The organism is Roseovarius sp. 10 (assembly GCF_033100315.1).
GTDB lineage: Bacteria > Pseudomonadota > Alphaproteobacteria > Rhodobacterales > Rhodobacteraceae > M30B80.
Map to the genome: position 1 here is coordinate 571,475 of NZ_JAWLVH010000002.1, position 57,671 is coordinate 629,145.

The window sequence follows — 57,671 nt, forward strand, 5'->3', positions numbered from 1 at the left end:
TGGCCCCAACGGCATGCGCGCCTTGGATATGCGAGTTGTCATAAACCTCTATGCGCGCAGGCGCGCCATCTAGGCCAAACGCATCGGCCAAACCGCGCAACAATTTTGCTTGGGTGGCGCTTTCGGCCATACGCCGTGCAAGGCTTTCGCGGGCATTGCGCAATGCCCCCTCAACCAATTCAGCCTTTTCGCCGCGCTGTGGCACGAGGATCTCAACCTTGCCACCGCGCTTTTGGCCCAGGGCGGCCTCCATCAGCTCGGCCTCCTCCAGCCCATGCGACAGGATCACTTGGCGTGGGGGTTCCTTGTTATCATAGAACTGGCCCAAAAAGGCTTCCATCACCTCATCGGGGGATTCAGAACCACCCAAGCGCGGGTAGTAGTCATGGTTGCCCCAGTTTTGGTTGGCGCGGATAAAAAAGACCTGAACACAGGCCTGACCGCCCTCCATATGTAAGGCGATGATATCGGCCTCACGCACAGTTTGCGGGTTGATCCCTTGGGTACCTTGCACTTGCGTCAGCGCGCGAATGCGGTCGCGCAGGGCTGCAGCGCGCTCATATTCCATCGCTTCAGCCGCCTCGGCCATTTGCGCGCCAAGCTGCTCTTGAATTTCGGTGGAATTCCCACGCAAAAACCGCGCGGCATCAGCCACGCTCGCGGCGTAATCTGATGCGCTAATATAGCCAACACATGGCGCAGAACACCGCTTAATCTGATAAAGCAAACAGGGCCGCGTGCGGCTGTCAAAAGTCGTGTCGCTGCAATTGCGCAGCAAGAACACTTTTTGCAATTGGTTCAACGTGCGATTAACCGCACCCGCCGATGCAAACGGGCCAAAATACTGCCCTTTCTCCGCCTTCGCCCCTCGATGTTTGCGGATTTGCGGAAAATCATGCGCAGCCCCAATTACGATATTCGGGAAGCTTTTATCGTCACGAAGCAAAACATTGTATCGCGGCTTGAGCTGCTTGATGAGATTTTGCTCTAACAGCAGCGCCTCGGTTTCGGTGCGCGTGGTCAGAAACATCATCGAAGCAGTTTCCGAAATCATCCGCGCGATACGCGGACTATGCCCCGAGGGTTTCGCATAATTCGACACCCGCCGCTTAAGGGCACGCGCCTTGCCAACATATAAAACGCGGCTCTGCGCATCGAGCATGCGATAAACACCAGGGCTTTGATCTAGCGTCTTAAGATAGTCGCGGATGACCTCATGCCCCTGCCGCGGCGCATCTGCTGAGGGGCTAATTTCCACGCTGTTTTCTAACATGTCATCCATGATGCAAAGCTTGCCCTGATTCCAATTCGCGCTGCAACGAAGAGCAGCCAAGTTCAAGGGAAAATATGTCCACTAAACCTGTGGATAAACCTGCGGAAAACCCTTGAAGCATCGAAATTTTTCTTTGTTTTTCGGAGGGTTCTGTGAATTGCACAATTTTTAGGCGTCTTTTTAACTATTTGAATTTGTTAATTATTTTCTTTTCCAGCGGGGCTTTGTGATCAAAGCGTTACTTAAACTTTACCTAAACGTTACCTAAGGAGCCGCGGTGGAAAACTCCAATCATGATCAAAAATTAGACCTATTCCGTCCCCACAACATCAGGGGTCGCCCAAGCCAGATGCTGCCCCCCATCCACGGCGATCATTTGGCCTGTCACAGCCTTAGCTTTCACCAAATAGATGAGCGCATCGGTGATATCGTCCAAATCGGCGCCACGGTGCAAAATTGTAGATTGTCTCTGGCGGGCAAAGGCCGCTGCATCCTGCCGTCCCCCACGCAATGTTGGGCCGGGCCCAATGGCATTTACGCGAATATCGGGCGCTAAATTCTGCGCGGCGGTTTTGGTAAATGTCCACAATGCGGATTTTGCCAATGTGTAACTGACAAAATCGGGGGTCAACTTATGCACCCTTTGGTCGATCATGTTGATGATGACTGAGGTTGCGCGCGGCTCACCGCCGCTATCTTGAACGGCTTTGGGGGCCTGCGCGGCAAAAGCCTCGGACAAGACCACGCTCGCGCGCAAGTTGGAATTCATGTGCCGATCCCAACTCTCGCGGGTGAGGCCCCCGAATGTATCATGCTCGAATATGGAGGCGTTGTTGACCAGAACCGAAAAAGGCGCCCCGATTGACGCACGGGCCTCAGGCAAAAGGGCCTGTGTCGCCGCCTCGTCCAAAAGATCGGCCTGCACCAGAACCGCCTGACGCCCTGCGGCCCGAACGGCTGCCGCGGTCGTCTCAGCCCCTTCGCGGGATGAGGCATAATGGATCGCCACATCGTAACCCGCCTGTGCCAATGCAATCGCCATTGCCTGACCCAAGCGCTGACCTGCGCCTGTCACCAAAGCTGCGGGCATCTGTGAACCTCCGACTAGTGCAACAAGAAACTTACATAGCCGATATAGAGCGCCACAAAGAGAAGTCCCACCGCGCGCCCCATGCGCCACCGGAAAAACACGAAAGGCAGCAAGATCAGCGAAGTGCCCAACATCACCCAAAGATCAAAGCGCAGGAATTCACTATCCACGGGAATGGCGCCAAACCATGGCGCGACCCCAAAAATGAACACCAAATTAAAGATGTTCGAGCCAATTACATTGCCCAAGGCCACATCTGCATGTTTGCGCAATGCGGCCATCACAGATGTCGCCAATTCGGGCAAACTGGTGCCAAGGGCCACCAGGGTCAAACCAATGACCACCTCCGACACGCCAAAGGCGCGCGCGATTTCTGTGGCGCTGTCAATCAAGAGATCCGCCCCCAAAGGCAGACCAATCAAGCCAAGCCCAAGATACATGCCAATCTTCCAATAGGGCATGGACGGATCAGCTTCTTCCAATTCTTCGGGTAACTCTTCGGGCGCATCACCTGCAAAGGCATGACGAATTTGATCGCCCAATATCAGCGCAAAAACCGCCAGAAGGATCAGACCGTGCCACCAGACAAAGGGCCCCAGAAACGCAAGCACGACAAAGACCAAACTGGCGCAGAGCATGAAAATGTAATTCTTGCGCGTGTCCGAGACACTGGGATCAAGGCAGGAAATAATTGCGGGCAACCCCAAGACCAAAAGAACATTGGCGATGTTCGACCCCACGACATTGCCCAGTGCCAAGCCTGGTGCATCGCCAAGCACCGCTTGGATCGACACCAATAATTCTGGCGCAGATGTCCCAAAGGCCACCACGGTCAGGCTGACGACCAAGGCCGAAATGCCCAACCGCAACGCAAGGTTGACAGCCCCCCGCACCAACGCATCCCCCGCAAGAACGAGGATCACCAAGCCCAAAACAGCCAAGGCAATATGCGCGGTCATTCAGGTTTGTCCTCGTCTCTCGGATCTCGTTTTAGCGGATCACGCTTTAGGGGGTCTGAAGGAAAGCGCGGCTTGCGCGATTTGAACTTGGGCAGGCGCAGCTTTCCAAACATGGCAAGCACGGCCATAAAAATTAGAAAAAGACTGATGATCTTAAGCATCACAAATCAATCCGCCCCAAAACAAAGGACCAAGGGACTTGTGCAAGATGAGGGCGGAGTGGTCTTTTCATCATAGCCCCTCATGTAACGATGCCCCCCCCTTCAAACAAGGGGCGTCATCTGCGAAATCTTACGGGCTTGAGGCGAAGGATCGTCACTGGGATTATCCGCCTTTGCCCGCTATGATGCCCGCACAAACCCGCAAGGCAGACCCAGATGCTGACCATCACCGACCAGATCACCATTGCCGATTGGGAATTGACCGAAAGCTTCACCCGCGCCCAAGGGCCAGGCGGTCAGAATGTGAACAAGGTTTCAACGGCAGTGGAATTGCGGTTCGAGGCCGCCCGTTCCCCCCATCTGCCCGCGCACGTCAAACGCCGCTTGCAACGCATCGCGGGCCAGAAATGGACGAAAGACGGCGCGGTGGTGATCTTTGTGCAAGACACCAGAAGCCAAGCCCGCAACCGCGAGATCGCCCGTGAAAGACTAGCCGAGATGATCCGCGCCGCCCTAGTGGTGCCAAAACCCCGCCGCCCGACCCGCCCCACGAAGGGATCGGTGGAACGGCGGATCAAGGCGAAGAAGGTGCGCGCCGAGGTGAAGGCAGGACGGGGGAAGGTGGAGGGGTGAGGGGTGGATGAAACCCATCATGCACGCGGGTGGTGGGCGGGGATGGTGGGTTTCACCTGGCCAACATAGCGTGATGCAGGTTACACATTTCCTTTACCGACGCAGGGTGGGAGCCTACGCTTGCGGTGACAAGCTGTGGTGATGACGCGGCGACCTTGTGGTGTGTTTCAAAAAACGGCTTCCTTCGACATAGCGACTCTCATATGTTAAGAAAATATCGTTTTCTTAACATATATGCAGTATCGAGGTAAGCACATGGACAGAACGACAACAGTATCGGGTCCCCGCTTAGTCGAGACCTACAAGATACCTGCACTTCCACCACCGGTAGACTTTGAAACGCTGCCTATCCTCAAGGCACTTAAGGAAGCGCACAAGAATGTTGCCGAACTGAAAGGGCGCGCCGGGTCATTGCCAAACCAAGGCATTCTAATCGATACTCTCACCCTACAAGAAGCAGCAGCAAGTTCTGAGATCGAGAACATCGTGACCACGCAGGATGAACTCTATCAAATGAATACCCGACTGGGATTATACCCGTCGCCCGAAGCAAAAGAGGTCGCACTCTATGGCTCCGCTCTACGCTTAGGGTTTGAACAATTACATGAAAAGAAGGGCAACATCAGCAATAGCACAATAATCGCGCTTTTTCAGACACTGAAGCGGAGCACGGGTGACTTCAGAAGAACGCCGGGAACAGCCCTAAAGAACGATAGGACTGGCGAGATCGTTTACGTGCCCCCACAATCCTTCAATGACATTTCACGACAAATGGGTGAGCTTGAGTCTTTCATTAATGAACCACTTCCTGAGAATATTGATCCGCTAGTGGCTATGGCAATTGTCCACCATCAGTTTGAAAGTATCCACCCATTTCCAGACGGCAACGGCCGTATCGGGCGAATTCTGAACGTTCTTTTTTTGTGTAAACTTGGGCTACTTGAGATCCCAATTCTATACCTGAGTCGATACATTACTCGAAATAAGGGGGACTACTATCGGCTTCTTCAAGCTACACGCGATACTGGCGATTGGGAGCCATGGACTCTCTATATGCTAGCTGCCGTTTCAGAAACTGCTGCGGAAACTACGCGGCTAGTTCAGGGGATACGCATACTAATGGCAGAGACCAAAAAGAGGCTTCGTGATCAGCACTCAAAGATCTATTCTCAAGAATTGATCAATAATCTCTTTCGACACCCATACACTAGAATTGAATATGTTGTTGATGAGGTTGGAGTCAGTCGTCAAACTGCGGGAAAATACCTGAACGAGCTGGCAGACTCCGGTCTACTAAAGAAAATGAAGATCGGGCTAAACAACTATTACATTAATGGGCCGTTGGTTGACTTGCTAGCAAAGCCCTAAACCACCACCTCAACCCGCTCCTGTTCCCCCACCCCGAACACGCGCTTATAGCGCGCGATCTCGTCCTGTGGCCCCATCGCTTTCTCGGGGTTGTCGGACAGTTTGACCGTGGGGCGGCCGTCGGCGCGGATGGCTTTGCAGACCAGCGAGAAGGGGGCGAGTGCATCGCCCTCGACCAGCCCGCGGAAATCATTGGTCAGAAGCGTGCCCCAGCCAAAGGACACGCGCACGCGGCCTGAAAATTTTGCGTGCAGCTCGGCGATGCGGTCGACATCCAACCCGTCCGAGAAGATCACCAATTTCTGCGTAGGGTCTTCGCCGCGCGATTTCCACCAGTCAATCGCGGCCTCGGCCCCTGCCTCGGGCGTGCCTGAATCGATACGAATACCCGTCCAACCCGCCAACCAATCGGGCGCGTTCCTGAGGAACCCCGCCGTGCCATAGGTGTCAGGCAGGATGATGCGCAGATTGCCATCATGTTCCTCATGCCAATCCGCAAGCACATCGTAGGGCGCCCGGGCCAGTTCCGTATCATCGCGGGCCAAGGCGGCATAGACCATCGGCAATTCATGCGCGTTCGTCCCGATGGCCTCAATGTCGCGCTTCATCGCGATATGGCAATTCGAGGTGCCCGCGAATTTACCCCCCAAACCTTCGATCATCGCCTGCACACACCAATCCTGCCACAGATAGGAATGGCGGCGGCGGGTGCCGAAATCGGCAATGCGCAGCCCCTCAATCGCGCGCATTCTTTCGATTTTTTCCCAAAGCTTTGTCATCGCGCGGGCATAGAGCACCTGCAACTCGAACTTACCCATGTCTTTCAAGACAGCGCGCCCGCGCAATTCCATCAAAACTGCAAGCGCGGGGATTTCCCAAAGCATCACCTCGGGCCATGCGCCTTCAAAGGTCAGCTCATATTGATCTCCCACCCGTTCCAGATGGTAGGGGGGCAGTTGCAGCGCCTCGAACCATTCCATGAAATCGGGGCGGAACATCTGGCGCTTGCCGTAAAACGTATTCCCGCGCAGCCACGTGCTTTCGCCCCGCGTCAGGCGCAGTGTGCGGATATGATCCAATTGTTCACGCAATTCACCCTCATCAATCAGATGCGCAAGCGGGATGCGCGTTGTGCGATTGATCAGTGAAAATGCGACTTGGGTTTTGGGCCGATTGCGAAAGACCGACTGACACATCAGCAATTTATAGAAATCCGTGTCGATCAGCGAGCGCACGATCGGGTCAATCCTCCAGCGATGGTTATGGACACGGGTGGCGATATCGACCATGGCTAGGCTCCAAGCAGGCGTGTTTCGCGCCGTTTAGAGCAAATCATAGGCCATAAAGGCAAGAGCGATGGAAATTTTCCTGCAAGGCACCCCAGGATTGGAGGATATCCTCGCCGAGGAGGCCCGCAGCTTATCCTTCTCGGGCGTGCAATCTGTGGCAGGGGGTGTAATCTGTCAGGGTGATCTCGCTGAAGCAATGCGTGCCAATCTCTGGCTGCGCTGCGCGGGACGCGTATTGATCCGTATCGCGGAATTCCGCGCGATGCATCTGGCACAATTGGACAAGCGCGCGCGCAAATTGGATTGGGCCAGCATTTTGCGTCCTGATCGAGCTTGGCGCGTTGAGGCCACCTGCCGCAAATCAAAGATTTACCACCAACGCGCGGCTGCGGAACGAATTGAGGGGGCAATCAGCGCGGCGCTTGGCATCACGCCAAACCCTGAGGCGCTGATTGTTGTCAAACTGCGCATCGAAGATGATCTTTGCACACTCAGCCTCGATACATCTGGCGAGAGCTTACACAAACGGGGCGCCAAGGAATTCATCGGCAAAGCGCCGATGAAAGAAACCCTTGCAGCCGCGTTTTTGCGGGCCTGCGGCTATCATGGCGGGATGCCTGTAGTTGATCCGATGTGTGGCTCGGGCACGTTTTTGCTTGAGGCCGCCGAGATTGCCGCGCGGTTGCCCGCAGGGCGTGCGCGCCGTTTTGCGTTTGAAGATCTTGCCGGATTTGAGAGTGCTGATTGGTCTGCAATGCGCCGCAATTTTTCCTCACGCGAGGCTGAGGCCGTGCAATTTTACGGGTTCGACCGCGACCAAGGGGCGATTACAGGCGCGCGCGCCAATGCCGAGCGGGCGGGTGTTGCGGAATGGACCAGCTTTGCCTGTCAGCCCCTCAGCGCGCTTGAACCACCGACAAAGCAAAAAGGGTTGGTCATTCTGAACCCGCCCTATGGCGCGCGGATTGGCAATCGCAAATTGTTGTTTGGGCTTTACGGCGCCATTGGCGCGGTCATGCGCGAACGGTTCACGGGATGGCAATTTGGCATGGTCACATCGGACGAAGGGTTAGCCAAGGCCACAGGTTTGACATGGTCAGAGGTGAGCCGCCCCGTGGCCTTCGGTGGGTTAACTGTCAAACTCTATCAATCAGCCCTTTGACATCATCACGCCCAAAGCGGCCATGTCATCCAAAGCTGTCGCCAATGATCCGCCCAGATCAATCGCGCGACACAAATCGCGGCGCAGCTCGACTGCAAACCCTAGTTTTGCGGCATCTTGCGCGGAATAATTGACACAGAAATCTGTCGCCAATCCGACCATGGTCAGATGCGTGATCCCACGATTGCGCAAATATCCCTCAAGCCCCGTGGGGGTCTGGTGATCATTTTCGAAAAACGCAGAATAGCTGTCGATGGCAGGGCGAAACCCTTTGCGAATAATCAGATCCGCACGGTTTGTGCGAAGTTCTGGATGGAATTCCGCCCCCGCGCTGCCTTGCACGCAATGATCAGGCCATAAAACCTGTGGGCCATAGGGCATCTCAATCATCTCTAGGGGCGCGCGCCCCTCATGCTGGCTTGCAAAACTGGAATGATCCGCGGGATGCCAATCTTGGGTCAGGATCACGGCGGCATAGTCATCCATCAAGGCGTTGATCCCCGCTACAATCGCGCTGCCCTCAGGCACAGCCAAGGCGCCGCCTTCACAAAAGTCATTTTGCACATCAATCACCAAAAGCGCGTGAGTATCGGGTTTCATACCATGGTCTCCGTATAGGGCAGCGTGCCGCATCACCTAAGGGTTGAGTTGCACAATGCAAGGGCGTAAATGCGCAGCTATGTATATTGTCGCCGCTCTCTATCACTTTACCCGATTTGACGCGCCCGAAGAGTTGCGCGCGCCCCTGCTTGAGCTTTGCGAGACGCAGGGGATCAAGGGATCGCTTCTTTTGGCGCGCGAAGGGATCAACGGCACCATCGCAGGCAGCCGCACGGGGATTGACGCGGTGCTATCCCATATCCGCAACCTGCTTGGTTGTGCGGCGTTTGAATGGAAAGAAAGCACAGCCACCGAAATGCCCTTTGGCCGCCTCAAGGTGCGCCTGAAGCGCGAGATCGTCACGATGGGTGTGCCAGAAACTGATCCGCTCAAAATCGTGGGCACTTATGTTGCGCCTGAAGAATGGAACGAATTGATCTCGGCCCCTGATGTCGCCGTGATCGACACGCGCAATGATTACGAAGTGGCCATTGGCACTTTCAAAGGCGCGGTTGATCCACAGACCGAAAGTTTCCGCCAATTCCCACAATGGTGGGAGGAAAATAAACATCGCTTTCACAACAAGCGGATCGCAATGTTCTGCACCGGTGGCATCCGTTGCGAGAAATCCACCGCGTTCCTCAAGGATCAAGGCGTGGAGGAGGTGTATCACCTCAAAGGCGGCATCCTAAAATATCTTGAGGAAATGCCACAAGAAAGCAGCCTTTGGGAGGGCGAATGTTTCGTCTTTGACGAACGCGTCTCTGTCGGTCACGGCCTTAAACAGGGGCCTTATGGTCTGTGCCGCGCCTGTCGCCGCCCGATTTCTGTCGAAGATCGCAGACATCCCCATTTCGAAGAAGGCGTCTCCTGCCATCAATGTATGGGCGAGCACAGCGATGAAGATCGCGCGCGTTTCCGCGAACGTCAGCACCAGATTGCCTTGGCCAAAGCCCGCGGTGAAAGCCATTTGGCAGGCTAGTTTACGCTCTCCGTGAATTTTTCATGACAGCGCCATTTGAGACTTTGCTTGATTCATTATTTCGATTATTCACGAAATATGGAAAATATACTCGTCACACAGCTGTCAACTTTGGGCCATGGCCCACGCCTTGATATTTTTCGTCTGCTGATGCGCCGGTATCCTGATGCGGTCGCGGCGGGGGAAATTGGTGCTGCTTTGGGGGTTAAACCCTCAACCTTGTCGGCCTATCTTGGCGCGCTTCATCAGGCGGGGTTGATCGCGCAAGAACGCGAAGGCACTTCGCTGCGCTATCGCGTAGCGATGGACACCACCCATGATATGATGGCTGCTCTATTTTCAGAGTGCTGCCGTGGACGGGTAAACCTTCAGTTTGACTGTGCGCCTGACCCGCAGAATGACGGCAGGCCATTTAATGTGCTGTTCCTCTGTGTTGGAAACTCGGCACGCTCCATCATGGCTGAAACTTTGCTACGCGATATGGGCGGGGATCGGTTTCGCGTATACTCCGCCGGTGTCCAACCGCAAAGCACACTCAACCCGCTCGCGCTCGAGGTGCTGCGCCAGAAAGGTCACGATACCTCTGCTCTCAGTTCTAAGCATCTTAGCGTTTTCCAAGCGCCCGAAGCGCCGCAGATGGATTTTGTTTTTACAGTCTGTGATGTGGCCGCCAATGAGGATTGCCCCGCTTGGGCGGGACAGCCTGTCAGCGGGCACTGGGGCCTGCCTGACCCTGTAAAGGCCCAAGGCAGCGTTGCTGAGCGGGGGCTGGCTTTTCAGGCAACCTATGGCGCGTTGCGCAATCGTATTGCCGCCTTCACCGCCCTGCCCCTTGAAAGCCTAGAACGCGCGGCGCTGCAAAAGGCGGTGGATCACATCGCAGAGATTTCTAAAGAGGATTGAAATATGACTGTCTACGCGCTGAACGGATTGGGCCGCATCGGCAAGCTTGCGCTGCGACCCTTGCTTGAGGCGGACGCAGAGATTGCATGGATCAATGATGCGGTCGGTGATGCCGCCATGCACGCCCATCTGTTGGAGTTTGACACAGTGCATGGCCGCTGGCCCGCGTCTTTCTCAGCAACTGAGGATGCTGTCATCATAAATGACCAACGCATTCCTTTTATTGGCACCAAAGACATCCATGACCTGCCCCTTAAGGGGGTGGATGTGGTCATTGACTGCACGGGGAAATTTAAAACAGCTGCGGCCCTTGCGCCCTATTTCGCCGCAGGCGTGAAAAAGGTCATTGTCTCCGCCCCCGTCAAAGATGGCCCCACCGCGAATATCGTCTATGGCGTGAACCATGAGATTTATGACCCTTCCGCGCATCACATCGTGACAGCGGCAAGCTGCACCACAAATTGCCTTGCCCCTGTCGTCAAAGTGATGATGGAAGAATTTGGCATCAAGCACGGCTCAATCACCACAATCCATGATGTCACAAACACCCAAACCATCGTGGATCGGCCAGCTAAAGATTTACGCCGCGCGCGGTCTGCGCTGAACTCGCTGATCCCGACCACAACGGGCAGTGCCACGGCGATCACGCTGATCTATCCTGAATTGAAGGGCAAGCTTAATGGGCACGCTGTGCGCGTGCCTTTGTTGAACGCGTCCCTGACCGATTGTGTCTTTGAGCTAGACCGCGAGGCCACAGCGGCGGAAATCAACGCAGCCTTTGCACGTGCGGCAGAAGGGGCGCTGAACGGCATCCTCGGCTTTGAAGCGCGCCCTTTGGTGAGTGCGGATTACACCAATGACACGCGATCCTCGATTGTGGATGGGCCATCCACGATGGTCATTAATGGCACGCAGGCCAAGATTTATGCGTGGTATGACAATGAAATGGGCTATGCCCATCGCCTGATTGATGTCGCGCGCATGGTTGGCGCAAGCCTATGACCGCGCCAAAGCCATCCGCCCTGCCCGCCTATATCGCCGTAACAGCGGCTTATTGGGCGTTTATGCTGTCGGATGGCGCGCTTCGGATGTTGGTTCTCTTGGCCTTCCACGAGCGCGGCTTTAGTCCCGTTCAACTGGCCTATCTGTTTTTGCTCTATGAGCTTGCAGGCGTCATAACCAATCTTTCTGCGGGCTGGCTGGCCGCGCGTTTTGGCCTGACCCGCACCTTATATGCGGGGCTGATCCTACAGGTTGGTGCGCTTTTGGCCCTCACCGCGCTGGATCCTGCGTGGTCGATCGGCGCATCTGTGGCCTATGTGATGGCCGTGCAAGGGGCCTCAGGCGTGGCTAAGGATCTGGCGAAAATGTCCTCAAAATCGGCTGTCAAACTTTTGGCACCCGAAGGGGCTGGATTGCTGAAATGGGTATCTTGGCTGACAGGATCAAAAAACGCGGTAAAGGGATTGGGGTTCCTTTTGGGCGCAGGCCTTTTGGCACTTTATGGCTACAACACCGCCTTGTTGGGCATGGCAGCTATTTTGGCACTGATCCTTGTGGCGCTGCTTTTCTTCATGCCGGACGGCCTGCCCAAAGGGAACAAAGCGACCAAGTTTTCCACCGTCATCTCGCGAGACAAAAATATCAATCGTCTGTCTGCGGCCCGCGTCTTTTTATTCGGCGCGCGGGATGTGTGGTTTGTGGTGGGCATCCCCGTTTATTTCTACGCCGTTCTTTCCGATGGCAGCGATGAAAGCAGGCGCGCGGCCTTTTTCATGATTGGCACCTTCATGGCGGTCTGGATCATCCTTTATGGCGCTGTTCAGGCCATGGCCCCGCGCATCCTGCGCAAAGGGGCTAACAATCTGGCGCTACTGTCTGCAAGTGCGCGCCAATGGGCCTTGGCGCTTGTGCCAATCCCTGCGCTTTTGGCGATTACTGTCTCCACCGCAGGCACGCCCGCCCCTTGGCTGACTGTGACGCTGGTCTTGGGTCTGTTGGTCTTTGGCGCGATATTTGCCGTGAACTCGGCCCTGCACTCTTACCTCATTCTCGCATTTTCAAAATCCGAGCGGGTCAGCCAAGATGTTGGTTTCTACTACATGGCGAATGCGGCAGGCCGATTGTTGGGCACGGGCCTATCGGGCCTTGCCTATCAATGGGGCGGGGTTGAGGCCTGCTTGATGGTAGCAAGCGGACTTTTGGCCTTATCGGCGGTCGCCGCAAATCGCCTAAACCGCAGCACGGCGTGAGCGCGCGGCAAGGCGCTCCCGATGCATCGTGTAAAGACCTGTGGCCACGATCACGGCCGTTCCAATAAGCGTCCACCCATCAGGCAATTGCGCAAAGACGAGATAGCCATACATGACCGACCATAGGATCATCGAATAATGCACAGGGGCCAATACCACCGCCTCCGCAATCTCCAGCGCGCGGATGACCATGAGCTCCGCCACACCTGCAATCGCCGCGATTGCAATCATCAAAACGATTGAGACGGGGTCACTTGGCCAAATCCATACAAAGGGCAGCGGCAGGCTGATCAACGCACTGCCAACAAGCGCGGTATAAGCTACCGTGGTATAGGTGTTGTCATAGGGCGCAATCATACGCGATAAAACCTGACGCAAGGCAAATAAACTGGCGGCAAAAAGCACCAGAAGAACCGCGGGATGCACGATCCCTAGGCCTGGTCGGATCACGATCAACGTGCCAATGAAACCGATGAAAATCGCAGCCCACCGATGCCATCCCACCGTTTCGCGCAAGATGACGGCGCCCAGAACAGTCACGATTAAAGGCGCCACAAATGTCACGGCGACCGCATCGGCCAACGGCACGAAACTGACGCCCAAGATGAAACATGTGGCCGAAATCACCGCAATCGCCCCGCGCAACGCCTGCAATTTCGGTCGCGCCGTGCGCAAAATCACAGGCCCGCGCCACAGCAGCAAAACCAAAACCCCAAACAGCAGCCCCAATTGCCGCGTCCAAACGATCTGCACTGGATGAAACAGATCGGTCAGGAATTTGGCCATTGTGTCTACGGCAGCAAATAAGAAAAAACCCAAGGCCATGAGGGCCAAACCCTTGAGATTGCTCGGGGCTTTGGGGGTTTCACTTGGTGTCGCTGTGTTATGCGGCAGGTCTGGAATGGTCGGCATAATGGGCCCACGGATTTGGTATACCACATCCTTAGGCCGCAAATCAGCTTCTGTCGACTGGGCAAATGGCTGACAAGCCCAATGAACGCACTAATTTGCAAGATCATGGAAAAGCGGCCTGTTCAGCTTGTTTGGTTCAAACGTGATTTGCGCGTTACAGATCATGCCTGCCTCGCCTCTGCGGCAGCGCGCGGGCCTGTTTTGCCCCTCTATATCATTGAGCCTGATTTCTGGGCCGAGCCCGATGCAAGCGCGCGACATTGGACGTTTCTGCGGCAATCCTTGGGAGAGTTGCGGGAGGCATTGGCGCGCTTGGGTCAGCCGCTTGTGATCCTTCGCGGGGATGCCGTTGCGGTGCTCGAAGAAATCGCAACTGCGCACACAATTGCCGCGCTGTGGTCGCATCAAGAAACGGGCAATGATTGGACATATGCGCGTGACAAACGGGTTGCGGCATGGTGCAAATCGAAATCCATCCCATGGCACGAACCGCGCCAATTCGGTGTCATCCGAAACTTACCCTCGCGCAACGGATGGGCGGAGGAATGGGACAAACAGATGTCACATCCCTGCCATGCAACCCCGCATCTTGAACCCATTTGCGAGGCACCCAGTTTCGATTTACCTAAGCCCGCGGATCTCGGCCTTGCGCCCGATGGCGGGGATCACCTGCAGATTGGCGGATCAATGGCAGCACGCGCGCTGCTCCATAGTTTTCTTACTGAACGCGGCGCGCCCTATCGCGCGGCAATGTCTAGCCCGCTTTTGGGTGCTGATGCCTGCTCGCGCCTATCGCCGCATCTGACATTCGGCACAATCTCGCTCCGCGAGGTGGCACAAGCCGCCGCCCGGCGCGCAGGCACCCTACCCAAAGGGCCGAGCCACAAAGACTGGCGCGGATCCCTGCGCGCCTTTCAATCCCGCCTTTATTGGCACTGCCATTTCATCCAAAAACTTGAAGACGAACCACGGATCGAATGGGAGAATATGCACCCCGCCTATGATGGTCTGCGCGATGATCCACAGGGGCATCCATGGTTTGAAGCGTGGAAAGAGGGGCAAACGGGGCTGCCGTTTCTGGACGCCTGTATGCGGTCGCTGCATCACACGGGATGGCTGAATTTTCGCATGCGCGCGATGGTGATGGCCGTTGCCAGTTATCACATGTGGTTCCATTGGCGCGAAACGGGCCTGCATCTGGCGCGGATGTTCACCGATTATGAGCCTGGAATTCATTGGTCACAGGTGCAGATGCAATCTGGCACAACGGGCATCAACACGATCCGCGTCTATAACCCAATCAAGCAAGGGTTGGATCAAGACCCCGATGGGGTGTTCATCCGCCGTTGGGTGCCTGAAATTGCACAGCTCTCAGGGGATGCCCTGCACCGCCCGTGGGTGCATCCTGACGCGCATGGCATTTTGGGACGAACCTACCCCAACCCCATCTTTGATCCGGCGGCGCGCGCCAAATGGGCCAAAGATCAGATTTGGGCCAAGCGCCGTGCGCCCGATCACAAGGCGGGCGCGGTTGCAGTTCTCACCCGCCATGGCAGCCGCAAATCCCCCCGCAAGACAAAACGTGCCGCCAAACACCCAACGGAACAATTGTCCCTGTTTGATTAGCCTATTCTGCGGCCATCTGCGTTGCGGCGCTTTGCATCCATGCATCAAGGGCCGCTATTTGTGATGGGTCTAGCCGCAGCCCCAACTTGCTGCGCCGCCAAACCACATCTTCGGCTGTTTGCGCGAATTCGTGTTTCATAAGCCAACGCACCTCTGCCTCGGTCAAAGTTGCGCCGAAATCGTGACCGAGATCCTCTGATGTTTGAGCCCCCGCCAGTATCGCCCAAGCATCCCGCCCATAGGCGCGAATGAGGCGCGTGGCCCATTTGGGCGTAAGAAACGGATAATCCGCCACAAGGCTTGCAATCAACCGATCCACATCCCCCACCTCGAAATCGCCACCTGGCAAGGCCACCCCCGCCGTCCACGGCCCGCGCGCGGATTTCGTGAACTCTGCGATTTTCTCAAGCGCGGATTCCGCCAAGCGGCGATAGGTGGTGATCTTGCCGCCAAAAATATTCAGCAAGGGCGCATCCCCATCCCCTTCAAGGATCAGCGTATAATCCCGCGTAGCGGCAGATGCCGATTGCGCCCCGTCATCATAGAGCGGCCGCAAACCAGAATAAGACCACACGATATCCTCGGCAGTAACAGCCGTGCTGAAATAGTTATTCACAAAGGACAGCATATAATCCCGCTCCTCGATGCTGCATTCGGGGCGGGTATCGGGGTCGCGGTGATCTTTGTCGGTCGTCCCGATTAAGGTGAAATCCCGCTCATAAGGAATGGCGAAACATATGCGCCCGTCCTCACCCTGAAAGAAGTAGCATTTCTCATGGTCATAAAGACGCTTGGTCACAATATGGCTGCCCCGCACGAGACGCACGCCGCCTTTGCTGTTTTGACCGATCTTCTGGCCGATCACATCGCTGACCCATGGCCCTGCGGCATTGATCAAAATCCGCGCCTGATGGTGATGGGTTTGCCCATCGCGGGTCTGGGTGCTGATCTTCCAAATGCCATTCTCCCGCTTGGCGGTCACCACCTTGTGACGCGGCAAGATCACCGCGCCACGCTCAGCCGCATCGCGGGCATTCAGCGCCACAAGACGGCTGTCTTCCACCCAACAATCTGAATATTCATAGGCCTTGGAAAATTTACGGTGCAGCGCCGCCCCCTCAGGGCCTTTGCGCAAATCCACCACCGAGGTTCCAGGCAATATCTTCCGCCCGCCCAAGTGGTCATAAAGCAACAGTCCCAATCGGATCAACCATTGCGGACGCCGCCCCGCCATCCACGGCATAAGCCGCGCCAAAAGTCGTGATGTGGGGGTTTGGCTCTCAAAGCGCATATCTTTGTGATAGGGCAGCACAAACCGCATCGGCCAAGAAATATGCGGCATGGCTTTGAGCAAAATTTCACGCTCAATCAGCGCCTCGCGCACCAAGCGAAACTCAAAATATTCTAGGTAGCGCAACCCACCATGAAACAGCTTGGTCGATGCCGAAGACGTAGCCGAGGCCAGATCGTTCATTTCCGCCAAACGCACCGTTAAGCCGCGTCCCGCCGCATCGCGGGCAATGCCGCAACCATTGATGCCACCGCCGATGATGAAAAGATCGTCAATCTCGCTCGTCATATCCATTGCGCCTTTCTTGCGGGCCTCATTCCACCGAAACCTAACGCCGCTATGACACAAACGAACACAAACGAAAATAATAATCTTCAAAATTATTCATTTTTGACGTCATTCGAAGAATTGACCCCCGATTTTAAGCCATCTAAGGTCTGTTAACCGCGCAAATGCGCGAAAAGGAAAAGGAACGCGCATGTCGCAAAGCTTTCGCTGGCCAGAGATTCTCGATATCGCGCGGCGCGAGGGGAAAGTGAGTGTCGAAGGACTGGCCGCGCATTTTGGCGTGACCACCCAAACCATCCGCCGCGACCTTAGCGATCTTGCCGATGCGGGAAAATTAGAGCGCGTCCATGGCGGCGCGATCCTGCCATCGAGCGTATCAAATATCGGCTATGAAATGCGGCGCGGGTTATACGCTGAAGAAAAGGCACGCATTGCGGCAGCTTGTGCGGCCCAAATACCCGATGACATTTCGCTCTTCCTCAATATCGGCACCACGACAGAAGCCGTTGCGCAAAATTTGCTGCATCACAAGAATCTCTTGGTGGTCACAAATAACATCAATGTCGCGACTATCCTTGCCGCCAATCCTAATTGCGAGATCATCCTTGCGGGCGGGCAATTGCGCCGCGCCGATGGGGGGCTGATCGGCAAGCTGACCTCGGATGCGGTGGCACAGTTCAAATTTGACCTTGCGGTCATAGGATGCTCAGCCATTGATGCGGAAGGGGATATGTTGGATTTCGACATCCAAGAGGTGGGGGTCAGCCAGACAATCATCTCACAATCGCGGCGCGTGTTTTTGGTGGCCGACCGCTCAAAATTTACGCGCAGCGCGCCTGCAAAAATCGCTGCACTTTCGCAAATTGATGCGCTGTTTACAGATCATCCGCTTGACGCCCCATTGGCCGCACGTTGCCGTGATTGGGGGCTTGCAACACATATAATCCCATACAGTTCGACAGGGGCCTAAACCATGACCCATATTCTTGCAATTGACCAAGGCACCACCTCGACCCGCGCGATTGTTTACGATGCAGGGTTTGATGCCCTTGCACAGGCACAAGAGGAGTTTACCCAACACTACCCGCGCTCGGGCTGGGTCGAGCATGACCCGATGGATTTGTGGCAGACCACGCAAAATTGCATCACATCCGCGTTGCGCGATGCCGCGACACCCGCAACGGCGATTGCGGCCATCGGCATCACCAATCAACGTGAAACCGTGCTTCTGTGGGATCGCAAAACGGGCGCGCCTTTGCACAATGCCATCGTTTGGCAAGACCGCCGCACAGCGGATCGCTGCGCAACTTTGCGTGCCGCAGGGCATGAAGAGATGATCACCGCCAAAACAGGACTTGTGCTTGATCCATATTTCTCAGCCAGCAAATTGGCATGGATGTTAGATGAAATCCCAGATGCCCGCAGACGCGCCGAGGCGGGCGAATTGGCCTTTGGCACAGTGGACACTTGGCTGATTTGGCATCTGACGGGGTGCGCGGCCCATGTGACCGATGTGACCAATGCCGCGCGCACGATGCTGTTCGACATCCACAGCCTTGAGTGGTGCGAAGATATCCTTTCGCTTTTTGACATACCCCGCGCAGTTCTGCCGAATGTTCTCGATTGTGACGCGCATTTCGGGACAACCGCAATGGATGTCATCGGCGCAGAAATTCCGATCCGCGCCGTTGCGGGTGACCAACAGGCTGCAACAATTGGCCAAGCCTGTTTTGACAAAGGCATGGCCAAAGTCACTTATGGCACTGGGTGCTTTGCGCTGATGAACACAGGCACAACTGCTGTCCCTTCGAAGAATAAACTTTTGACCACCATCGCTTATCGCATGGAGGGGCAAACGGCCTATGCGCTAGAGGGCTCCATCTATATTGCGGGCGCGGTGGTGCAGTGGTTGCGCGATGGGTTGGGCATCATCGCCTCGGCGGCAGAGACACAAGACATGGCCAAAGCCGCAGATCAAGGCCAAGCCATCACGCTTGTGCCCGCTTTTACGGGTTTGGCCGCACCCTATTGGAATTCCGAATGCCGTGGGGCCGTTTTCGGTCTATCGCGCAACACAGGGCCGAATGAATTGGCGCGCGCCGCGCTTCAATCTGTGGGCTTACAAACCCGTGATCTGATGGAGGCTATGGCCGCCGATATGGCAGCTTCGCAAACGGGCCAAACGGTGCTGCGGGTGGATGGTGGCATGAGCGCGTCAGATTATACCCTGCAATATGTGGCCGATATCCTGAATGCGCCGGTCGACCGCCCCACGCACCTTGAGACGACTGCCCGCGGCGTTGCGTGGTTGGCAGGCTATAAGGCAGGCCTTTACCCAGACCAAGCAGGCTTCAGAAAAACTTGGGCCATAGATCGTCAATTCGCCCCCAAGATGGATGCAGATACCCGCGCTTCAGATTATGCGCGTTGGCAAAGGGCGGTTGCTGCGACCATCGCGGCAGGGGCTTAACACTAGACTTGCAACAATGATTGCGGAATTCTTTATTTTGCATTTTTTGTTGATTGAGTCCTGAAACTCAGATAGCCCTAACCCGTGTATCGGTGGGAGGGTTTTTGAAGATGTATGCTGATTTCGGTCTTTTTATTGATGGGGCATGGGTCAAGTCTGGCCAACAAAGCGATGTGATCTCGCCCGTCACCGAAACCCCTCTCGGTCGGGTCTACACGGCCGCCGCAACAGATACCGCGCGCGCCATCGATGCGGCGGATAAGGCCCGCGCCGCGCTTTTGGACATGGGGGGATTTGGGCGCGCAGATGCCTTGCACAAAGCAGCCGATGCCATGGCAAACCGCGCCGAAGAGGCTGCGCAAATGATCTCTCGCGAGACAGGCAAACCATTGGCACAATCGCGCCGCGAATGGGTTTTGGCCGTGGATCAATTCCGTTGGTATGCCGAAGAGGCCCGCCGCATTTATGGCAGGATCATCGCCTCACGCGTCCCCAATGGTCGCTTCGAAGTGACCAAAGACCCCGTGGGAATTGCCGCAGCTTTCACTGCATGGAATTTTCCCGCCTCACTCCCTGCGCGCAAACTGGCCCCTGCTTTGGCCGCGGGATGCCCCGTGATCTTGCGCCCCTCCTCCCAAACACCTGGGGTTGCGATGATCATGATTGACTGTTTGCGTGCAGGGGGATGGCCCGATGGCGCAATCAATCTGGTCGTAGGCGCAACGGCCGACACATATGCGCCCATCATGAAAGCCCCGCGTGTGCGCAAAGTCTCTCTCACGGGTTCGACACGCGTGGGCCAAGAGATGCTGCGCGATGCGGCAGAGACGGTGAAAAAAGTTTCGATGGAATTGGGCGGCAATGCCCCGCTTATCATTTATGATGATGCGGATTTGGCAACAGCCCTCGACATGGCCGTCCCCACGAAATTCGCCAATGCGGGACAGGTCTGCGTCACGCCAGATCGCTTTTTCGTACATGAAAGCCTGCATGATGCCTTCATAACTGAATTCACGAAACGGGCTGATGCTTTGACGCTTGGCGATGGCTTGGACGAGAAAAGTGAAATGGGGCCGTTGATCAATGCCCGCCGCCTCGCTGAGATCACCGCGATTGTCGAGGAGGCGGTGCAAGACGGCGCCACCTTGCACTGTGGTGGCGTGCGGGACAGTGGGCATAACTCGGGCTATTTCTATCGCCCAACGGTTCTTAGTAATGTCACCGACCAGATGCGCGTCTTTTCGGAAGAAAACTTTGGCCCAATTGCCGCCATCACCAGCTTCCGTGATGAAGACGAGGTGTTGGCCCGCGCCAATGCCTCATCCATGGGTCTGTCCGCCTATGCGTTCACCCGCGATCCCGCCCGCGCCAAGCGCACAGTTGCAGCCCTGCATGCGGGCATGGTCGGGATCAACAGTTTCGCCCTGGCCGCAAGTGAAGCGCCCTTTGGCGGCACGAATTTCTCTGGCTTGGGTCGTGAAGGCGGCAGCGAAGGAATCGAGGATTACCTCGATACAAAATTGGCGCAGATTGTGTTTTAGGTCGCCCGTGCAACCTTAAGCAACTCGGCCAAATGCGGATTTGGGAAGCGGCGCGCACGGGTCACCGCAAAAAAGCTTTCGGTGATGCCCTCTAGCCGCTTTACCTCAACCAATCGGCCCGAAGCCAATTCATCGCGCGCAACAATGGGCGGGATCACGCCAAGCCCTGCATCTTCGCGCACCAATAGACGCAACATGGCCATATCATCCGCTTCTGCGGCAATAATCGGGGTGACCCCAAGTCGTGCCGCCAAAGCATCAAACCCCGCACGAATTGCGGTTTGCGGGCTTGGCAGGATCAATGGCATGTCCCGCAGCAGCGCGCCCAAATCATCGCCCCGCCCCGTGATACGAGCAGCGATACGTGCAGGCGCTGCGATAAGGCTGACAGGTTGTTCATCTATCGCATGGATCAGCCAAGGCGTCTGCGCATCGCGCGCGGGCGCAAGATTTGTCAGCACCACATCCAAGGACAGATCTTCAAGGCCCCGCAAAAGATCATCTTGAACACCAGATTGCACACTGACCTCTAGATCGGGGGTGTTCAACAGCGGCTTTAGAAACTGCATTTGAAAGTTGCGCGAGAGGGTCGCCAAGGCGCCAACCCGCACTCGACTGCGCGCGCGACCCGCCTCGCCCAATATGGCCGTCAGGTCAGAGGCGGTACGAAAAATCGTATCGGCGTGATCCAACGCGATGCGGCCTGCTTCGGTCAGGATCAAACCGCGCCCGCGCCGCTCGAATAAATCATGTCCAAGTGAGGCTTCAAGCGCACGCAATTGGGTCGAGACAGCAGATTGCGATATGTTCAACCGCGCGGCAGCCCCCGTCAACGTGCCATCTTGGGCGATGGCATGGAACAGATGCAGGTGATGTAGGTTTAATCGCATAATGGCACCCCCCATAATTCTATAAAATAGAACAAAAACAAAGAAAACATATATTTGATATAATTCAGTATTTGCGCGACACCCGCACCACCAAACGAAGGGGTGAGAGCCATGGATATTATCATTAACATCTTGATGACGATGCTTGAGCAGCTACAGAAACCAACGCTTGCCTTTTTGATCGGCGGCATGGTCTTGGCGGCAGCCTCAAGCAAATTTGAAATGCCCGAACCAATCTACAAGCTGATCGTTATGCTTCTCTTGCTCAAGGTCGGCCTCTCAAGCGGCATGGAGATTGCGCAATCCAATCTGATCGAGCTTGCCGTGCCCGCGCTGATGGCAACGGTTGCAGGTATTGCGATTGTGCTGTTGGGGCGGGTGACGCTGCGGAAATTACACGGGGTCACCGACATGGATGCGATGGCGACAGCGGGGCTGTTTGGGGCCGTTTCCGCCTCGACCTTGGCTGCAGGCATGGCCATGCTAGAAGCCGAAGGTGTCACCTATGAGGGCTATATTGGCGCGCTCTATCCGTTCATGGATGTCGCCGCTTTGATCACCGCAATTCTCGTGGCACGGATGGCCGCCGCCCGCAAAGAGGCGGGCATGACCATAAACGGCGGCGCGATGGCCTTAGGGGGCGGGACAAGAAAAGCGGGGCTTCTTAGTGGAGGGGATGGCCCAGAGGCAGGCGCAATCGCCAAGGCAATATTACTGGACACGCTGCGCAGCCCTGCCATCTCTGCCCTTCTTTTGGGGTTGGCCATTGGTCTTTTTGCAAAGCCCGATGCGATCTACCAAGAATTCTACAAACCGCTGTTTCATGGCCTTCTGTCTCTCTTGATGCTTGTGATGGGCATGGAGGCTTGGGCGCGGCTGTCCGAATTGCGCAAGGTGGCTCATGCCTATCTGCTTTATGGTCTGTGCGCGCCCTTTGTGCATGGTGCAATCGGGCTTGGACTTGGGTTGGTGGCGCATAACCTCATGGGCTTTTCTGAGGGCGGAATGGTGCTTCTGGCGGTGATGGCCGCATCGAGTTCCGACATATCTGGCCCGCCCACATTGCGCGGCGCTTTGCCCGAAGCCAATCCTTCGGCCTATATCGGCACATCAACGGGGATCGGGACACCGATTGCGCTTCTTTCCATCCCGCTTTGGATGGCCGCCGCCAATTATCTGGTCGGCTGACGAAAGACAGAAATGATCGGGCGGTGTGGTATCACGCCGCCTGATCTTATGGCTTCATCCGAACAATCAGCAGCGGCACGGCTACGCTTAAAATCAGGAGGCGCGCCACATGATGCGCTGTAACCAATGCAGGCTCAAGGCCTGTGCTGACCGCCAAGGCCGCCATGATCTCCACCCCACCCGGCGCAAAAGCCAAAAGCAGTGCCGCAGGCGGCAAGCCAATCAGTTCAGCCGCAATGATAGCGCCAAGTGCCGCCACCGCACAGGAGACGAGCGTTCCCACCGCCCCCGCCGCCAAGGCCCCAAACAGACCCTTGCGATCCAGCCCCCGAAATCGCGTGCCAATCAAGCAACCCATCACCATAAAGGCCAGTGAGGTCAGCCAGATCGGCAAATTGCCTGGGGTCAGGTTCGCCCCATGGCCAATGGCTGATGCGGCCATCGCGCCCAATAAAAGCGGCGCAGGTATCGAAATCCGTTTAAAGATAAGACCCAGAGCTAAGGCCGCCGCGAAAACAACCGCAGCCGCCAAAAGGCTGATGGCCCCGTGATCCACGACATAGGCCGTGCCTGTCATCCCCCAAAGCGAGATGAGCAAAGGCACACAGAGGGTTAGCAACAAAACCCGCGTGGCCTGCACCAAAGCCACCCGCGCCACATCTACGCCCATTGAGGTCGACAACCCAAGAACATAGCTGAGATGCCCAGGCGTGGCGGCGAGGGTCGCGGTCATCACATCATAGCCAAAACCGCGCATCAAGATGGCCCGCAGCGCAAAAATCAGCACAACCAAAGTGACCGCCAAAATGGCCAAGGATATTGGCCATGTCAGCGCAGTCTCGATCACCTCAGGTGTGACCGTGCTGCCAATCGAGACGCCAATCACCACGAACACCACATCGCGCAGGGGCAACGGGATTAAACTTTTCAACCCCAACATCGTGGCAACCGAAACAGCCGCAGCAGGCCCAGTCAGCATATAGGCAGGAAACCCAATCAGCCAAAAAAGCCCAGCCCCTGCCGCACCAAGCGCAAGCGTGGGCAGAGTTTCTTTGACAATGCGTTGAGCGGTCGGACGCACCCGATGGGCCTTTGCAATTTTTACAAAAGGGGGCGCGGATTATCCCCGCGCCCGATTACTTATGTTTTGCGCTGATCAATCGCCATCTGCAACACCAGCCTGACGCAAGCGCGCGCGGCGGGCGCGATAGGCGGGCACAAAAACCAGACCCACCGCAAGGATCAACAAACCCAAGGTCATTGGACGTTCGAGGATAAATCCAAATCCACGATAAAGCTGCATAGCGCGGGCAAAATTATCCTCCATCATCGTGCCAAGGATGAACCCAATCAGAAGTGGGGCAAGGGGATAATCCGCAAAGCGCAAAATCGTAGCAACCACCCCAAAACCCACCAAGATCAGCAATTCAGTCGCATTGTTTTGGCCGATATAGCTGCCCATCAACGTGAAGAATAAAATGAACGGGATCAGATAGGCCCGCGGGATCGTCAACAGTTTGGCGATATAGGGGATAAGCGGCAGGTTCAGAACCAAAAGAACCAGATTGCCAATATACATCGAGATAATAACCGCCCAGAACACATCAGGCTCATCGGTCATCAATCTTGGGCCAGGGGTGACATTCAGGGCGATCAATGCACCAAGCAAAATCGCAGTTGTCCCAGAGCCAGGAATACCCAAAGTCAGCAGTGGCACGAAAGAGCCCGTGCAAGCCGCATTATTCGCAGTCTCGGGTGCGGCCAAACCTTTGATTGAGCCTTTGCCGAATTCTGCCTGCTCTTCGCCTTTGGCGATGTTGCGCTCAACCGCATATCCCAAGAAGGATGCAATCGTGGCCCCCGCACCTGGCAGGACACCGATGAAGAACCCTTGCACCGATTGCCGCCCGATGACGGGTGCAATTTTGCGGGCCTCATCTTTGGTGATGCGCAGATCTTTGATCTCGCCGCCCGACCCACTTTGCGCACCGCGCGCAGGGTTCAAGACCAAAAATAGCGCCTCAGGCAGGGCGAACATGGCCATCGCGAGGGTGATGAAGGAAAACCCCGATTGCAATTCCATGATCCCAAAGGTGAAGCGCGGCATATTGGACAAGGCCCCTTCACCGACAGTGCCCATGATAAGGCCAAGAATGGTCATCATCAGCGCCTTGGCGACTTGCCCTGTGCCCGCAAAGGCAGCAATGGCCGAAAGCCCAACAACCATAAGCGCGAAATATTCCGCCGAATGGAACAAAAGCGCGACCGAGGACAGCGCAGGTGCAAAGATCATCAACAAGATCGCGCCGATGGTGCCCCCTGCAAAGGACGCAATGGCTGCAATCGTCAGCGCCTTACCCGCTTGACCCTTTTGCGCCATCGGGTATCCATCAAAGGCGGTGGCAACTGTTCCCGCGACCCCCGGCGCATTGAGCAAAATTGACGAGGTCGACCCGCCAAAAATCGCGCCATAATAGACGCCAGACAACAAGATCAAAGCGCCCGTTGGATCGCCCAATCCAATCGCGACAGGGATCATAATCGCAATAATCGACATTGGCCCAAGACCGGGCAACATACCGATAACAGTGCCAATCACGCAGCCAAACACGACCATTGCAAGGTGAAAGGGCGTTATTGCGGCCGCAAGGCCAAGAAGCAAACCTTCAAGCATGATGCGTCCCCCTCACATCAGAAACGCAGGCCAAGGGCGCAGGAAAATACCCAGCACCTCCTGCACAAGATACCAGATCGTGCCTGCGGCAATCGCGGCCACAGGTATAAGAATGTGAAATTTCCGCTCGCCTAAGATGAACCCACCAAGCGCAAGGAAAAGAATGGTCGCCCCCACAAACCCTGCTGGGCGCAGAAAGAGCGCATAAGCCACCATCAGCGCCAAAAGCGACAGGGCTTGGCCGATATTGTAATCCCCAAGACGGCGGTGATCGATATCTTCGGCGCTTTGCTCTTTTGTTGTATCTGCTTCGGCTGTCTTTGCGGACTTGCCAGAAAACAGCACCACCAAACCCACAATCACCCCAAGCACACTCAGGATTTTTGGAAATGTTGATGGCCAAATCGGATTGCGCTGCAAAATTGCAGGCAAGAGATGATCCATCGTGAAAAACGCAGCATAGCCATAGATGCAGCATAGCGCCACAAAGGCCAATGCAATCCAACGTTCCAAGGCCATAAACGCCCCCTTTGTCTCAGCCAAATTCGTGGGTCTGTTGCAAGGATGGGCCACCGCAAAATGAGGCAGCCCACCCAAAGATCAATTGCGCAAAACGCGCTTCCCCTCTTAGAGGAAGCCCAACTCGCGCATCAGATCACCGATCTGCTGCTCTTGTGCTTCAAGGAAGCTTTGGAACTCAGCGCCGGGGCGGTAGATATTCACCAGACCCATACGGCTGCGCACTTCTTCCCACTCAGGGGTTTCCATCATCGCCGCCAACATCGCTTGGTAGGCTTCAACTTTTTCTTGCGCCATGCCAGGTGCGGCGAAGAACCCGCGCCAGTTCACGAATTGCGCATCAATACCCTGCTCAGCGAAGGTTGGCGCGTCTGCATAGGCAGGAACGCGGTCAGGGGCGGTCACGCCCAAGATACGGACTTCGCCCTGCTCGGCCAAAGCAACCGCTTCGGAAAAGCCAGTGGACAGCGCATCAATCTCGCCCGATAGCAAACCCGCCATCGCCTCGCCACCAGCATCATAACCGATATAGTTAAACGCAGTGGGATCTTCGCCCGCAGCCTGCATCACAATCGCGGCGACCAAGTGATCCATCCCACCAGGAACAGAACCGCCACCAATGGCGAAATCCATCGGTGCTTCGCGGTATGAAGCCAATGCGTCTTCCATCGAAGCCAGCGGGCTATCTGCAGTCACAACCAATGCCGCGTAGTCACCCACTGTGCCTGCGATCAAGGTCAGGTCACGGAAGCTTTGAGAAATCTCACCCGTCAAAGCGCGGATCACGATGGGGGTCGAGTTTACCATCAATGTGCCATCGCTTGAGGCTGCATTTTCGATCAAATGCGCAATGGCGACACCGCCACCACCGCCTGACATGTTTTCATATGTGGCATTGCCCACAAGACCAGAATTGACCAACGCCTCGCCCGTGCCGCGCGCTGTGCCATCCCAACCACCGCCAGCACCGCCGGGGATGAGGAAGTGAACCTGATCCATCATTTGATGCCCGCCCGCATTGGACATGCCCGAGAATGCAAGCGTAGCAGTTGCAGCCGCGATCATAGCGCGGCGTGTCCACCCAAAGGTGTTCATAGTGTATTCCTCCCATTTGACAGGCGATCCTCCACCGCCATAGTCTCACCCGACCACAGAAAGCTGACACGAGCCTGACACGCAGGACGAAAACATCAGCCCACCTGTTTGGGGAATAGTCAGGGAAAGGCCACGCGCCCAATGCGCTATCTGCTTGTAGAGGATAACGAGGAATTGGCCGAAGCGGTGGTCAAACGTCTGGTCTTGGACGGTCATGCGGTTGATCACGCCCCCGATTTGGCCCATGCGCGCGCTTGCCTTGCGGATGCCAGCTACGATCTGATCTTGCTTGATGTGATGCTTCCCGATGGCGATGGTCGCGCATTTTTGGCGCAAAGCCGCATCCATATCGAAACGCCCGTGATCATGTTAACCGCCCGCAGCCAAGTGTCGGATCGGGTTGGTGCCCTTGACCAAGGGGCCGATGACTACATCACGAAACCCTTCGATTTTTCCGAATTAGAGGCGCGGTGCCGCGCCGTTTTGCGCCGCCGCGGCGGGGCCGCGCGCAATGATATCGCGCTTGGCCAAACCATCTTTGACCCGCTTGCAGGCACGCTGCGCCATCACGCGCATACCATCGAATTGCGCAGCCGCGAATTGCGTCTTTTGGAAGTGTTCGTGNGCTGCGCCATCACGCGCATACCATCGAATTGCGCAGCCGCGAATTGCGTCTTTTGGAAGTGTTCGTGCGCCATCAAGGACAGATTTTGTCAAAGTCGCAATTGATGGACAGGCTGTTTTCCTATGATGCAGAGATCACAGAAAACGCGATTGAGGTCTATGTGGGCCGCTTGCGCCGCCGTCTTGAGGGAACGGATATTCACATCGAGACTGTGCGCGGCATTGGGTATCGGATGGAGGTGAAAACCCCGTGAGCGAGGCGCAACAGGGCACAGGTTCCATTGGTCGGCGATTAACGCTCTATCTCGCGATTGTGGCGGCACTGTTGTCATTGCTATCTTGGGGGATGGTTGCGGGGTTCGCCCGCCAAGCCGCCGAAGAAACCCAAGATAACGTCTTGGCCGCTGCAGTGACTGCAATCGCCGAAACCCTGCGCAGCGAGCAGGGCGAATTGCGGCTTGAACTGCCCTATTCTGCGTTTTCCATGCTCGGCGCGATTAGCGAGGATCGGGTTTTTTATCGGGTCACCGCGAATGGCGCATTGCTGACAGGCTATGCAGATCTTCCCGTTGCCACTGACCCGAACACCCGCGCAGGCGAGGTCAGTTTTGCAACGCAATCTTATCGCGGCGAAGATTTGCGACTGGCCACGCTCTCGCGCCGCATATTGGCGGGAAATCAACCGACATTGGTGATCGTCACAGTCGGACAAACCCGCGAAGGCATTGCCGCCATCGCACTTGATCTCTCGCGTCAAGCAGGCCTGTTGTCGATTGCCTTTTTCTTGGTCGCGGTGCTGCTGTCCTTTTTTGCCGCCCGCACATCATTGCGGCCGTTGAACGAGATTGCAGGGGCTGTCTCGCGGCGCGGGCCATCCGATTTGCGCCCCTTGCGCCGCCCCGCCCCTGATGAATTGGCGCCGCTCATTGCCGCGCTCAATCGCTTCATGGATCGATTGGGGCAATCCATTCGCCGCTCGGAAGAGTTTATTCTAGAGGCCGCCCATCGCGTCCGCACGCCTTTGGCAACTGTTCGAGTGCAAGCGGATCTTGCCTTGCGCAACGCCTCAGGCGAGGCCGAACGCAACCGTCTGCGCCAGATGATCCGCGCGATTGATGAAAGCTCCCGTTCGGCGGGACAGCTTTTGGATCACGCCACTGTGGCCTTCCGCGCGGATGACCTTCTGCGCGATCATATCTCGCTCAAAAGTTTGGCCGCCCAAACGGCGACCGCAATGACCCCCACGGCAAGCATGAAGGATATCAACATTGACCTGAAAGCCGAGGACATCATCGTTGCAGGTGATGCGGTGCTGCTCGACAGCGCGTTGCGCAATATTCTCGACAACGCCATCAAATATTCGCCTGAAGACACCACCATATCAATTTGCGTGGAGACCAAAGGGGGCTATGGCTACATCACTGTGCGCGATGAGGGCACAGGGCTAGGCGATGACCCTGCCGAGGTTCTCACGCAGCGTTTCAAACGAGGACGCAACACCGAAAACATTGTGGGATCAGGATTGGGCCTTACCATTGCCGCTGATGTTTTGGCCGCCCATGGCGGGCGCTTAGAATTGTCAAATAATAAGGAAGGAAAGGGCACATGCGCCTCGCTTGTCTTACCCTTGCTTTAAGTCTCTGGATCAGCCCTGCAACCGCCTTTGAACCAGAGGATTTCCTACGCATCGAAGGCACGGGCGACAGGGTTTTGCGGATACTCTCCACCGCTGATTTGGACGTCTTCACACCCTATCTCGAAGCGTTTCATCGCGCCAATCCAACCTTAGATTTGGAATATACGGTTGCCTCCTCTGCGGATTTGCATCGTGAGATCAGTTCAGGCGCAGTTTATGATGTGGCCATTTCATCGGCGATGGATTTGCAATTCCAACTGGCCAATGATGGGCTGACACAACGCTATCGCTCGCCGATGACACAAAGCCTGCCAGACTGGGCCACATGGCGTGATGTCATTTTCGCATTCACGACCGAGCCCGCGGTGGTCTTGGTTTCGACTGAATATTTTGAGGGGCTATCCATTCCGCAGTCGCGGCAGGATTTGATCGAAGTTTTACGCGACAACCCTGCACGTTTCGCAGGGTCTATCGGCACCTATGATGTGCGGGACAGTGGGCTTGGCTATCTGTTTGCCACGCAGGAAGCCCGTGCCACAGATGCCTATTGGCGACTCTCCGAAGTGATGGGCCGTCTCAACCCCACGCTCTATTGCTGTTCAAGCCAAATGATTGAGGATGTGATGAGTGGCAAACTGGCCCTCGCCTATAATGTCTTGGGCAGTTACGTGGCCGAACGTTTGGCCGATCAATCCGAAGGTCGTGTCCAAATTCTGCGGATGACCGATTTTTCCAACGTGATTTTGCGCACCGCCTTGATCCCAAGCACGGCGCAGAACCCAAACGATGCAGGGGCGTTTATTGATGCGCTACTCAGTATCGCCTTGCGCGATGGGGCCGATGGTTGGCCCCTGCCACCGCTCAATGACGCATCGCCTGCTGCGTCTAGTGCGGGATTTGGGCCTATTCGGATCGGCCCCGCCCTGATGGTCTATCTTGACCCGCTCAATCGGCGCAATTTCTTGGCCGAATGGGAAAACGCGATTGTCCAACAATAACGCTAGCCTGCAAAACTCCAGCGTTGCAAAACGGAAATCGCATAGGCCTGTGAGAGGCTTGTGAGTGCCGCGCTTGATCCTTCGGCCTCAAGGCCCAAAGCCTCGAAATGACCGCAAGATTGACAGGTGATCTTTGTCGCATCCATCGCGATATCGTTTGCCCCACATTCGGGACAAATGGCGGCAACATCATCATTGAACATGAACTCTCCTCCTTCCCTAGCCTGCGGCCAAAACGGGGGCTTGCGGGCGGCGACTGCGCGTCAAAAGCCACGCGATTATCGCCACATTAAACCCGTTCCACAAAATACCGTTGATGAATGCCATCTGATAGCTGCCTGTTACATCGAAAATCCACCCCGACATCCAACCGCCAAGCGCCATGCCCACAATTGTCATCATGATCACAAATCCAACCCGCTGACCTGCTTCGCGGGCGGGCATATATTCGCGCACAATCAAAGCGTAGGACGGAACAATCCCACCCTGAGCCAAACCAAAAATCAAGCTGACAACATAAAGCGACACAAGCCCATCATAGGGCAGATAAAAAAACAGCGCCGTCATTTGGAGAACCGACCCAATCAATAGGGTGCGCACACCACCCAAACGATCAGCAACTAAGCCTGAAATGATGCGGCTGACCACACCACCCAGAAGCATCAGCGACAGCATCTCGGCCCCCACCGCAGGGCCATATCCAAGGCCCACGCAGTAAGATACGATATGCACCTGCGGCATCGACATGGCCACACAGCAGGCCACGCCTGCAAAGCCCAGCAGATATTGCAACTGGCGCGAGGACAGACCAACCGAATTTGCCTTGGCGCGCGACATTGCCTCGGACTGGGCATGGGCGGTTTCTGGCAGTTTGCGCCGCAACGCAAATGAAAGCGGGATGATCCCCACAAGCGCAATCACTGCAAGGGTGAGGTAGACAGCCCGCCATCCATCCTCAGCTAAAATCCCAGAAAGAACCATCGGCCAAATCGCACCAGAGAGGTAATTGCCGCTGGCCACCAAGGCCACGGCAATCCCGCGGCGGCGCAAGAACCAATGCGATATATCCGCCAATAAAGGGCCAAAGCCCGCGGCCGTTCCAAGGCCCAAAATCAGATGGATCAGGGACAGCGTGTAAATGCTGCTTGCAAGAGTGGAGAGAGCGAACCCTGCCGCGATCATGACAGCTGCCAGAGAGAGGGCAATCGTGACACCAAAACGATCCACCAAGCGCCCTACCAAAAGATTGCCCGCGCCAAACCCCACCATCGTCATCGTGTAGGGCAAGGACGAGGCCGCGCGCAGCGATCCAAATTCCGCCTCAACCGCAGGCATGATCACGATGATGGCCCACATGCCCACATTAGCAATCATCGCAATCGCCAAGGTGATGGCGAGCCTACCCCAAGAATAGGCGCTATCATGAATATTGCTTTGCATGGATCAGACCTGTTCACATCGCGCAAATCTAACGCTATCGCCATTCCAAAAAGAGCGCCAACAAAAGTTGCATCTGCCCGCCATTCGTGGCGAGATGGCCAAATAACGCGCGAAGAGAAAGACCAGGCGATATGTCCTTAAGCCCGACCCAGAACCAAGCCCCGCTCAAATTGGGGCTGATCGGTGACAATATCAAACAATCCAGCACCCCGCGTTTGCACCGAATTGCAGGCCACCTGAACGCCCGCGCGGTCAGCTATGATCTCTTGATCCCCCCTGAACGCGAGGAAACCTTTCTTGAGGTCTTCGAGACCGCGCAAATTGAAGGCTATTCAGGGCTCAACATCACATATCCCTATAAAGAAAAAGTGGTGCCACTTGTGCAACTGGCCGATCCCGTGTTGGACGCGGTTGGGGCCGTGAACACCGTTCTTTTCACGGCCCAAGGGCCTATTGGCTATAACACAGATTACACGGGCTTTAAGGCCGCCTATCAGGCCACACGGGGCGATGACGCACCAAGCGAGGTGCTGATCATCGGGTCAGGTGGGGCGGGACGCGCGATTGCCTTTGGCCTTGCCGATTTGGGGGCAAGCGCGTTGCATCTGGTTGATACAGATTTGCCTAAGGCCGATGGCCTAAAGCGTGATCTGGCGCGTGGCTTTCCGACATTGCAGGTCACAACAATGCGCGAGGTGTCCAATCTGCCACCTGAGATCACGGGCCTTGTGAACGCAACGCCCATTGGCATGGTTGGCTATGGCGGCACCCCGCTGCCGGCTGCGCATATGCGAGAGGCAAAATGGGTGTTTGACGCGGTCTATACCCCACTTGAGACACCGTTCCTCAAAGATGCAGCGTCTCTTGGTCTAGAAATCATTTCTGGGTGGGAATTATTCTTTTATCAAGGCGTGCACGCATGGGCACATTTTTCGGGCGGCAGCGTGGATGAGGCGGCGTTGCGCGCGGCGCTGTTGCAAGCTTAATTCAAGATGGGCTCAAACCCGATCAGGGCGCTAATCGGCGCATAGTCATCTGTCAGAACGCGCGGCTGCTTATCAGCCACAATCTGCGCCACGAAGGCATCATCGAGAGGTTGAAAGATCATTGGATCAGGCGACCCCGCCGTGAGGCGAGAGACAGGACTTGGTGTTTCGCTACAGAGAAGAACAAAAATCCGCCGCTCACCTTGGCTTGGCCCGCGCGCCTCTGTCCAGACTTCGACACTTGGGAAAACCGCCTGCAAAGTCACGATCATCGCCGCCAAGGCATCCATGCGGTCAACATTGTCGATCAGGTTCATCGCAAAAACCCCGCCATCCGTCAGGCGGCTTGCAACCAATTCAAAAAATTCTTGCGTGATCAAATGTTCGGGCACGGCAATATCGGTGAAAGCATCCCCAATGATCACATCATAGCGCGTGGGGGTGTTGCGCAGCGCCATACGCGCGTCTTCATGCAGCACGGTGACCTCATCTGCAGGAAGCCAGAAATAATCAATCGCCACCTGCGTGACGGCGGGGTCTATCTCAGCCACCGTGATTTGCCCTAAACCATGCGCGGCCCATCCCCGCGGGACGGAAAAGGATCCGCCGCCGATATGGAAGGATGAGAAATCCTTCTCTCCCATCCGCATGCGCGGCAGCGCGTCCAACATTGCAGCATGATCGGTTTGCATCTGGCGCGGTTCCGCCTCGCTACTGATGCCATGGGCAAGGTGATCCAAAACCATCAGATGAACGCGCGCGCCCTCGGCATCAGAAAGGGTCACTGTGCGGATACAGAAATATTCGCTTTCCTCGTCACAAATCGCTGGCAGGCTGAGGGTCTGATAGCCGAGCCCCACAAGCGCCAAACATGCCGCGAAGCTAAGACCAAGATCGCGCCCTTTAACCCGCGCCAACGCAAAGCAGACGACCGCCGCAAACGCATAAATCACAGCAATGACCATCAAGGTGGTCATCGAGCCTAAGCGCGGAACAAAGAAAAACCCTGCAAGCAAAGTGCCAAAAATCGCCCCAATCGCCCCAGTTGCAAACATAACCCCCAAGACGCGTTCAGACTGGCTTTGACCGCGCATGGCAACAACCGTCAAAACAGGCGCAGGGATGCCCGCAAATAGCGAAGGCAGGAAAAACGCGACCATGCTTAGGGCGGTGATGGCGGCGAGGGGATGGCTGAAGGCCTCAATTAGCGGAGCTGCAAACCCGCGCAACATCAGACTTGCCGCAGCGGTGGTCAAAGCGGCGGCAACCATCGTCCATGCGGTTTGGCGCAATGCATTTTGACTGTCATGCGCAGCGATGCGACCGCCCCACCAATGACCTACGGAAAAGCCCGCCAGAACAACCGCAATAATGGCTGTCCATGTATAGAGGCTCATCCCGACATAGGGCGCAATCATGCGGCCTGCGACAATTTCCACCACAAGGCTTGATGCAGAAATCGCCGCCTGCAGCAGCACCATGATCCAAAGGTATTTTCCTTTGCCTGCCACCCGATTGCACCTCGCTTGAGACTGACTGTCGCGCCATCGGGGAAAATTTACACCAGCCCCGCAAAGGCACAAGCCAGATAAAGCAAAAGCGGCAAGGTTTCCCCTGCCGCTTCGCGTTCTAGGTCATGCTCACCTGTGAGCTTATTTTGAGCTCTTTCCCGACATGCCGCCAGAAACCTCTTCCGTGGATTCTGCACTGAGTTCTGCGGGCAGCACGAGGTTTAGGATAATCGCGATGAGGGCCGCAGGCAAAATGCCCGAGGTTGCCAAGATTTTCATCGTGCTTGGCAGATATTGCAGTGCGTCAGGTTCAAGCTGCAAACCAAGCCCCAAGGACAAGGCAATCGCAAAAATCACCATGTTGCGGCGGTTCCAATTCACATCCGACAGCATCGAGATGCCTGCAGCGACAACCATGCCGAACATGACGATCACACCGCCGCCCAAAACCTCAATCGGCACAGAGGAAATCACCGCGCCCACCTTTGGCACCAAGCCACAAAGGATAAGGAATATTGCGCCGATCGTGACAACCGCGCGGCTCATCACGCCCGTCATCGCAATCAGGCCCACATTCTGTGAGAAGGATGTGTTCGGCAATGCCCCGAACAAGCCAGACACAGCCGTGCCCAGACCATCGGCAAAAGTCGCGCCTTGGATTTCCTTATCGGTCGCTTCGCGGTTCGCACCCCCTTTGGTGATCCCTGACACATCGCCCACTGTTTCCACGGCGGAAACAAAAGACATGGCACAAAAGCCGATGATTGCGGCGACCGAAAACTCTAACCCAAAGTGAAGCGGGTTTGGCATCGCAAAGCTTGCGGCACGGCCAACATTGCCCAAATTCACTTGCCCCAAGGCAAAGGCCACCGCGTAGCCCGCCAAAAGGCCAACCAAAACGGCCGAGACAGACAGCATCCCACGCGCAAAGAATTTCAGCCCCAAGGTCACAAGGATCACTGTGCCCGCCATGAGCCAGTTCAGACTAGAGCCGTATTCCTCGGTTCCAATTGCAGGCACACCGCCCGCAGCATATTGGATGCCAACCTTAACAAGTGCCAAACCAATCATCGTGACAACAAGGCCCGTCACCAAAGGCGGCAAGGCAAAGCGCAAGCGGCCAATGAACAGGCCTAAGAAGGCATGGAACAAACCGCCGACCAAAATGCCGCCCATCAAAACGGCAATCGCGTCAACGCCCTTACCTGCAACCAAGGGAATCATGATCGGAATAAAGGCAAAGCTCGTTCCTTGGACAATCGGCAGCCGCGCGCCAACAGGGCCAAATCCAATGGTTTGGAACAAAGTGGCGATGCCCGCGAAGAACATCGACATTTGAATCATATAGATCATCTGCGGAAAATCCGGGCTGTTTGAGCCAAAGCCAAACCCAGCCGCACCGCAAATAATGATGGCGGGTGTTACGTTCGAGACAAACATCGCCAAAACGTGTTGAATTCCAAGTGGCACCGCCTGAGTCAAAGGCGGCGTGTAATTCGGATCGCGCAGCTGCTCTGGCGTTCCAATTGATGCGTCTGACATCTTCTAGTCCCTCCCTTTTCGATGCTTTGGCGGCTCCTCCTCCGACAAAGTCTCATCGAATGTTCGCGCTTCGCGCTTAGCGCCGCCCGACCTGTGGACGGAACGACAGACCATGACCCAAAAGTCATGACTCAAATCGCAGGCTAAATCAGAAACTGAAGATTTATTTTCAAAAAAAACAAAAAGCTGTCACAAACAAGGTCTGGCACAGGTTTTTGCGCTGAAATCATTGAGAAAATTGCGCTTTCGGCCTTACTGCCAGCGCAAACCCCTATCCGACAAGCGGCGCTGCACGCGGGCGGGGTAGTCAGAACAGATCGCATCCACCCCAAAATCAATCATGCGATCGATATCTGCGGTTTGATTTACTGTCCAAACAACAACGCCCAAATCTAGGCTTTGCGCATAGGCCACATCTGCTGCTGTGATATCCGCGAAATGCGGGCACCATAGCGCGCCACCTTCCGCCTTGATATGAGCGGGAATATCGGGCGGCAATTGAAACTGGGGCTCGGATGCAATCGACAAATAAGACCGCGGGATTTCTGGCGCTTGTGCCTTACACTCCGCCAAAATGGCCCAATCAAAACTGTGCAAGACGGTCTGCCCAACCACGTGGGCGCTACGGATCACATCCAAAACTGCCGCAACAAAATGCGCCCGCGCGGCGGTATCTTGGGCAAGCACGGGATCAGATTTCATCTCCAGAAGCAGACGCGCCGCGGCGTGTTCAGGCCGCGAAATAAGGGCGCATAGGTCGGCCAATCGTGGCACCTGTAGCCCGTCAACCTGCGCCTGATCGGGAAAGGCCGCGCCATAAGCGCTCTGCCCATCAATCTTACCAACCTCATAGCGACATAGATCAGCATAGCTCAAATCACGGATTGGCATCTCATTTGTGATGAACTGTCCTGTTTCGTCCCGAAAAGTTGCGGCGTGCAGCGTGGGATTATGCGTAATGACGGGGATGTCATCGCCCGTCAGCACCACATCAAACTCAAGCAACGGCACACCTGCGGCCAGCGTATAATCAAAACCAAGCATTGTATTTTCGGGAAACACACCGCGCGCGCCCCGATGGCCAACGATACGGATCAGCCCTGACAATTTGCGAAAATCTGCCGCCGCATTGCCCATCACGCGCCCTGACATTTACTGTAACGTCTACGTCTTGCCTAGCACCCCGCAGCCATTGCTTGCAATCAGCCAAGTGGCGCTTATTGTTTCGTGCAGTAAAACAAGAAAGTAACGATCACATGACCCATTATCGCATTCTGTTGGCCTGTATCATCCTTGCAGGCTGTGGCGTGCCATTTGTGCCCTTGGTCTAGGGGCCAGTCGAAAAAGGGACGAGATGGAACAAGACCCCAAAACCCTTTTGCTTTTTGGCGATTCCAATACCCATGGCACTGTGCCTTTAACTGTGCTTGGGCAGCCAGAGCGCTATCCCCTTGCGCAAAGATGGCCAACCCTTTTGGCCCAAAAACTTGGGGCCACATGGCGCGTGATTGATGAAGGCTTGCCCGGTCGCACGACTTTGCATGATGACCCGGTGGAAGGGCCGCATAAGAATGGCGCGGCGGCATTACTTGGGATTTTAGAAAGCCACAGCCCAATTGATACAGTGGTGGTGAAACTTGGCACCAATGACCTAAAGCCGCGCTTTTCTGTCAATGCTTTCGATATTGCGCAGTCTGTGGGCAAACTCGTGCGTATCATCCGCGCCTCTGGCTGCGGGCCTGCGCGTGGTGTCCCGCGGGTGATTGTGGTCTGCCCTCCACAGATTGAGGAACGGGGGGTTTTGGCGGAAATGTTCCGTGGCGGCGCTGCGAAATCAGTGGGCCTATCGCCCGCCATGGCCGAGATGGCGGCACGCGAGGGCGTGGATTTGGTCGATCTCACAGGCGCGGTGACGGTTTCATCCGTGGATGGCATCCACTATGAGGCCACGCAAATGCCCCGCATTGCCGAGCTGATTTTTGCAGCCATTCAAAACTGAATATCGGATAAGAGAGACGCGATGACATCGAATTGGTTGGCGGTAGATTGGGGCACATCGCATCTGCGCATTTGGTGGATCAACGCCGAAGGGTCGGTCTTGGCGCAACGTCACTCCTCCGATGGTATGGGCAAGCTTCGCCCTGACGGGTTCGAGGCCGCCCTCGTAGAATTAGCGGGCGATCTTTTGCCCGCATCGGAAAAAACTACGGTTTTGATATGCGGCATGGCGGGCGCACGCCAAGGATGGGCAGAAGCGCCCTATGTCGCGACCCCTTGCCCCCCGCCCTCTGTCGCCGCATCCGTCAAAGTGGATACCACAGACCCCCGCTTGGCCGTCCATATTATTCCTGGGATCAAGCAAGAGCGACCCGCAGATGTGATGCGTGGAGAAGAGACGCAAATCGCGGGGTTTTTAGACGAGTATCCAAATTTTGATGGCATCCTTTGCCTGCCTGGCACGCATTGCAAATGGGTGCAGATCAGCGCAGGCGAGATCGTCAGCTTTCGCACCTTCATGACAGGGGAATTGTTCGGCCTGTTGGAGCAGGCCTCGGTTCTACGCCATTTCGTGGACGGCGGGGGCTGGGACAGCGCCACCTTTCTTGCCGCTTTGGATGAGGCAATCGCCCATCCTGCATTGGTGGCGGCCAATCTCTTTTCCATCCGCGCCGAGGGGTTGCTCCATGGGGCTGACACGAATGCGGCCCGCGCGCGCCTATCTGGTCTGTTGATCGGTCAGGAACTGGCAGGCGCCAAACCCTACTGGCTTGGCCAAGATATCCGTGTGATTGGGACAGGCGGCATTGCGGATGCCTATCACGAGGCCCTCACTGCCCAAGGGGCAAGTGTCATCAAGATTTCTGGCGAGGGCATGGCCCTGAGCGGGTTAAAAGCCGCGTATAGATCCTTTTTAGAGGCCGCAGAATGAGCCGCAACATTATTGCTATTTTGCGGGGCCTTCGGCCTGAGACTGCGCTCTCCATAACGGATGCACTGATTGCGGCAGGGATCACTCGGATCGAAGTGCCATTAAACTCGCCAGACCCGTTTGACAGTATCGCGGCCATGGTTGCCCATGCACAAGGGCGCGCCCTTATTGGCGCGGGCACCGTCCTAGACGTGGCAGCCGTTGATCGCTTGGCGCAGATCGGGGCGAAAATGGTGGTATCACCTGATACAAACCCCGCGGTGATTGCAGCCACAAAGGCACAGGGGATGCTGTCTTATCCGGGTGTATTTACTGCGACCGAATGCTTGACCGCAGTGCGGCACGGCGCAGACGGATTAAAACTCTTTCCTGCCTTCAAGCTTGGGGTGGATGGCTATAAGGCCCTCGCCGCCGTTCTGCCGAAATCGGTTGAAACCTATGCTGTGGGTGGCGTTGGCCCCGCAGATTTTGCCGCGTGGCAGGCCGCAGGGATCACTGGTTTTGGCCTTGGTTCACACCTGTTCAAACCTGATTATGACGCAACCAAAGTTGGCCATCTGGCGAAGGATTGCGTGACGGCCTATGATGCGGCCTTCGGGTGAAAATATTTGAGGGGACAGGGCGGGGACATACCCCCGCCCCTTTTGCCAAACATCAGGCGGCGTTTTTATCCAAGGCATAAGCGCCAGCGCCATGCGCGAAGAACATCAAGAATGCACCTGCGATAGAGAAGTTCTTGAGGAACATGATCATCTGTATCTGATCGGCAAAATTGCTGTGATATAGCACTGCTGTCACCACACAGAAGGCCGCGCCTGCCAATGCGACAAGACGCAATTTGAACCCCACCAATAGCGAAGCACCCACCAAAATCTCGAAGATAATCGCAGGCCATGCCAAGAAGGCAGGCAAACCACCCATCGTGACATAGCCGGCAAAGCCTTGCACATCGGCAAGCTTGCCCAGACCTGCCATCAGGAAAAATCCACCAATGAACACGCGCGCAATCAGCGGCGCAAATTTTTCAAGCTGCTGCATAAGATATCCATCCTTTTCCAAAAGCCATTCTCGGCTTGGCGCGGACATAAACACAGCGTTCAGCGGTCGGATATTCCAAAAGAATTGACGCGCTTTGTGCAAATACGCACAGAGAGAGGGCTTTACAGATTTAAAAATTATATCTGACCTTTTGCATTCACCGAGTGACGGGCCCGTCATTTCTGCATCCAAGAGATACGGTTTCTATGGGATTGCCTTTGTGACTGAATGATTGGCCATCAGGCTGGCAAATTACGAGCGGATGCAGATGATTTACTCTTGCCTCTTGCGCTGCAATACCGACAAAACTTTACACGAGTTAAATTTCAAAAATGCCCCTTTTACGCTCAAATCCACAGACGTGGGCATTCAGCCGGGGGGAAAGGATGTCGAAGATGTATCTTGGGATCGATTTGGGAACTTCGGCTGTTAAGCTTTGTGTCATTGATGCTGAGGGAAATCTGATCGCGCAAGGCAGCAAAGATTTGCCCATTTCGCATCCGTTTGATGGGGCAAGCGAGCAAAATTGTGAGGATTGGTGGGAGGCAACACGCGCCTACATCAAGGCATTAGATCCCGCGCTTCGCGCCGCCATCAAGGCGATTGGCCTATCTGGCCAGATGCATGGTGCCGTTGTGCTGGACGCGCAACGCAAACCTGTGCGGCCCGTGATTTTATGGAATGACGCCCGTGCGGATGTTGAATGTTCCGATATCATCGCGGCCGATCCGTCAGCCGCGCAACGCGCAGGCGTTTTGCCAATGCCGGGTTTTACGGCACCAAAAATCTTGTGGTTGTCACGTCATGAGCCCGAGGCCCACGCCAAGATCCGCCATGTGATGTTGCCCAAGGATTATATCGGGCTCTGCCTGCATGGCAAATGTGTGACCGACCCATCAGACGCCGCAGGCACATCATGGTTTGACGAGGCCGCGCGGTGTTGGTCTGCGCGGCTTTGTGAGCTGACCGCAACCGAACCTGCTTGGCTGCCCCGCGTCCTGCATGGCACCGATGTGGCTGGCACGCTTTTGCCCGATATCGCCATCGATCTGGGTCTGACGCCTGATATTCCTGTGGCGGCAGGGGCAGGCGATGGTGCGGCGGGGGCAGTCGGTCTTGGTGCCGTGCAAGCAGGTGATGGGTTTATCTCGCTTGGCACCTCGGGGCAGCTTTTTGTGACCACGGATGCCTATCGCCCAAATATCGAAAATCGCATTCACGCCTATGCCCATACCGTGCCTGATCACTGGTTTCAGATGGCCGCAATGTTGAATGGCGCACGCCCGATGGCGTGGCTGGCCGATTTGTTAAACCGCCCCATTGATCTTCTCTTGGCCGAAGCGGCCGAGGCACGTCCAGGCCCGCTCTTCCTGCCCTATCTGACGGGGGAGCGCACACCGCATGGAGACACTACAATACGCGGGGGATTTGCCAATCTGGGAGAGGGCATGAGCCAAGGCAGCTTGATGCGCGCTGTTCTTGAGGCGATCGCCTTTTCTTTTGCAGATGCGGCCGAGGCCTTTGCAAGAGCAGGCACGGCCCCAACCTCACTCTTGGCCATTGGCGGGGGCACCCGCAGTGATTTGTTGATGCAAATGATCGCAGATGTGACAGGAATTACACTAGGTCGCAGCGATGAGGCCGTTGTGGGCCCTGCCCTTGGAGCCGCACGGCTTGCGCTTGTGGCCTGCGGCGACAAACCTATGGAGGCAGTGATGCAGCGCCCCACTGTCCGTCATTGGTTCAAGCCGAAGGGGGCAATCGATCAGGGCACGCAGATACGCCTTGAGGCATATCGCGCTTTATATCCCGCATTGCGAACAGTTCAGCAAAAACTGAGGTGAGGAAGGTGCAATTCTACCAACCGCGAGCGGATCGCACAGGGCAAGAAACCCACCAAGCCTATCACATCCGCCAAAGTGACAAAATCATACAGCGCGATACGAGCAGACTAGTTGATTTTATTGGTTGCGGGGGCGGGATTAAGCCTATGCCGAACCACCATCACGCAAAAACAACATCGGTATACAATCAGTCGTCGCCTGCATTGAAATGGACCACTTGTAGCTGGCACTAATCATCAAAAATTACGGGGCAGCTCAAGATGACAAAAGTATTTTACAATACACAGGCAGACAATATAGAAACGCATTTTGTCACTAAAAATTTCCTATCAGATAAAATCATTAATTGAAGCTTCCGCATACTTAGCCGAGACAACTTTTAAGCGCGGGATAAAGTGACTTATATCGAGCATACACCTCTTCATACTGCGCCACATTGACCGCAATGGGATCAATGGTCCGGCCTGCGTGGACCATCTGAGATATTCCCTCATCAATGGACGCATAATGCCCGGCTCCATACGCAGCAAGAACAGCCGAACCAGTAGATGGCGCGTCTGGAGAGGCTGGCACACGCACAGGAATACCGGACGTGTCAGCATGAATTTGCAGCCACAGGTCTGAGCCGGAGGCTCCACCACCCAGTGTCATCTCATCTGCCGAATAACCTGCATCCTTGAACGCATCCAAAATCGCTCGCGTGCCAAAGCCAACACCCTCCATCATGGCTCGGAAAATATGGTGCTTCTCATGCGCAAGCGTCAGCCCAACCAAGGCACCGCGGGACAGAGGATCTGTGTACGGCGTTCGATTGCCCTGGAAATGGTCTTGCACAATGAGACCATCACACCCCGGAGAGAGTTGGGCCGCCTTCCCATTTAGTTCGTCAAAGTCGAGCCCACCAGTCAACCGACCCAGCCAATTGATAATGGATCCCGTCGATGTCTGTCCGCCCTCAACAATATACCGATCAGGATAAACGATGTCAGCATACGACCCCCAGACACCGGGTGCATTAAGTGGTGCCTCAGTCACACCAAATTGCAAATGCGAGGAGCCTGTAATCAGCGCTAGCTGTCCGGGTTGCGCCACTCCCAAGCCAATCATGCCAATTAGTGCGTCCGCGCCTCCCTGTATCACCTTGACTGATTGTGGAAGGCCCAGCTCTTCAGCAGCTGTTTTCGTTAATGTTCCGATTAACGAACCGGGCGCCACAATGCGAGGAGGCCACTTCTCTAAGAGATCTCCAATCCCGAGAGCCTCGACCATGTTTGTGGCCCATCCACCATCGCGACTGCGGTAGTGCCATCGCAATCCGACATTATCCAGACTTGCGGCCCATTCACCGGTAAAGCGATACGTCAAATAATCTTGATATTCACAAATCCTAAAGGCGCGATCATACGTGGCTGGCTCGTTACGTTTTAGCCATAGAGCCTTCGGAATCATCCACTCGGCCGAGACAGGCCCCTTCCCGCCCCCATTCAACATTAAAGCGGGATCATTGGTATCTAGAACGGCGTCTGCTTCTTCATTGGCCCGCACGTCCATCCAGATCAGGGCTGGCCGCAAGGCATCGCCGTTTGCATCAAGTGCAACTACCGAGCAGCAAGTTGTGGCGTAGGAAATGGCTTCAATTTTTTCTGGCGCGACATTCGCTTGTGCCAGCGCCCCACGCGTCGATTTAACGACGGCATCCCACCAATCAGCCGGGTCTTGCTCAGCCTGGGCCCCCGCAGAAAACTTAGTCTGATACGGAACTGCCTGGCTGCCCAAGCATGCCCCTGATAAGTCATATATGCGGGCGCGAAGACTTTCGGTTCCACCGTCAAAGGTGAGAAAATAGGCCATGATACCTCCCCTTATTGCATTAGCCCACGCTAGAATGAATACTGGCAGAGCAGTTTTGCTTTGAGCGTGTGGCAATAATATTCAATATTTCAACGTTCTTTCTATGATCGTCCGCACGTCTCCAAGAGCCTCCCAATGCGGCATGTGACCAACATTCAAAAACTGATGGATCGAAATTAGTGGGGAGATGGAAGGTATATCTGAATGATCAACAATCTGATCACCCGTGCCTGTAATGATTGTTACGGGATGTTTGTGCGACAACCCAGCCAAGTCATCGCATAAGTCTCGCACTTTACCACAGCGTCCACTCAATTCCTCGGCCAATGCAATGAGGCGGCCTTTTGAGAGCGTCTTGTAAATATCCATAATCGCCCCATTGGATAAACCATTCGATCCAACGGTTAACATTTTGAGCGCACTTTTGATATCCTCAACACCATGCGGTTGGCTTAGTTTAGCAAGGAATTCGGTATCGACACGCTGTCCAAGGCCAGCTGGCGCTATCAAGGTCAACGATGCCAAACGAAGCGACTGTCCCAAAGATATTGCTGGAATAGCACCCATCGAATGGGCAACCACGTGCACGGGAGCGCTTCCAAAACACTGCTTAATAACATCTGTTAACGCATGATGAAGTGCATCAAGATTTGCCGCCTCGTGCGTAGCCACTCCATGTCCTGGCAGATCAACTGCAACTGCATGGCAGCCAGAACGCGCTAGCTCTGTTTGGAGGCCAATCCAAGCTGTGCGATCAGCAGCGAAACCATGAACAAAAAACACAGCTTCTCCACCTCGCTTACCCATCTCAGACCATGCAAGACCGTATCCTGTTTTACATTCTTCAGATATATCTTTTGAACAAGCAGATACTGCGGCCTCTACATCCAGGCGCTCAACGCGTCCTCGTCGCCCACTGCCAGCCAGATCAGTCAGTTCGATCCCATGTTTTTGCGCCAATCGGCGTGCGACTGGTGTAGCGCGGGGCCTGTTAGAAGGTTCATCGAGTGATAGCGTGTTACTATTTTGATTTGACTGCTCCAGTGTGCCAGTTGAGCTAGCGGGCTTTTCACCATCTGGACCATTGTCATCTTGCATCCAATCAGGCCCAGATCCAAAATCGATTTCTGCGATCGGAATGCCTACCTCAACCACTTCACCAGCCGCAACCAACTGGGCGATTAAAGTACCGGTGCCCAAGGCAGGGAGTTCAACCACAGTTTTATCAGTTTCAACCTCAAGCAATACATCTCCTCGCTCGAAGGAATTACCTGGTTCAACCAACCAAGCCACCACCCTGCCCTCTTCCATAGTCTCTCCGACACGAGGCATTTTGAGCAATCCACTCATGAAAAAACCCTTTGGGCTGTCTCAAAAATGAGATCTACCGTGGGAACCGAGTTTCTTTCCAACTCAACCGATACCGAGATAGGGATGTCCTCGCCAGCGACACGTATGACAGGTTCTTCGAGGAAATCGAAACATTCCTCTGAAATTCGTGCAGCCAATTCGGCTGAAACGCCACAAGTGATAGCTCCCTCAGAAACAACCAAGACTTTTCCAACTTTTTCTACAGCCTCTCGGATAGTATCAAAATCGAGGGGATTTAGAGTGCGCAAATCAATAACCATTGCTTCGCGACCATGCGCGGCTAATTTATCGGCAGCTTGCAACGCGTAATGTACTTGGCGTGAATAGCTAATAATTACCACATCATCGCCATCTCTCCTAATGACGGCCTTACCCCACTCAGGTGGTTCAACGCTTAGATCCACCTCATCCGTCATTGCGTAGAGGCTTTTATGTTCGATGAATACTACCGGATCAGGCTGTTTAAGCGACTGTCGCAGCAAATGATATGCATCATACACAGTCGCGGGCATCGCCAATCGCAGACCGGGTGTGTGCATAATATACGCCTCTAGCGATTGGCTATGCTGCGCACCTGCAGATCGGCCAGTACCGCCCTGCGTCCTCAACACCATCGGAACACCAATCTGTCCCCCAAACATGTACCGAATTTTAGCCGCCTGGTTACACAATTGATCCATAGTCATGCCGATAAAATCTACATACATCAATTCGGCGACTGGACGCATTCCAGCCATAGCTGCGCCAACGGCAGTCCCCACAATGGCTGGCTCCGAAATAGGCGTATCAAGCAAACGCTCAGGCCCAAACTCCTCTATCAAGCCTTTGGTAACTCCATAGGCTCCTCCATAGCGCCCCACTTCCTCACCAATCACAAAGACATCTGGATCTTCGCGCATTGCATCAATCAGTGCGTGCCTTAGCGCATCACGGTAAGCTAGTTTTGGCACCACTCACCCCCTTGCTAAAATGCGTTGAATACGATGTCGCACGGGCTCAGGTTCGGGTTGGCCTGATGCAAAAACATCCCGAAACATCATATCAAGAGTTGGTTCTTGAGAATTGATTGCAAAATCAATAGTGGCATCCATTTCATCAGATACAGCTTTGTCCAAGTCGTCCAACTCTTTTTCTAATTTACCATTTAATATCAGGGAATTACGAGCGAACAAGACAGGATCTTTCGCACGGCCTGCCGCCTCCTCATCTTCTGAGCGATAGGGGCTCTTGTCCTTGCGGCCATGACCAAAAAACCGAAAACACTCGACCGCCAAAAAGCCTGGTTTTCCCGCTCGCGCTTGATCAACGATACGCGTGGCAGCGTCTACAACATCTAGAACATCTAGACCGTCAACGGTCTCCGCATTCAATCCAAAGGCTAGGGCTCGTTCATGCAATGCTGTGGTTTTTGTCGCTTGGTCAATGCGAGTACCCATGCCCCATTGGTTATTAATGCACACAAACACCGCCGGGAGGTCCCAAAGGGCAGCCATGTTCATAGACTCATAGAGAATACCCTGCTGCATCGCACCATCACCGAAGAATGCAATCGATACGTTGGAAGCACCGCGGCGCTTTTCAGCTAACGCTGCGCCAACCACTGCTGGGATCCCACCCCCAACAATGGCATTAGCTCCAAGATGTCCAAGTGCCATGTCAGCAATATGCATGGATCCGCCTTTTCCTTGGCAGTAGCCACTCTCTTTACCAGCGATTTCCGACATCATGCGGTTTGGGTCAGCTCCACGAGCCAAAAATACCCCGTGGCCGCGATGGTGGGTGGTAAAAGTATCGCCGGCTCGCATGGCCGAGCAGACACCGACAGCCGCACTCTCTTCTCCTATGGACAGGTGTAGCATTGAGCCTGCACTCTCACCCCGGAGGTAAAGTTCACCAACCCGATCCTCGAAAGTTCGGATCCGACGCATGGCGTGATAATACTTGAACAAGTTAGAGTTTGTACCGTCTACCTGCACTTATACCCCCTTTTATCTTCTCGTTATGGCACCAATACCAACTGCCTTAATTTGCAGGTGTGTGCAGTGAGTAGAGAAACCCATTTTTATGTGCGCAGTTCAATTTTTGACTCCACCTATTTGATCTCCAGGAGTTTAATCGCTAACTCCTCATCAACGAAAAGACGCTTCACAAATTTGGCCCGAAGAACAGCCAGCGTTGCGACCGCCTTTCCGACGCCACCAGCTAACAAAACAGTGTCAGCATTTTTCATGGTGCTTGGCTTCAAGCACGGCGCGCACTCGTTAACCTCAACATCTGCTATGCTTCCGTCAGCGCGATAAAATACGCCGCAGCAGTCGCCAACCACATCTCCACACCGTAGTTGCGCCTTTTGCTGGTCAGTAAAAATGCCACTCTCGTATAAAATTGATCCGGGTTTACACTCACCCACACTCATAAACGCGTGATCGGCTTTGTGTGCAATATTAGCCGCCTCTCGCACGAGCCTCTGGCTCATAATACTCTGACAATCTTCTGGCGTATCCGCAATAAAGGGCGCAGGCATTAAAACTGCGCGCCCACCAGTTTGGGAAGCAAGCCTGACACAGACATCACCAGGTGCAGTTTCGGACGCATATGTTATTGATCCCATCAACGATACAAATGTTAGGTTGGGGTTGTGAATGCCATTAACATTGTGCGCAGCGAAAGAGAGAGTACGTCCCCAACCCACTCCGATAGTCTTCTCTTTATTGTTCCCTGCAATTCGAGAAATGTAGCGAGCAGCTAGTACTCCGACCGAGTCACGAGCGTTCTTTTCATCACTCGCGCCTCCTCTACTGGGTGCTACTTGCGCCTCCGTCAAACCAAATGCGTCCTGAAGGCTTTCTGACAACTCGAGTGTGCGACTTGTGCGGTGCTCTACGCTAACCTTCACAAACCCCCGCTCCCGCGCGTCTGCAAGCATTCGCAGCACCTTGAAACGAGAAATCCCTAGTCGGTCACTGACCTCTTGCTGGCTTAGATTGCCAACATAATACAGCCATGCCGCCTGTGCTGCGTCATGATCAAAACTATGATCTCCCGGATGCATCAAAGAACCCCGATTCTCCCTTTCATGTGCAATGAAACTTCTTGACCGATGCATGTTGGCATATATAGTCACATTTGTGCAGTCAATGCACATGTGTTGCAAACCGCAGATTGGAATCTGATAAGAAAAGCTAAAAGGGCGTCAACCAATCGATAACCGATAAAAACATTACGCTTCGCGATGGACGTCTTAGCTTAGTTTTTTGGGAGGACTAAATGACAACTAAAATGAAACTACTCATGACCGCGGCAGTGGCGGGGGCGGCCCTTTCTGGGACGCAACTCATTGCTGACGCCCACTCAACTAGCATCGCAACCGTCGTAAAGATCGCTGGCATTCAGTGGTTCAATCGAATGGAAGAAGGCGTCAATAAATTTGCGGAAGATAATGGGGTGAATGCCTTCCAAGTCGGGCCAGCTCAGGCCGATCCGCAGCAGCAAGTAGCACTCATTGAAGATATGATTGCTCAAGGTGTGGACGCGCTTGCGGTTGTTCCAATGTCACCTGAGGCGCTTGAGCCAGTTCTGGGTCGCGCAATGGCCGCAGGTATTGCAGTCATTACACATGAAGCCGCGTCACAGCAAAACACCGCTTATGACCTCGAGGCTTTCGTAAACGAAGACTTTGGCGCCAACCTAATGGAGCAAATGGCTACTTGCATGGGTGGCGAAGGAGAATATGCAGTTTTCGTTGGCTCGCTCACCTCACAAACACATAACCAGTGGGTTGATGGGGCTATTGCATATCAGGAAGCCAACTATCCTAACATGACATTGGTTGGCGATAAGAACGAAACGTTTGACGATGCGGAGCAGGCATACACGGCAGCCCAAGAAGTACTTCGTGCGTATCCGAACATCAAAGGTCTACAAGGTTCGGCTTCTACTGATGTTGCCGGTATCGGGCGCGCTGTGGAAGAGCGGGGGATGGAAGATGGCACCTGCGTATTTGGTACATCTCTACCATCAATCGCAGGACAGTACCTAGAAACTGGCGCTGTTGATGGAATTGGGTTCTGGGATCCCGCTGTTGCTGGGGAGGCTATGAACGCCCTAGCAGTCATGGTCATTAATGGCGAAGAAGTCACCGATGGCATGGACCTAGGACTCCCTGGATATGAAAACATTAGCTTGGATGGTAAAGTTATTTATGGCCAGGCTTGGGTTAATGTGAACGCTGCAAATATGGCAGACTATCCTTTCTGATGAAACGGACCAGCACGGAACGAGAATTAACTCGTTCCGTGCAACATCATCTACGTTAAAATGTGATTGTGAAATGCATGAAAACAGTCCTGCACCGCTGGTCGAACTTCGTTCTGTCACCAAGAAATACTCTGGTGTAACAGCGCTAGAGGCAGTTGATTTCAGCGTCAGGCCGGGCGAGGCGGTTTGTCTTGCGGGTGAGAACGGGTCAGGCAAATCTACACTCATCAAAATTATTTCTGGCGTTGAGCCCGCATCCGGCGGCTCAATTTTCTTTAATGGAAACGAGTACCCGAAGATTACGCCACGCCTTGCCGCTAGCATGGGCGTTATGGTTATATTTCAGGATTTTTCTCTGTTTCCTAACCTGAGCGTCGCCGAAAATATAGCCTTCGGCAGTCTTCTTTCGTCAGAGCTCAAGGTTTTTGATCGTAGTAAGACAGTCTTAATCGCTCAAAAAGCTTTAGACCAAATTGGCGTAGATATAGACCTTGAAACGCGAGTAGAAAATTTATCAGTAGCCCAGAAACAACTTGTCGCTGTCTGCAGAGCGTTAGCATCAAAAGCGCGCCTTATAATAATGGATGAACCGACAACCGCGCTCACTCAAAAAGAAGTGCGCCGACTGCAAGATATCATACAGATGTTAAAGCTGAATGGTGTTGCAGTAATTTTTGTCAGCCACAAACTCTCCGAAGTGTTGGAAGTCTCAGAAAAAGTTTTTGTTTTAAGGAATGGTAAGAAAGTAGCAGAAGGTCCGGCATCTGACTTCGACACGACAAAACTCACCTATCACATGACTGGAAAAGATGTTTCTCTCTCTGACCCCGGCAGCTTGTCAAAAGACGCAGCAACCCTAATGGAGGTGAGTTCGCTGACAAAGCACGGGGCATTTACGGATATCAATTTTAATTTACGCGCAGGAGAAGTACTCGGGATCACCGGCTTGCTTGGTTCGGGGCGCACATCTGTTGCTAAGGCCATATTCGGATTGGTGGAACCTGACAGTGGCTCGATAAGAGTGGATGGCGAAAAACTCGAGCTTGGAGATCCCCAAAAGTCTGCGGCTGCAGGTATTGGTTACGTACCAGAAGATCGCCTAACAGAGGGACTGTTCCTCACGCAGTCAATAATGCGAAATGTAGCGATTGGCAGATTAGACAGTCACACTTCTGGCTACATTCTCAACATCGTCAGCCTCTTAGACGAGGCACAGTCTTGGCTGAAAAAGCTGAGTGTAAAAGCTCCAAATGTTGACGCACCGGTCCAATCACTTTCTGGAGGTAATCAACAACGTGTAGCTCTTGCGCGATGGCTCGCACGCTCTCCAAGAATATTAATTCTTAATGGTCCAAGCGTAGGCGTTGATGTCGGATCGAAAGCGGAAATTCACGAAATTATCCGAACCTTGTCCGCAAGCGGAATAGGCATCCTAGTGATTTCGGACGACTTACCTGAGCTCCTCTCAACCTGTCATCGCATACTAGTCATGCGTGACGGGTCAATAATTGATAGTTTTGACAGAAATAACGTGAATGAAGGGGATCTTGCCCAGAGGCTCGCATCATAATGAATTTCATCTCTAAAGATCTGCTAAAACGCAATGAAACGCTGGTTGCTGTGGTAATAGCCCTGTTTTGCATCATCGCCACAATCGCAGACCCGCGCTTCTTCTCCATTACAACAGTTTCAGACCTACTGAGAGCTTCTATCGTCATCGGTATTTTGGCGGTTGGAGCAATGGTTGTACTCGTTTCAGGCGGAATTGACGTTAGTTTTACGGCAATTGCGGTATTCGCAATGTACTCGTCCTCAGTACTCTTCTTGTCCATTAATCCCGATGCATCCTGGCCCATGATTTTTTGCGTTTCCATAGCATTTGGCGCTTTTCTAGGAGCAATTAACGGGGTGCTAATCGCCTTAATCGGGCTGCCCACTCTTATCGTTACGCTGGGCACCCTATCAGTATTTCGCGGATTCCTTCTTACGTTCATCGGTTCACAGCGTATTTCTGATCTCCCACCGTCCATGCGAGACTTTTCCCGAGGCGTTATTGCGCGAGGTACCACTGAAGCGGGTAATTTTTACTCTATACCCTGGTCTGTATTGGCACTTTTGTTCGTGATTGTTTTGACTTGGGTCATCCTGCAAAAAACAATGTTAGGTCGTTCAATTTATGCAATTGGAGGATCCGTTGAGAGTGCTCGACGCATCGGCATCAATGTAAAATGGACCCAGTTTTTTGTGTATGTCTACGTGGGGGCGTTGGCTGGCCTAGCGGGCATAATTTACGGCTCTGTTGGAAGAATGGCAGACCCTTTCTCATTGGTTGGCCTCGAGCTGTCAGTAATTGCAGCGGTCGTTTTGGGAGGTGCGCGGTTAATTGGTGGATATGGGACTATAACCGGCACGCTACTCGGCGTTGCTCTAATTGTAATTGTTCAGAACAGCCTAATCGTGATTGGTATTCCAACGACCTGGCAATCTGTGACTATTGGTTTGTTGATACTTATCGGTACAGGACTGCCAGCTTACCGAGCAAAAAAATCAGCTAAAAATGCGGGGTAAATAGAGATATGCTTCGATATATGTTCAAAAACCCCCAATTAAGCTCACCAGAATTTAGGCTGCTTCTCATAACGATATTAGTGTTCTTATCCATGGCTGCGCTGTCACCTGACAGGTTTCTTTCCAGTCAGAACTTAACATCGATGGCATTTCAATTCCCTGAGTTTGCGATACTTGCGTTAGCAATGACGATCACAATGATGACCGGAGGTATAGACCTGTCTGTGGTTGGCGTTGCAAACTTTTCAGCCGTAACTGCTGCCTTAATTCTGACACATTTTGCAGACCCCTCAATGTCGGGGTCCCAATCGCTTACTTGGTTAGCCCTCGCTATTTTCGCTGCCGTACTAGTCGGCTGTATTTCCGGTTTTATAAACGGAATTCTGGTTTCATTTTTTGGCCTACCCGCAATTCTGGCCACGCTTGGATCTGGCCTTGTTTTTACAGGCTTCGCAATTGCCATGACAGGCGGCAGCGCTGTGATGGGATTTCCTGATACAGTTGCATTGATAGGTAATTCTCAAATTATTGGGATACCAGTCCCCCTTATTATCTTCGGCGTGCTTGCCACGCTACTGGGTCTCATTCTGACACGGACGGCATTTGGGCTTCGGGTCACCATGTACGGAGCCAACCCCCTTGCAGCACTCTATGCGGCAGTAAATATCGATAAAATGTTAGTAAAAGTTTACATGCTTGCTGGAGTATTCTCATCTGTCTCTGGCTTGATAGTTATGAGCCGCGCCAACTCTGCGAAAGCTGACTACGGATCTTCGTATCTATTGCTTGCTGTGTTGATAGCCGTGCTAGGTGGGATCAACCCATATGGCGGCTACGGACGAGTAATCGGCGTCGTCCTTGCCGTACTCTCAATGCAATTTCTATCCAGTGGCCTCAATATGCTGCAAGTCTCGAACTTTGCTCGTGAGTTTATATGGGGGGCGCTATTAATATTGGTCATGGTTATCAATACCTATTCAAGCCGTTTATCAGCAAACCGAGGTAGGTAACCATCCAACTAAAATTTACTAAGGAGAGCAAAATGAAAAAAATTCTTAACGACCCTAAAGACTACGTCGATCAAATGCTAGCTGGGCTCGTTGCCGCTCACCCTGAATATTACAGTTTGCACGGAGATTCCGGTAAGGTTGTGGCGCGGGCTAATAAAGCTGGAAATGGAAAAGTTGGCATAGTCACGGGCGGCGGTTCGGGTCACTTACCAGTGTTTACCGGTTACGTGGGAACTGGCTTATTGGACGCTTGCGCGATCGGTGATGTTTTTTCGTCGCCGTCAGCAGAGCAAATGGCCGACGCAATTCGAGTGGCAGACAGTGGTTCTGGGGTCCTTAGGCTTTACGGAAACTACGGCGGCGATGTAATGAATTTTGATATGGCCGGCGAGCTAGTTGAGTTTGATGATATTAAATGCACAACCGTCCTGCTTGCCGACGATGTTGCCTCTGCGCCGCCCAGCGAAGCTGAAAAACGACGCGGCGTTGCGGGCATGGTGTATGCATTCAAAATTGCAGGCGCTGCCGCGGAAGCCGGCCACGACCTTGAGGCCGTAACCGCGGTAGCCCAAAAGGCAGCTGACGCATGTCGTTCTATCGGCGCTGCACTCTCATCTTGTACAGTTCCGCAAGCGGGAAAGCCTACTTTTGAAATTGGCGAAACCGAAATGGAAATGGGCATGGGCATACATGGCGAACCCGGCGTATGGAGGGGTGAGCTGAGATCTGCAGACGACATTGCAAATGAAATGATCGACAGGCTCCTAGAAGATATGCCGCTGAAGAAGGGAGACCGAGTATCTGTTCTAGTGAATTCGCTCGGGGCCACCCCGCCAGAGGAACTATACATTCTCTACCGCACTGTGAAAGCACGATTAGAATCCTGTGGGGCAACGATCGTTATGCCTTTAGTGGGCCGCTACGCAACATCAATGGAGATGGCAGGCGTTTCGTTCACGCTATTGAAATTAGATCGCGAGCTTGAAGAACTGTTAACAGCGCCATGTGATTGTGCTTTCTGGAGTGTTAAATGAGTTTAGATCGTGAAGATTTAATTGCTGCGATTGAGCGCCTTAAAGATGAAATGGACAATAATTTCGATCTTTTAAATACAGCAGACGGCGCCCTTGGTGACGGAGACCTTGGCGTAACAATGACACGAGGAATGCATGCGATCTACGAAATGCGGGAAAGCTTACCCGATGATCTTGGAATGCTGCTATTTCAGTGCGCACAGGCATTCACAAAAACATCTGGCTCTTCATACGGAACACTACTGGCTACAGGCCTCATGGCTGCGGCGAAATTATTGAAGGGGCAAACCACTCTCAATCCAAACAATTTGGCAGAATTGATTGCAACATCTCGCGATAAAATGCAGGAGAGAGGCAAGGCGGAGTTGGGCGGGAAAACTGTACTGGATAGCCTAGATTACCTGAGCAAAGCAGTAGCGAATTCGGACGACAAGTCACTCGCGGCATCGCAAGCCGTCGACGCCGCATTAAATGACTTTCGCGACAAACCTGCGACCATAGGCAGGGCTAGGATCTTCGGAGACAAGAGTGTCGGTATGGATGATCCTGGAATGTTGGCAATGAGTTTAATCGTCCACGCTGTAGCGCGTCGTTAATGTACAAAGCCTATATGAGTGGATCCTCTCCCCCATAATGCCGGTCTGGGTAGTCATTATGCAGGGCCTTATCCGCGCGTGAGAACCGAGGCTGAGCAAAGTTATGTTGATGCCAATAGGGATAAATGAGTGGCAAGCGGCTCACATCATTCAAGCGCTTCAGCTCGTCTTCAGAGAGAATAATTTCAAGCGCTCTGAAGTTTTTTGTAAACTGCTCAGAATTACGCCCACCAACAACCAATGAGGCGACCGCCGGTCGGGTTAAGAGCCAAGCCAGTGCAATTTGAGCGGCTTCTACGTTATGGGATTTAGCAATATCATCTAGCACATCGACGATATTCCACAAACGTTCCATATCACGAATAGGCGGCTCACTCCAGCCAGAAGCTTGTCGTGAACCTGGCGCCAATGCGCCTCTCCTATGCTTTCCAGTCAATAGGCCTGCTGCAAGGGGTGACCATATTTGCACACCAAGACCTTGATCCACAGAAAGCGGCAATAACTCATATTCGGCTTCCCGCGCTTCTATCGTATAATGGATCTGTTGTGACACAAAGCGGCTAGCGTAACTTGGTGCGGCGTTTAGCGCCTTCATCACTTGCCAAGCAGAAAAGTTCGAACATCCCACATACCTAACTTTTCCCTGCTGTATTAAATAATCCAGGGCCGATAGAGTTTCTTCAATTGGAGTAGTGCCATCCCACTCATGCATGTAATACAGATCGATATGGTCGGTGCGTAATCGCTTAAGGGATCTCTCGCACTCTCTGATTATATGCCACCTCGATAAGCCTTCATCATTTGGGCCTTCACCAATGGGCATTCTGACCTTCGATGTGACAAGTATATTGTGATAGCGCCCCTCTAAAACTTCTCCCAAAATTTCTTCCGAAAGCCCGGTGGAATACATGTTAGCGGTGTCAAACATGTTAACACCATAGTCGAGACAGGTATCAACTAAGCGCTGAGCATCTTTTGTATTTTGAGTGCCTGCGCGCCCAAAGTCACCTTTGCCACCAAATGTGAAAGTTCCCATAGTTATCGCAGAAATTTTAAGGCCCGTTTTGCCCAAACTACGGTAGATCATGATAGCCTCTAACTTTTTTCAACATTTACCCAACAGTATCAGAAAACTCCGGAAATAGGCTCAACAAGCCAGTTTCTGACGCATCACACAAACCGCGCTCAGTTATGAGACCAGTAACAAGCCTACTAGGCGTCACATCAAAGGCTGGATTTCCAACAGGTGTTCCCTCAGGCGTTACGGCGACAGCACCCAACTTTCCAGCATCTGAAATGCCTTGAATATTAGAAATCTCAGCGTCACTACGCTCTTCTATCGGAATTTCCGACAGACCGTTGCGCACAGTCCAATCAACTGTAGAAGACGGGAGAGCAACGTAGAACGGAATGTCATTATCCTTCGCAGCGAGTGCTTTTAAATAAGTGCCAATTTTGTTGCATACATCACCACACCTAGTGGTTCTGTCGGTACCAGTAATCACCAAATCAACCATACCGTGCTGCATTAGATGCCCACCCGCATTGTCGACAATGTAAGTGTGTGGCACGCCGTGTTTGCCTAACTCCCACGCGGTAATTGCGCCCTGGTTTCGCGGTCTTGTTTCATCAACCCAAACATGCAGGTTAAGTCCCATATCATGCGCCTGATATATCGGACTTGTCGCCGTACCCCAATCGACGGTTGCAAGCCAGCCGGCATTGCAATGAGTTAAGATCCGTACTGGATCACCGTTGTTTTTCCTCTGAGCTATTTTTGAAATTATTTTTAGACCATGTTGCCCGATTTTTTTATTTATCTGGACATCCTCATCAGCAATTAAATGCGCTAGCTCGAGAGCACTGGCAGCCCTGTCGCTTTCAGGCAGCGGCAATAAAGCATCCCTACATCGGTTTAGAGCCCACTTAAGATTTATGGCCGTGGGTCGAGTTGCTTCCAGAAAATTCCAAGTTCTGTCTAGATTGGCATCAGACGGGTCGCTTTCCATTGCGCGCGCCACTCCGTATGCGGCGGTAGCCCCAATTAGCGGCGCCCCTCTGACTTTCATTTCTCTAATTGCGTCAGCAAAATCTTGTAGTGTTACAACTTGGATTGTTCTGAAATCATAAGGCAACCAAGTTTGATCAATTATTTCCAACACACTCCTGGTTTCGTTCCACCACAGCGAGCGGAAATGCTTTCCATCCACTATCATAAAAAATCTCTCCTATTGTGGGCTCGAGCGACCTCACACACTTCAGCAGCATTGTCGAAAGAACATGCTGAACGGATCAGATGAGCTCCCAATTCAATGTTTCTTGCTTCTAGGGATGCTCGCTCGACAGGGTTCGGAATCTCCTCAAAGTCTGCATTATGCGCAAGAGACAAACACCTGCGATGCATCTCAATACCGCAATATGTCCAAGCATCGCTCCAAATATCTTTTAGGACAATTTCACACGCGGCCATGGAGTCGTGACCTTGCTGTTCAAATAGAACCGGTGGATACAAAAGACCGCGCCGCTCATTCGCCCACAACAAACGAAATTCGGCATTAAAGACATTAAATATTTCTAAAATAATATTTAAAATCCACTCTTGGTACTCTTCAAGGCCAGATTGCCTGTGAGCTGGTTGGCTAAAATAAGCCATGAAAAAGTTTGCACATAGCATTCCAACATCAAAGCCCATCGGACCATATTGCACAAATTCTGGATCGATCACACGACTGTTTTGATCGGTGCACATAATTGACCCAGAATGCAAATCACCGTGTATCATCGTCTCAGAATTAGAAACAAAACGCTGCAAAGCTTTTTGGACTTTGATCTTCAACCCGACATCACGCCTCAAGACGCTGATTAACTGGTCGAGTTGCTCCGTGTGATGATTTTGTTCAGCCTCATAATAGGGATCCGTGAAAACCAGCGCTTCTGTGATCGCAGGTATCTCAACATTTCCAGAAAACAGAGCGACGTCTGACTTTTTATTCGCGCTCCGCATAGAGAGTTCCGACCCTCGGAAGGCAGTCCGAGCACAGAACTGCCCTAAAAACTCTGCAAGTCCTTTCACTTTTTCGCCAGCGATTAATTTTTGACGCAGGATAGTGTGCCCTTCGAGATACTCCATCACTATGATGGCTTGAGTGTCATCAAAGTAATAAATTTCAGGGGTTGATCTTGGGTGGCGCTGCGCCATCCGCTCCAGCGCATTATATTCGTAAAAAGCTCTGTAAAGTGGCAAGGGCCAACTCTCCCCAACCAACCTCA

52 protein-coding genes and 1 pseudogene (2 of these 53 running past the window's edge) are annotated in these 57,671 nt (G+C 54.0%); 26 read left to right on the forward strand and 27 right to left on the reverse strand.

The features are described from left to right. The 4 genes from uvrC to RYZ18_RS10025 form a co-directional block, all read right to left on the reverse strand. Positions 1-1,273 carry the 5' portion of an excinuclease ABC subunit UvrC gene (uvrC, locus tag RYZ18_RS10010; protein WP_411567110.1) on the reverse strand. It extends 614 nt beyond the left edge of the window, so 1,273 of the gene's 1,887 nt are visible here — the first part of the coding sequence; it begins with the start codon at positions 1,271-1,273; its stop codon lies beyond the left edge, outside the window. A gap of 310 nt (positions 1,274-1,583) precedes the next feature. Then, positions 1,584-2,363, reverse strand: a complete 780-nt coding sequence (locus RYZ18_RS10015) for an SDR family oxidoreductase (protein ID WP_317656591.1) — start codon at positions 2,361-2,363, stop codon at positions 1,584-1,586. A 14-nt stretch (positions 2,364-2,377) separates the two neighbouring features. Next, positions 2,378-3,322, reverse strand: coding sequence for a calcium/sodium antiporter (locus RYZ18_RS10020; RefSeq protein WP_317656592.1), 945 nt, complete (start codon positions 3,320-3,322; stop codon positions 2,378-2,380). Beyond that, entirely contained in the window at positions 3,319-3,483 is a 165-nt protein-coding gene (locus tag RYZ18_RS10025) for a hypothetical protein (RefSeq protein WP_317656593.1), read from the reverse strand. Before RYZ18_RS10025 ends, RYZ18_RS10020 begins: the two co-directional genes overlap by 4 nt. A gap of 216 nt (positions 3,484-3,699) precedes the next feature. Here RYZ18_RS10025 and arfB point away from each other — a divergent pair, with 216 nt between their 5' ends. Together arfB and RYZ18_RS10035 are read left to right on the forward strand one after the other, a co-directional pair. Further along, entirely contained in the window at positions 3,700-4,116 is a 417-nt protein-coding gene (arfB, locus tag RYZ18_RS10030; RefSeq protein ID WP_317656594.1) for an alternative ribosome rescue aminoacyl-tRNA hydrolase ArfB, read from the forward strand. Positions 4,117-4,371: 255 nt separating this feature from the next. After that, positions 4,372-5,484 (forward strand): Fic family protein, encoded by a 1,113-nt coding sequence (locus RYZ18_RS10035; protein ID WP_317656596.1) that lies wholly within the window; start codon positions 4,372-4,374, stop codon positions 5,482-5,484. Here RYZ18_RS10035 and pncB read toward each other — a convergent pair. Then, complete coding sequence (gene pncB / locus RYZ18_RS10040; protein ID WP_317656598.1) at positions 5,481-6,773, reverse strand: nicotinate phosphoribosyltransferase; 1,293 nt, start codon at positions 6,771-6,773, stop codon at positions 5,481-5,483. The genes RYZ18_RS10035 and pncB overlap by 4 nt on opposite strands. A 67-nt stretch (positions 6,774-6,840) precedes the next feature. Here pncB and RYZ18_RS10045 point away from each other — a divergent pair, with 67 nt between their 5' ends. Then, positions 6,841-7,935, forward strand: coding sequence for a class I SAM-dependent RNA methyltransferase (locus RYZ18_RS10045; RefSeq protein WP_317656600.1), 1,095 nt, complete (start codon positions 6,841-6,843; stop codon positions 7,933-7,935). Here the strand turns inward: RYZ18_RS10045 and pncA are convergent. Then, positions 7,924-8,535: a bifunctional nicotinamidase/pyrazinamidase gene (gene pncA, locus RYZ18_RS10050; RefSeq protein WP_317656601.1), complete on the reverse strand. Its 612-nt coding sequence runs from the start codon at positions 8,533-8,535 to the stop codon at positions 7,924-7,926. The genes RYZ18_RS10045 and pncA overlap by 12 nt on opposite strands. A 79-nt stretch (positions 8,536-8,614) precedes the next feature. Here pncA and RYZ18_RS10055 point away from each other — a divergent pair, with 79 nt between their 5' ends. The 4 genes from RYZ18_RS10055 (at position 8,615) to arsJ (ending at position 12,672) form a co-directional block, all read left to right on the forward strand. After that, positions 8,615-9,517, forward strand: coding sequence for a rhodanese-related sulfurtransferase (locus tag RYZ18_RS10055; protein ID WP_317656602.1), 903 nt, complete (start codon positions 8,615-8,617; stop codon positions 9,515-9,517). Between the two features lie 78 nt (positions 9,518-9,595). Then, positions 9,596-10,420 carry a helix-turn-helix domain-containing protein gene (locus tag RYZ18_RS10060; protein ID WP_317656604.1) on the forward strand — a complete coding sequence of 275 codons (825 nt, stop codon included), beginning with the start codon at positions 9,596-9,598 and terminating at the stop codon, positions 10,418-10,420. A gap of 3 nt (positions 10,421-10,423) precedes the next feature. Continuing rightward, positions 10,424-11,422, forward strand: a complete 999-nt coding sequence (locus tag RYZ18_RS10065; protein WP_317656606.1) for an ArsJ-associated glyceraldehyde-3-phosphate dehydrogenase — start codon at positions 10,424-10,426, stop codon at positions 11,420-11,422. After that, positions 11,419-12,672, forward strand: a complete 1,254-nt coding sequence (arsJ, locus tag RYZ18_RS10070; RefSeq protein ID WP_317656607.1) for an organoarsenical effux MFS transporter ArsJ — start codon at positions 11,419-11,421, stop codon at positions 12,670-12,672. The genes RYZ18_RS10065 and arsJ overlap by 4 nt, the downstream gene beginning before the upstream one ends. On the opposite strand, the gene RYZ18_RS10075 is transcribed toward arsJ, so the two are convergent. Next, positions 12,652-13,584 carry a DMT family transporter gene (locus tag RYZ18_RS10075; RefSeq protein ID WP_317656609.1) on the reverse strand — a complete coding sequence of 311 codons (933 nt, stop codon included), beginning with the start codon at positions 13,582-13,584 and terminating at the stop codon, positions 12,652-12,654. The genes arsJ and RYZ18_RS10075 overlap by 21 nt on opposite strands. Positions 13,585-13,665: 81 nt before the next feature. On the opposite strand from RYZ18_RS10075, the gene RYZ18_RS10080 reads away from it, so the two are divergent. Then, complete coding sequence (locus tag RYZ18_RS10080) at positions 13,666-15,210, forward strand: deoxyribodipyrimidine photo-lyase (protein WP_317656610.1); 1,545 nt, start codon at positions 13,666-13,668, stop codon at positions 15,208-15,210. 1 nt (position 15,211) lies between these two features. Here RYZ18_RS10080 and glpD read toward each other — a convergent pair whose 3' ends face one another. Further along, on the reverse strand, positions 15,212-16,789 hold the full coding sequence (gene glpD / locus RYZ18_RS10085) for a glycerol-3-phosphate dehydrogenase (protein WP_317656612.1): 1,578 nt from the start codon (positions 16,787-16,789) through the stop codon (positions 15,212-15,214). 190 nt (positions 16,790-16,979) lie between these two features. Between glpD and RYZ18_RS10090 the strand changes: the two genes are divergently transcribed. The 3 genes from RYZ18_RS10090 to RYZ18_RS10100 all read left to right on the forward strand — a co-directional run bounded on the left by RYZ18_RS10090 (position 16,980) and on the right by RYZ18_RS10100 (position 20,800). Next, positions 16,980-17,759 (forward strand): DeoR/GlpR family DNA-binding transcription regulator, encoded by a 780-nt coding sequence (locus tag RYZ18_RS10090; RefSeq protein ID WP_317656614.1) that lies wholly within the window; start codon positions 16,980-16,982, stop codon positions 17,757-17,759. A 3-nt stretch (positions 17,760-17,762) separates the two neighbouring features. After that, a complete protein-coding gene (gene glpK, locus RYZ18_RS10095) occupies positions 17,763-19,259 on the forward strand; it encodes a glycerol kinase GlpK (RefSeq protein WP_317656615.1) in 1,497 nt (498 codons plus the stop codon). A 110-nt stretch (positions 19,260-19,369) separates the two neighbouring features. Beyond that, the gene (locus tag RYZ18_RS10100; protein ID WP_317656616.1) at positions 19,370-20,800 is read left to right on the forward strand and encodes an NAD-dependent succinate-semialdehyde dehydrogenase; all 1,431 of its coding nucleotides are present in this window, start codon (positions 19,370-19,372) and stop codon (positions 20,798-20,800) included. Here the strand turns inward: RYZ18_RS10100 and RYZ18_RS10105 are convergent. Beyond that, a complete protein-coding gene (locus tag RYZ18_RS10105; protein WP_317656617.1) occupies positions 20,797-21,690 on the reverse strand; it encodes a LysR family transcriptional regulator in 894 nt (297 codons plus the stop codon). The genes RYZ18_RS10100 and RYZ18_RS10105 overlap by 4 nt on opposite strands. 111 nt (positions 21,691-21,801) lie before the next feature. Here RYZ18_RS10105 and RYZ18_RS10110 point away from each other — a divergent pair, with 111 nt between their 5' ends. Then, the gene (locus tag RYZ18_RS10110) at positions 21,802-22,878 is read left to right on the forward strand and encodes a sodium-dependent bicarbonate transport family permease (protein ID WP_317656618.1); all 1,077 of its coding nucleotides are present in this window, start codon (positions 21,802-21,804) and stop codon (positions 22,876-22,878) included. A 46-nt stretch (positions 22,879-22,924) separates the two neighbouring features. Here the strand turns inward: RYZ18_RS10110 and RYZ18_RS10115 are convergent, their stop codons facing one another. The 4 genes from RYZ18_RS10115 to RYZ18_RS10130 all read right to left on the reverse strand — a co-directional run bounded on the left by RYZ18_RS10115 (position 22,925) and on the right by RYZ18_RS10130 (position 27,166). Further along, positions 22,925-23,959: an AbrB family transcriptional regulator gene (locus RYZ18_RS10115; protein WP_317656620.1), complete on the reverse strand. Its 1,035-nt coding sequence runs from the start codon at positions 23,957-23,959 to the stop codon at positions 22,925-22,927. 75 nt (positions 23,960-24,034) lie between these two features. Then, positions 24,035-25,552 carry a tripartite tricarboxylate transporter permease gene (locus RYZ18_RS10120; RefSeq protein ID WP_317656622.1) on the reverse strand — a complete coding sequence of 506 codons (1,518 nt, stop codon included), beginning with the start codon at positions 25,550-25,552 and terminating at the stop codon, positions 24,035-24,037. Between the two features lie 12 nt (positions 25,553-25,564). Continuing rightward, positions 25,565-26,071 carry a tripartite tricarboxylate transporter TctB family protein gene (locus tag RYZ18_RS10125; protein WP_317656624.1) on the reverse strand — a complete coding sequence of 169 codons (507 nt, stop codon included), beginning with the start codon at positions 26,069-26,071 and terminating at the stop codon, positions 25,565-25,567. 108 nt (positions 26,072-26,179) lie between these two features. Beyond that, positions 26,180-27,166, reverse strand: a complete 987-nt coding sequence (locus RYZ18_RS10130) for a tripartite tricarboxylate transporter substrate binding protein (RefSeq protein ID WP_317656625.1) — start codon at positions 27,164-27,166, stop codon at positions 26,180-26,182. Positions 27,167-27,307: 141 nt separating this feature from the next. Here RYZ18_RS10130 and RYZ18_RS10135 point away from each other — a divergent pair. From RYZ18_RS10135 to RYZ18_RS10145, 3 genes and pseudogenes are all read left to right on the forward strand, one after another. Continuing rightward, positions 27,308-28,044: pseudogene (locus RYZ18_RS10135) on the forward strand (response regulator transcription factor). Beyond that, on the forward strand, positions 28,041-29,426 hold the full coding sequence (locus RYZ18_RS10140) for a sensor histidine kinase (protein ID WP_317656626.1): 1,386 nt from the start codon (positions 28,041-28,043) through the stop codon (positions 29,424-29,426). The pseudogene RYZ18_RS10135 and the gene RYZ18_RS10140 overlap by 4 nt, the downstream one beginning before the upstream one ends. Next, positions 29,396-30,424, forward strand: coding sequence for an ABC transporter substrate-binding protein (locus RYZ18_RS10145; RefSeq protein WP_317656627.1), 1,029 nt, complete (start codon positions 29,396-29,398; stop codon positions 30,422-30,424). Before RYZ18_RS10140 ends, RYZ18_RS10145 begins: the two co-directional genes overlap by 31 nt. A 2-nt stretch (positions 30,425-30,426) precedes the next feature. On the opposite strand, the gene RYZ18_RS10150 is transcribed toward RYZ18_RS10145, so the two are convergent. Then, positions 30,427-30,627, reverse strand: a complete 201-nt coding sequence (locus tag RYZ18_RS10150) for a hypothetical protein (RefSeq protein WP_317656628.1) — start codon at positions 30,625-30,627, stop codon at positions 30,427-30,429. 16 nt (positions 30,628-30,643) lie between these two features. Beyond that, complete coding sequence (locus RYZ18_RS10155) at positions 30,644-31,864, reverse strand: CynX/NimT family MFS transporter (protein WP_317656629.1); 1,221 nt, start codon at positions 31,862-31,864, stop codon at positions 30,644-30,646. A 131-nt stretch (positions 31,865-31,995) separates the two neighbouring features. Here RYZ18_RS10155 and RYZ18_RS10160 point away from each other — a divergent pair, with 131 nt between their 5' ends. After that, positions 31,996-32,850 carry a shikimate dehydrogenase family protein gene (locus RYZ18_RS10160; protein WP_317656630.1) on the forward strand — a complete coding sequence of 285 codons (855 nt, stop codon included), beginning with the start codon at positions 31,996-31,998 and terminating at the stop codon, positions 32,848-32,850. Here the strand turns inward: RYZ18_RS10160 and RYZ18_RS10165 are convergent. The 3 genes from RYZ18_RS10165 to RYZ18_RS10175 form a co-directional block, all read right to left on the reverse strand. Continuing rightward, positions 32,847-34,361 (reverse strand): fused MFS/spermidine synthase, encoded by a 1,515-nt coding sequence (locus tag RYZ18_RS10165; protein WP_317656631.1) that lies wholly within the window; start codon positions 34,359-34,361, stop codon positions 32,847-32,849. The two genes, RYZ18_RS10160 and RYZ18_RS10165, sit on opposite strands and share 4 nt — an antisense overlap. Positions 34,362-34,502: 141 nt before the next feature. Further along, positions 34,503-35,903: a uracil-xanthine permease family protein gene (locus RYZ18_RS10170; protein ID WP_317656632.1), complete on the reverse strand. Its 1,401-nt coding sequence runs from the start codon at positions 35,901-35,903 to the stop codon at positions 34,503-34,505. 252 nt (positions 35,904-36,155) lie between these two features. Beyond that, positions 36,156-37,055, reverse strand: coding sequence for a glycerophosphodiester phosphodiesterase family protein (locus RYZ18_RS10175; protein ID WP_317656633.1), 900 nt, complete (start codon positions 37,053-37,055; stop codon positions 36,156-36,158). A 202-nt stretch (positions 37,056-37,257) separates the two neighbouring features. Between RYZ18_RS10175 and RYZ18_RS10180 the strand changes: the two genes are divergently transcribed. The 3 genes from RYZ18_RS10180 to RYZ18_RS10190 are packed head-to-tail and all read left to right on the forward strand — an operon-like array spanning position 37,258 to position 39,434. Beyond that, a complete protein-coding gene (locus tag RYZ18_RS10180) occupies positions 37,258-37,902 on the forward strand; it encodes an SGNH/GDSL hydrolase family protein (RefSeq protein WP_317656634.1) in 645 nt (214 codons plus the stop codon). A gap of 21 nt (positions 37,903-37,923) precedes the next feature. Continuing rightward, on the forward strand, positions 37,924-38,832 hold the full coding sequence (locus tag RYZ18_RS10185) for a 2-dehydro-3-deoxygalactonokinase (RefSeq protein ID WP_317656635.1): 909 nt from the start codon (positions 37,924-37,926) through the stop codon (positions 38,830-38,832). Then, complete coding sequence (locus RYZ18_RS10190) at positions 38,829-39,434, forward strand: 2-dehydro-3-deoxy-6-phosphogalactonate aldolase (RefSeq protein ID WP_317656636.1); 606 nt, start codon at positions 38,829-38,831, stop codon at positions 39,432-39,434. The genes RYZ18_RS10185 and RYZ18_RS10190 overlap by 4 nt, the downstream gene beginning before the upstream one ends. 52 nt (positions 39,435-39,486) lie before the next feature. Here RYZ18_RS10190 and RYZ18_RS10195 read toward each other — a convergent pair whose 3' ends face one another. Further along, on the reverse strand, positions 39,487-39,870 hold the full coding sequence (locus tag RYZ18_RS10195) for a DoxX family protein (RefSeq protein WP_317656637.1): 384 nt from the start codon (positions 39,868-39,870) through the stop codon (positions 39,487-39,489). 395 nt (positions 39,871-40,265) lie between these two features. Between RYZ18_RS10195 and xylB the strand changes: the two genes are divergently transcribed. Next, entirely contained in the window at positions 40,266-41,714 is a 1,449-nt protein-coding gene (gene xylB / locus RYZ18_RS10200; protein ID WP_317656638.1) for a xylulokinase, read from the forward strand. A 363-nt stretch (positions 41,715-42,077) separates the two neighbouring features. On the opposite strand, the gene RYZ18_RS10205 is transcribed toward xylB, so the two are convergent. The 5 genes from RYZ18_RS10205 to RYZ18_RS10225 all read right to left on the reverse strand — a co-directional run bounded on the left by RYZ18_RS10205 (position 42,078) and on the right by RYZ18_RS10225 (position 47,988). After that, a complete protein-coding gene (locus tag RYZ18_RS10205) occupies positions 42,078-43,565 on the reverse strand; it encodes an FGGY-family carbohydrate kinase (RefSeq protein ID WP_317656639.1) in 1,488 nt (495 codons plus the stop codon). Positions 43,566-43,646: 81 nt separating this feature from the next. Further along, positions 43,647-44,915, reverse strand: coding sequence for an alpha/beta fold hydrolase (locus RYZ18_RS10210; protein ID WP_317656640.1), 1,269 nt, complete (start codon positions 44,913-44,915; stop codon positions 43,647-43,649). After that, positions 44,912-45,889, reverse strand: a complete 978-nt coding sequence (locus RYZ18_RS10215) for an alpha-ketoacid dehydrogenase subunit beta (protein ID WP_317656641.1) — start codon at positions 45,887-45,889, stop codon at positions 44,912-44,914. The genes RYZ18_RS10210 and RYZ18_RS10215 overlap by 4 nt, the downstream gene beginning before the upstream one ends. Then, complete coding sequence (locus RYZ18_RS10220) at positions 45,890-46,912, reverse strand: thiamine pyrophosphate-dependent dehydrogenase E1 component subunit alpha (RefSeq protein ID WP_317656642.1); 1,023 nt, start codon at positions 46,910-46,912, stop codon at positions 45,890-45,892. It lies immediately after the preceding gene. A 116-nt stretch (positions 46,913-47,028) separates the two neighbouring features. Beyond that, the gene (locus RYZ18_RS10225) at positions 47,029-47,988 is read right to left on the reverse strand and encodes a sugar-binding transcriptional regulator (RefSeq protein WP_317656643.1); all 960 of its coding nucleotides are present in this window, start codon (positions 47,986-47,988) and stop codon (positions 47,029-47,031) included. 215 nt (positions 47,989-48,203) lie between these two features. On the opposite strand from RYZ18_RS10225, the gene RYZ18_RS10230 reads away from it, so the two are divergent. The 6 genes from RYZ18_RS10230 (at position 48,204) to RYZ18_RS10255 (ending at position 54,401) form a co-directional block, all read left to right on the forward strand. Then, positions 48,204-49,193 carry an autoinducer 2 ABC transporter substrate-binding protein gene (locus RYZ18_RS10230; protein ID WP_317656644.1) on the forward strand — a complete coding sequence of 330 codons (990 nt, stop codon included), beginning with the start codon at positions 48,204-48,206 and terminating at the stop codon, positions 49,191-49,193. A 73-nt stretch (positions 49,194-49,266) separates the two neighbouring features. Further along, positions 49,267-50,763, forward strand: coding sequence for a sugar ABC transporter ATP-binding protein (locus RYZ18_RS10235; RefSeq protein ID WP_317656645.1), 1,497 nt, complete (start codon positions 49,267-49,269; stop codon positions 50,761-50,763). Further along, on the forward strand, positions 50,763-51,761 hold the full coding sequence (locus tag RYZ18_RS10240) for an ABC transporter permease (RefSeq protein WP_317656646.1): 999 nt from the start codon (positions 50,763-50,765) through the stop codon (positions 51,759-51,761). Before RYZ18_RS10235 ends, RYZ18_RS10240 begins: the two co-directional genes overlap by 1 nt. A 92-nt stretch (positions 51,762-51,853) precedes the next feature. Continuing rightward, a complete protein-coding gene (locus RYZ18_RS10245; RefSeq protein WP_317656647.1) occupies positions 51,854-52,771 on the forward strand; it encodes an ABC transporter permease in 918 nt (305 codons plus the stop codon). A 32-nt stretch (positions 52,772-52,803) separates the two neighbouring features. Then, positions 52,804-53,805: a dihydroxyacetone kinase subunit DhaK gene (locus RYZ18_RS10250; RefSeq protein ID WP_317656648.1), complete on the forward strand. Its 1,002-nt coding sequence runs from the start codon at positions 52,804-52,806 to the stop codon at positions 53,803-53,805. Next, a complete protein-coding gene (locus RYZ18_RS10255) occupies positions 53,802-54,401 on the forward strand; it encodes a dihydroxyacetone kinase subunit L (protein WP_317656649.1) in 600 nt (199 codons plus the stop codon). Before RYZ18_RS10250 ends, RYZ18_RS10255 begins: the two co-directional genes overlap by 4 nt. A gap of 10 nt (positions 54,402-54,411) precedes the next feature. Here RYZ18_RS10255 and RYZ18_RS10260 read toward each other — a convergent pair whose 3' ends face one another. The 3 genes in view from RYZ18_RS10260 to mtnK are tightly spaced (at most 25 nt apart) and all read right to left on the reverse strand, a layout consistent with a single transcriptional unit that may run on beyond the window. After that, the gene (locus RYZ18_RS10260) at positions 54,412-55,488 is read right to left on the reverse strand and encodes an aldo/keto reductase (protein WP_317656650.1); all 1,077 of its coding nucleotides are present in this window, start codon (positions 55,486-55,488) and stop codon (positions 54,412-54,414) included. A 25-nt stretch (positions 55,489-55,513) separates the two neighbouring features. Further along, positions 55,514-56,617 (reverse strand): S-methyl-5-thioribose-1-phosphate isomerase, encoded by a 1,104-nt coding sequence (gene mtnA / locus RYZ18_RS10265; protein WP_317656651.1) that lies wholly within the window; start codon positions 56,615-56,617, stop codon positions 55,514-55,516. Continuing rightward, a protein-coding gene (gene mtnK / locus RYZ18_RS10270) for an S-methyl-5-thioribose kinase (RefSeq protein ID WP_317656652.1) crosses the window boundary here: on the reverse strand, positions 56,614-57,671 show its 3' portion. Its footprint extends 202 nt past the window's final position; 1,058 of the gene's 1,260 nt are visible here — the last part of the coding sequence; the start codon falls outside the window, past its right edge — the gene reads right to left on this strand; the stop codon is at positions 56,614-56,616. Before mtnK ends, mtnA begins: the two co-directional genes overlap by 4 nt.

Bases quoted from the DNA above. Each gene is read 5' to 3' on its own strand.
- RYZ18_RS10015 (WP_317656591.1), bottom strand. From the start codon at position 2,363: ATGCCCGCAGCTTTGGTGACAGGCGCAGGTCAGCGCTTGGGTCAGGCA.
- RYZ18_RS10020 (WP_317656592.1), bottom strand. From the start codon at position 3,322: ATGACCGCGCATATTGCCTTGGCTGTTTTGGGCTTGGTGATCCTCGTT.
- RYZ18_RS10025 (WP_317656593.1), bottom strand. From the start codon at position 3,483: ATGCTTAAGATCATCAGTCTTTTTCTAATTTTTATGGCCGTGCTTGCC.
- arfB (WP_317656594.1), top strand. From the start codon at position 3,700: ATGCTGACCATCACCGACCAGATCACCATTGCCGATTGGGAATTGACC.
- RYZ18_RS10035 (WP_317656596.1), top strand. From the start codon at position 4,372: ATGGACAGAACGACAACAGTATCGGGTCCCCGCTTAGTCGAGACCTAC.
- pncB (WP_317656598.1), bottom strand. From the start codon at position 6,773: ATGGTCGATATCGCCACCCGTGTCCATAACCATCGCTGGAGGATTGAC.
- RYZ18_RS10045 (WP_317656600.1), top strand. From the start codon at position 6,841: ATGGAAATTTTCCTGCAAGGCACCCCAGGATTGGAGGATATCCTCGCC.
- pncA (WP_317656601.1), bottom strand. From the start codon at position 8,535: ATGAAACCCGATACTCACGCGCTTTTGGTGATTGATGTGCAAAATGAC.
- RYZ18_RS10055 (WP_317656602.1), top strand. From the start codon at position 8,615: ATGTATATTGTCGCCGCTCTCTATCACTTTACCCGATTTGACGCGCCC.
- RYZ18_RS10060 (WP_317656604.1), top strand. From the start codon at position 9,596: ATGGAAAATATACTCGTCACACAGCTGTCAACTTTGGGCCATGGCCCA.
- RYZ18_RS10065 (WP_317656606.1), top strand. From the start codon at position 10,424: ATGACTGTCTACGCGCTGAACGGATTGGGCCGCATCGGCAAGCTTGCG.
- arsJ (WP_317656607.1), top strand. From the start codon at position 11,419: ATGACCGCGCCAAAGCCATCCGCCCTGCCCGCCTATATCGCCGTAACA.
- RYZ18_RS10075 (WP_317656609.1), bottom strand. From the start codon at position 13,584: ATGCCGACCATTCCAGACCTGCCGCATAACACAGCGACACCAAGTGAA.
- RYZ18_RS10080 (WP_317656610.1), top strand. From the start codon at position 13,666: ATGAACGCACTAATTTGCAAGATCATGGAAAAGCGGCCTGTTCAGCTT.
- glpD (WP_317656612.1), bottom strand. From the start codon at position 16,789: ATGACGAGCGAGATTGACGATCTTTTCATCATCGGCGGTGGCATCAAT.
- RYZ18_RS10090 (WP_317656614.1), top strand. From the start codon at position 16,980: ATGTCGCAAAGCTTTCGCTGGCCAGAGATTCTCGATATCGCGCGGCGC.
- glpK (WP_317656615.1), top strand. From the start codon at position 17,763: ATGACCCATATTCTTGCAATTGACCAAGGCACCACCTCGACCCGCGCG.
- RYZ18_RS10100 (WP_317656616.1), top strand. From the start codon at position 19,370: ATGTATGCTGATTTCGGTCTTTTTATTGATGGGGCATGGGTCAAGTCT.
- RYZ18_RS10105 (WP_317656617.1), bottom strand. From the start codon at position 21,690: ATGCGATTAAACCTACATCACCTGCATCTGTTCCATGCCATCGCCCAA.
- RYZ18_RS10110 (WP_317656618.1), top strand. From the start codon at position 21,802: ATGGATATTATCATTAACATCTTGATGACGATGCTTGAGCAGCTACAG.
- RYZ18_RS10120 (WP_317656622.1), bottom strand. From the start codon at position 25,552: ATGCTTGAAGGTTTGCTTCTTGGCCTTGCGGCCGCAATAACGCCCTTT.
- RYZ18_RS10125 (WP_317656624.1), bottom strand. From the start codon at position 26,071: ATGGCCTTGGAACGTTGGATTGCATTGGCCTTTGTGGCGCTATGCTGC.
- RYZ18_RS10130 (WP_317656625.1), bottom strand. From the start codon at position 27,166: ATGAACACCTTTGGGTGGACACGCCGCGCTATGATCGCGGCTGCAACT.
- RYZ18_RS10145 (WP_317656627.1), top strand. From the start codon at position 29,396: ATGCGCCTCGCTTGTCTTACCCTTGCTTTAAGTCTCTGGATCAGCCCT.
- RYZ18_RS10150 (WP_317656628.1), bottom strand. From the start codon at position 30,627: ATGTTCAATGATGATGTTGCCGCCATTTGTCCCGAATGTGGGGCAAAC.
- RYZ18_RS10155 (WP_317656629.1), bottom strand. From the start codon at position 31,864: ATGCAAAGCAATATTCATGATAGCGCCTATTCTTGGGGTAGGCTCGCC.
- RYZ18_RS10160 (WP_317656630.1), top strand. From the start codon at position 31,996: ATGTCCTTAAGCCCGACCCAGAACCAAGCCCCGCTCAAATTGGGGCTG.
- RYZ18_RS10170 (WP_317656632.1), bottom strand. From the start codon at position 35,903: ATGTCAGACGCATCAATTGGAACGCCAGAGCAGCTGCGCGATCCGAAT.
- RYZ18_RS10175 (WP_317656633.1), bottom strand. From the start codon at position 37,055: ATGTCAGGGCGCGTGATGGGCAATGCGGCGGCAGATTTTCGCAAATTG.
- RYZ18_RS10180 (WP_317656634.1), top strand. From the start codon at position 37,258: ATGGAACAAGACCCCAAAACCCTTTTGCTTTTTGGCGATTCCAATACC.
- RYZ18_RS10185 (WP_317656635.1), top strand. From the start codon at position 37,924: ATGACATCGAATTGGTTGGCGGTAGATTGGGGCACATCGCATCTGCGC.
- RYZ18_RS10190 (WP_317656636.1), top strand. From the start codon at position 38,829: ATGAGCCGCAACATTATTGCTATTTTGCGGGGCCTTCGGCCTGAGACT.
- RYZ18_RS10195 (WP_317656637.1), bottom strand. From the start codon at position 39,870: ATGCAGCAGCTTGAAAAATTTGCGCCGCTGATTGCGCGCGTGTTCATT.
- xylB (WP_317656638.1), top strand. From the start codon at position 40,266: ATGTATCTTGGGATCGATTTGGGAACTTCGGCTGTTAAGCTTTGTGTC.
- RYZ18_RS10205 (WP_317656639.1), bottom strand. From the start codon at position 43,565: ATGGCCTATTTTCTCACCTTTGACGGTGGAACCGAAAGTCTTCGCGCC.
- RYZ18_RS10210 (WP_317656640.1), bottom strand. From the start codon at position 44,915: ATGAGTGGATTGCTCAAAATGCCTCGTGTCGGAGAGACTATGGAAGAG.
- RYZ18_RS10225 (WP_317656643.1), bottom strand. From the start codon at position 47,988: ATGCATCCGGGAGATCATAGTTTTGATCATGACGCAGCACAGGCGGCA.
- RYZ18_RS10230 (WP_317656644.1), top strand. From the start codon at position 48,204: ATGACAACTAAAATGAAACTACTCATGACCGCGGCAGTGGCGGGGGCG.
- RYZ18_RS10235 (WP_317656645.1), top strand. From the start codon at position 49,267: ATGCATGAAAACAGTCCTGCACCGCTGGTCGAACTTCGTTCTGTCACC.
- RYZ18_RS10240 (WP_317656646.1), top strand. From the start codon at position 50,763: ATGAATTTCATCTCTAAAGATCTGCTAAAACGCAATGAAACGCTGGTT.
- RYZ18_RS10245 (WP_317656647.1), top strand. From the start codon at position 51,854: ATGGCTGCGCTGTCACCTGACAGGTTTCTTTCCAGTCAGAACTTAACA.
- RYZ18_RS10250 (WP_317656648.1), top strand. From the start codon at position 52,804: ATGAAAAAAATTCTTAACGACCCTAAAGACTACGTCGATCAAATGCTA.
- RYZ18_RS10255 (WP_317656649.1), top strand. From the start codon at position 53,802: ATGAGTTTAGATCGTGAAGATTTAATTGCTGCGATTGAGCGCCTTAAA.
- RYZ18_RS10260 (WP_317656650.1), bottom strand. From the start codon at position 55,488: ATGATCTACCGTAGTTTGGGCAAAACGGGCCTTAAAATTTCTGCGATA.
- mtnA (WP_317656651.1), bottom strand. From the start codon at position 56,617: ATGATAGTGGATGGAAAGCATTTCCGCTCGCTGTGGTGGAACGAAACC.